At 47.0% G+C, this 57,671-nt stretch carries 56 protein-coding genes (2 of these 56 only partly in view); 20 read left to right on the forward strand and 36 right to left on the reverse strand.

From position 1 onward, the window contains the following. Nucleotides 1–300 carry the 5' end (the start) of a class II fructose-bisphosphatase gene (glpX, locus tag ABWV55_RS06375; protein WP_353292639.1) on the reverse strand. It extends 705 nt beyond the left edge of the window, so 300 of the gene's 1,005 nt are visible here — the first part of the coding sequence; it begins with the start codon at nucleotides 298–300; its stop codon lies beyond the left edge, outside the window. A gap of 175 nt (nucleotides 301–475) precedes the next feature. Here glpX and rpe point away from each other — a divergent pair, with 175 nt between their 5' ends. Next, nucleotides 476–1,210 carry a ribulose-phosphate 3-epimerase gene (rpe, locus tag ABWV55_RS06380; RefSeq protein WP_353291299.1) on the forward strand — a complete coding sequence of 245 codons (735 nt, stop codon included), beginning with the start codon at nucleotides 476–478 and terminating at the stop codon, nucleotides 1,208–1,210. A 1,447-nt stretch (nucleotides 1,211–2,657) separates the two neighbouring features. Here rpe and ccsB read toward each other — a convergent pair. The 7 genes from ccsB to ABWV55_RS06415 form a co-directional block, all read right to left on the reverse strand. Continuing rightward, the gene (gene ccsB, locus ABWV55_RS06385; RefSeq protein WP_353292640.1) at nucleotides 2,658–3,575 is read right to left on the reverse strand and encodes a c-type cytochrome biogenesis protein CcsB; all 918 of its coding nucleotides are present in this window, start codon (nucleotides 3,573–3,575) and stop codon (nucleotides 2,658–2,660) included. A 39-nt stretch (nucleotides 3,576–3,614) separates the two neighbouring features. After that, entirely contained in the window at nucleotides 3,615–4,760 is a 1,146-nt protein-coding gene (locus tag ABWV55_RS06390) for an LptF/LptG family permease (protein ID WP_353291300.1), read from the reverse strand. 5 nt (nucleotides 4,761–4,765) lie between these two features. Then, nucleotides 4,766–5,494, reverse strand: coding sequence for an LPS export ABC transporter ATP-binding protein (gene lptB, locus ABWV55_RS06395; RefSeq protein ID WP_353291301.1), 729 nt, complete (start codon nucleotides 5,492–5,494; stop codon nucleotides 4,766–4,768). Continuing rightward, complete coding sequence (locus ABWV55_RS06400) at nucleotides 5,491–5,925, reverse strand: hypothetical protein (protein ID WP_353291302.1); 435 nt, start codon at nucleotides 5,923–5,925, stop codon at nucleotides 5,491–5,493. Before ABWV55_RS06400 ends, lptB begins: the two co-directional genes overlap by 4 nt. Nucleotides 5,926–5,967: 42 nt before the next feature. Beyond that, nucleotides 5,968–6,333 (reverse strand): DUF309 domain-containing protein, encoded by a 366-nt coding sequence (locus ABWV55_RS06405; protein WP_353292641.1) that lies wholly within the window; start codon nucleotides 6,331–6,333, stop codon nucleotides 5,968–5,970. Further along, a complete protein-coding gene (gene typA / locus ABWV55_RS06410) occupies nucleotides 6,333–8,135 on the reverse strand; it encodes a translational GTPase TypA (protein ID WP_353291303.1) in 1,803 nt (600 codons plus the stop codon). The genes ABWV55_RS06405 and typA overlap by 1 nt, the downstream gene beginning before the upstream one ends. Before the next feature lie 561 nt (nucleotides 8,136–8,696). After that, on the reverse strand, nucleotides 8,697–9,452 hold the full coding sequence (locus tag ABWV55_RS06415) for a M15 family metallopeptidase (RefSeq protein ID WP_353291304.1): 756 nt from the start codon (nucleotides 9,450–9,452) through the stop codon (nucleotides 8,697–8,699). A gap of 109 nt (nucleotides 9,453–9,561) precedes the next feature. On the opposite strand from ABWV55_RS06415, the gene chlP reads away from it, so the two are divergent. Beyond that, nucleotides 9,562–10,911 carry a geranylgeranyl reductase gene (chlP, locus tag ABWV55_RS06420; protein ID WP_353292642.1) on the forward strand — a complete coding sequence of 450 codons (1,350 nt, stop codon included), beginning with the start codon at nucleotides 9,562–9,564 and terminating at the stop codon, nucleotides 10,909–10,911. 288 nt (nucleotides 10,912–11,199) lie between these two features. On the opposite strand, the gene glyS is transcribed toward chlP, so the two are convergent. After that, complete coding sequence (gene glyS, locus ABWV55_RS06425) at nucleotides 11,200–13,353, reverse strand: glycine--tRNA ligase subunit beta (RefSeq protein ID WP_353291305.1); 2,154 nt, start codon at nucleotides 13,351–13,353, stop codon at nucleotides 11,200–11,202. 87 nt (nucleotides 13,354–13,440) lie between these two features. Between glyS and ABWV55_RS06430 the strand changes: the two genes are divergently transcribed. Beyond that, the gene (locus tag ABWV55_RS06430) at nucleotides 13,441–15,183 is read left to right on the forward strand and encodes an NADPH-dependent assimilatory sulfite reductase hemoprotein subunit (RefSeq protein ID WP_353291306.1); all 1,743 of its coding nucleotides are present in this window, start codon (nucleotides 13,441–13,443) and stop codon (nucleotides 15,181–15,183) included. Here ABWV55_RS06430 and ABWV55_RS06435 read toward each other — a convergent pair. The 7 genes from ABWV55_RS06435 to ABWV55_RS06465 form a co-directional block, all read right to left on the reverse strand. Beyond that, nucleotides 15,159–15,857: a M15 family metallopeptidase gene (locus tag ABWV55_RS06435; RefSeq protein WP_353291307.1), complete on the reverse strand. Its 699-nt coding sequence runs from the start codon at nucleotides 15,855–15,857 to the stop codon at nucleotides 15,159–15,161. The genes ABWV55_RS06430 and ABWV55_RS06435 overlap by 25 nt on opposite strands. A gap of 30 nt (nucleotides 15,858–15,887) precedes the next feature. After that, nucleotides 15,888–18,413, reverse strand: coding sequence for an ATP-dependent DNA helicase RecG (gene recG, locus ABWV55_RS06440; protein ID WP_353291308.1), 2,526 nt, complete (start codon nucleotides 18,411–18,413; stop codon nucleotides 15,888–15,890). Then, entirely contained in the window at nucleotides 18,365–19,513 is a 1,149-nt protein-coding gene (locus tag ABWV55_RS06445) for a hypothetical protein (RefSeq protein ID WP_353291309.1), read from the reverse strand. The genes recG and ABWV55_RS06445 overlap by 49 nt, the downstream gene beginning before the upstream one ends. A 6-nt stretch (nucleotides 19,514–19,519) precedes the next feature. Next, complete coding sequence (gene tsf / locus ABWV55_RS06450; protein WP_353291310.1) at nucleotides 19,520–20,188, reverse strand: translation elongation factor Ts; 669 nt, start codon at nucleotides 20,186–20,188, stop codon at nucleotides 19,520–19,522. Between the two features lie 119 nt (nucleotides 20,189–20,307). Continuing rightward, nucleotides 20,308–21,003 (reverse strand): 30S ribosomal protein S2, encoded by a 696-nt coding sequence (gene rpsB, locus ABWV55_RS06455; protein ID WP_353291311.1) that lies wholly within the window; start codon nucleotides 21,001–21,003, stop codon nucleotides 20,308–20,310. After that, entirely contained in the window at nucleotides 20,981–21,193 is a 213-nt protein-coding gene (locus ABWV55_RS06460; protein ID WP_353291312.1) for a hypothetical protein, read from the reverse strand. Before ABWV55_RS06460 ends, rpsB begins: the two co-directional genes overlap by 23 nt. Continuing rightward, nucleotides 21,147–22,079, reverse strand: a complete 933-nt coding sequence (locus tag ABWV55_RS06465) for a glycosyltransferase (protein WP_353291313.1) — start codon at nucleotides 22,077–22,079, stop codon at nucleotides 21,147–21,149. Before ABWV55_RS06465 ends, ABWV55_RS06460 begins: the two co-directional genes overlap by 47 nt. Nucleotides 22,080–22,094: 15 nt before the next feature. Here ABWV55_RS06465 and ABWV55_RS06470 point away from each other — a divergent pair, with 15 nt between their 5' ends. After that, a complete protein-coding gene (locus ABWV55_RS06470) occupies nucleotides 22,095–22,268 on the forward strand; it encodes a hypothetical protein (RefSeq protein ID WP_353292806.1) in 174 nt (57 codons plus the stop codon). Between the two features lie 81 nt (nucleotides 22,269–22,349). Here ABWV55_RS06470 and ABWV55_RS06475 read toward each other — a convergent pair whose 3' ends face one another. The 4 genes from ABWV55_RS06475 to ABWV55_RS06490 are packed head-to-tail and all read right to left on the reverse strand — an operon-like array spanning nucleotide 22,350 to nucleotide 25,897. Further along, nucleotides 22,350–23,042 (reverse strand): ATP-binding cassette domain-containing protein, encoded by a 693-nt coding sequence (locus ABWV55_RS06475; RefSeq protein ID WP_353292643.1) that lies wholly within the window; start codon nucleotides 23,040–23,042, stop codon nucleotides 22,350–22,352. Between the two features lie 28 nt (nucleotides 23,043–23,070). Then, nucleotides 23,071–24,240: an ABC transporter permease DevC gene (gene devC / locus ABWV55_RS06480; protein WP_353291314.1), complete on the reverse strand. Its 1,170-nt coding sequence runs from the start codon at nucleotides 24,238–24,240 to the stop codon at nucleotides 23,071–23,073. Then, nucleotides 24,237–25,157, reverse strand: coding sequence for an HlyD family efflux transporter periplasmic adaptor subunit (locus ABWV55_RS06485; RefSeq protein WP_353291315.1), 921 nt, complete (start codon nucleotides 25,155–25,157; stop codon nucleotides 24,237–24,239). Before ABWV55_RS06485 ends, devC begins: the two co-directional genes overlap by 4 nt. Next, on the reverse strand, nucleotides 25,157–25,897 hold the full coding sequence (locus ABWV55_RS06490) for a phycocyanobilin:ferredoxin oxidoreductase (protein WP_353292644.1): 741 nt from the start codon (nucleotides 25,895–25,897) through the stop codon (nucleotides 25,157–25,159). The genes ABWV55_RS06485 and ABWV55_RS06490 overlap by 1 nt, the downstream gene beginning before the upstream one ends. A gap of 19 nt (nucleotides 25,898–25,916) precedes the next feature. Here ABWV55_RS06490 and ABWV55_RS06495 point away from each other — a divergent pair, with 19 nt between their 5' ends. Then, a complete protein-coding gene (locus tag ABWV55_RS06495) occupies nucleotides 25,917–27,194 on the forward strand; it encodes a pitrilysin family protein (protein ID WP_353292645.1) in 1,278 nt (425 codons plus the stop codon). Further along, nucleotides 27,104–28,462: a pitrilysin family protein gene (locus ABWV55_RS06500; protein ID WP_353291316.1), complete on the forward strand. Its 1,359-nt coding sequence runs from the start codon at nucleotides 27,104–27,106 to the stop codon at nucleotides 28,460–28,462. The genes ABWV55_RS06495 and ABWV55_RS06500 overlap by 91 nt, the downstream gene beginning before the upstream one ends. Here ABWV55_RS06500 and ABWV55_RS06505 read toward each other — a convergent pair. Next, nucleotides 28,444–28,668: a DUF3148 domain-containing protein gene (locus ABWV55_RS06505; RefSeq protein ID WP_353291317.1), complete on the reverse strand. Its 225-nt coding sequence runs from the start codon at nucleotides 28,666–28,668 to the stop codon at nucleotides 28,444–28,446. The genes ABWV55_RS06500 and ABWV55_RS06505 overlap by 19 nt on opposite strands. Nucleotides 28,669–28,727: 59 nt before the next feature. Here ABWV55_RS06505 and ABWV55_RS06510 point away from each other — a divergent pair, with 59 nt between their 5' ends. Both ABWV55_RS06510 and lspA read left to right on the forward strand, forming a co-directional pair. Next, nucleotides 28,728–29,297, forward strand: a complete 570-nt coding sequence (locus tag ABWV55_RS06510) for a biotin transporter BioY (protein WP_353291318.1) — start codon at nucleotides 28,728–28,730, stop codon at nucleotides 29,295–29,297. Nucleotides 29,298–29,302: 5 nt separating this feature from the next. Continuing rightward, nucleotides 29,303–29,776: a signal peptidase II gene (lspA, locus tag ABWV55_RS06515; protein ID WP_353291319.1), complete on the forward strand. Its 474-nt coding sequence runs from the start codon at nucleotides 29,303–29,305 to the stop codon at nucleotides 29,774–29,776. Between the two features lie 1,921 nt (nucleotides 29,777–31,697). Here the strand turns inward: lspA and ABWV55_RS06520 are convergent. Continuing rightward, nucleotides 31,698–31,835: a hypothetical protein gene (locus ABWV55_RS06520; RefSeq protein ID WP_353291320.1), complete on the reverse strand. Its 138-nt coding sequence runs from the start codon at nucleotides 31,833–31,835 to the stop codon at nucleotides 31,698–31,700. Here ABWV55_RS06520 and ABWV55_RS06525 point away from each other — a divergent pair. Together ABWV55_RS06525 and ABWV55_RS06530 are read left to right on the forward strand one after the other, a co-directional pair. After that, the gene (locus ABWV55_RS06525; protein WP_353291321.1) at nucleotides 31,824–33,419 is read left to right on the forward strand and encodes a DUF697 domain-containing protein; all 1,596 of its coding nucleotides are present in this window, start codon (nucleotides 31,824–31,826) and stop codon (nucleotides 33,417–33,419) included. The genes ABWV55_RS06520 and ABWV55_RS06525 overlap by 12 nt on opposite strands. A 23-nt stretch (nucleotides 33,420–33,442) precedes the next feature. Beyond that, nucleotides 33,443–33,565, forward strand: coding sequence for a hypothetical protein (locus ABWV55_RS06530; RefSeq protein WP_353291322.1), 123 nt, complete (start codon nucleotides 33,443–33,445; stop codon nucleotides 33,563–33,565). Here the strand turns inward: ABWV55_RS06530 and ABWV55_RS06535 are convergent. Then, the gene (locus tag ABWV55_RS06535) at nucleotides 33,546–34,958 is read right to left on the reverse strand and encodes an aminotransferase class V-fold PLP-dependent enzyme (RefSeq protein WP_353292646.1); all 1,413 of its coding nucleotides are present in this window, start codon (nucleotides 34,956–34,958) and stop codon (nucleotides 33,546–33,548) included. The two genes, ABWV55_RS06530 and ABWV55_RS06535, sit on opposite strands and share 20 nt — an antisense overlap. A 95-nt stretch (nucleotides 34,959–35,053) precedes the next feature. Here ABWV55_RS06535 and ABWV55_RS06540 point away from each other — a divergent pair, with 95 nt between their 5' ends. After that, nucleotides 35,054–35,527: a nucleoside deaminase gene (locus ABWV55_RS06540; protein WP_353292647.1), complete on the forward strand. Its 474-nt coding sequence runs from the start codon at nucleotides 35,054–35,056 to the stop codon at nucleotides 35,525–35,527. Here the strand turns inward: ABWV55_RS06540 and ABWV55_RS06545 are convergent. Together ABWV55_RS06545 and ABWV55_RS06550 are read right to left on the reverse strand one after the other, a co-directional pair. Continuing rightward, a complete protein-coding gene (locus ABWV55_RS06545) occupies nucleotides 35,469–36,653 on the reverse strand; it encodes an alanine--glyoxylate aminotransferase family protein (RefSeq protein ID WP_353291323.1) in 1,185 nt (394 codons plus the stop codon). The genes ABWV55_RS06540 and ABWV55_RS06545 overlap by 59 nt on opposite strands. Before the next feature lie 96 nt (nucleotides 36,654–36,749). After that, on the reverse strand, nucleotides 36,750–37,274 hold the full coding sequence (locus ABWV55_RS06550) for an allophycocyanin subunit beta (protein WP_353291324.1): 525 nt from the start codon (nucleotides 37,272–37,274) through the stop codon (nucleotides 36,750–36,752). Between the two features lie 209 nt (nucleotides 37,275–37,483). Here ABWV55_RS06550 and glnA point away from each other — a divergent pair, with 209 nt between their 5' ends. The 3 genes from glnA to ABWV55_RS06565 all read left to right on the forward strand — a co-directional run bounded on the left by glnA (nucleotide 37,484) and on the right by ABWV55_RS06565 (nucleotide 41,037). After that, entirely contained in the window at nucleotides 37,484–38,905 is a 1,422-nt protein-coding gene (glnA, locus tag ABWV55_RS06555; protein ID WP_353292648.1) for a type I glutamate--ammonia ligase, read from the forward strand. 117 nt (nucleotides 38,906–39,022) lie between these two features. Continuing rightward, on the forward strand, nucleotides 39,023–40,087 hold the full coding sequence (locus ABWV55_RS06560; protein WP_353291325.1) for a methyltransferase domain-containing protein: 1,065 nt from the start codon (nucleotides 39,023–39,025) through the stop codon (nucleotides 40,085–40,087). 695 nt (nucleotides 40,088–40,782) lie between these two features. Continuing rightward, entirely contained in the window at nucleotides 40,783–41,037 is a 255-nt protein-coding gene (locus tag ABWV55_RS06565; protein WP_353291326.1) for a DUF6439 family protein, read from the forward strand. Here ABWV55_RS06565 and ABWV55_RS06570 read toward each other — a convergent pair. Together ABWV55_RS06570 and ABWV55_RS06575 are read right to left on the reverse strand one after the other, a co-directional pair. Next, complete coding sequence (locus ABWV55_RS06570) at nucleotides 41,008–41,430, reverse strand: ATP-binding protein (RefSeq protein ID WP_353292649.1); 423 nt, start codon at nucleotides 41,428–41,430, stop codon at nucleotides 41,008–41,010. The two genes, ABWV55_RS06565 and ABWV55_RS06570, sit on opposite strands and share 30 nt — an antisense overlap. A 64-nt stretch (nucleotides 41,431–41,494) precedes the next feature. Beyond that, complete coding sequence (locus tag ABWV55_RS06575; protein WP_353291327.1) at nucleotides 41,495–42,214, reverse strand: GUN4 domain-containing protein; 720 nt, start codon at nucleotides 42,212–42,214, stop codon at nucleotides 41,495–41,497. Between the two features lie 40 nt (nucleotides 42,215–42,254). Between ABWV55_RS06575 and mnmH the strand changes: the two genes are divergently transcribed. The 3 genes from mnmH to ABWV55_RS06590 are packed head-to-tail and all read left to right on the forward strand — an operon-like array spanning nucleotide 42,255 to nucleotide 44,795. Continuing rightward, nucleotides 42,255–43,298 carry a tRNA 2-selenouridine(34) synthase MnmH gene (gene mnmH, locus ABWV55_RS06580; RefSeq protein WP_353291328.1) on the forward strand — a complete coding sequence of 348 codons (1,044 nt, stop codon included), beginning with the start codon at nucleotides 42,255–42,257 and terminating at the stop codon, nucleotides 43,296–43,298. A gap of 25 nt (nucleotides 43,299–43,323) precedes the next feature. Continuing rightward, nucleotides 43,324–43,719 (forward strand): photosystem II reaction center protein Psb28, encoded by a 396-nt coding sequence (gene psb28, locus ABWV55_RS06585; RefSeq protein WP_353292650.1) that lies wholly within the window; start codon nucleotides 43,324–43,326, stop codon nucleotides 43,717–43,719. Continuing rightward, nucleotides 43,716–44,795 (forward strand): AI-2E family transporter, encoded by a 1,080-nt coding sequence (locus ABWV55_RS06590; RefSeq protein ID WP_353291329.1) that lies wholly within the window; start codon nucleotides 43,716–43,718, stop codon nucleotides 44,793–44,795. The genes psb28 and ABWV55_RS06590 overlap by 4 nt, the downstream gene beginning before the upstream one ends. A 692-nt stretch (nucleotides 44,796–45,487) precedes the next feature. Here ABWV55_RS06590 and ABWV55_RS06595 read toward each other — a convergent pair. From ABWV55_RS06595 to rsmA, 8 genes are all read right to left on the reverse strand, one after another. Then, entirely contained in the window at nucleotides 45,488–45,625 is a 138-nt protein-coding gene (locus ABWV55_RS06595) for a hypothetical protein (protein WP_353291330.1), read from the reverse strand. Beyond that, nucleotides 45,615–45,836, reverse strand: a complete 222-nt coding sequence (locus tag ABWV55_RS06600) for a hypothetical protein (RefSeq protein WP_353291331.1) — start codon at nucleotides 45,834–45,836, stop codon at nucleotides 45,615–45,617. Before ABWV55_RS06600 ends, ABWV55_RS06595 begins: the two co-directional genes overlap by 11 nt. After that, nucleotides 45,829–46,815, reverse strand: a complete 987-nt coding sequence (gene secF, locus ABWV55_RS06605) for a protein translocase subunit SecF (protein WP_353291332.1) — start codon at nucleotides 46,813–46,815, stop codon at nucleotides 45,829–45,831. Before secF ends, ABWV55_RS06600 begins: the two co-directional genes overlap by 8 nt. Nucleotides 46,816–46,818: 3 nt before the next feature. Next, nucleotides 46,819–48,306, reverse strand: a complete 1,488-nt coding sequence (gene secD, locus ABWV55_RS06610) for a protein translocase subunit SecD (protein ID WP_353292651.1) — start codon at nucleotides 48,304–48,306, stop codon at nucleotides 46,819–46,821. Beyond that, nucleotides 48,306–49,301: a pyruvate dehydrogenase complex E1 component subunit beta gene (locus ABWV55_RS06615; RefSeq protein ID WP_353291333.1), complete on the reverse strand. Its 996-nt coding sequence runs from the start codon at nucleotides 49,299–49,301 to the stop codon at nucleotides 48,306–48,308. Before ABWV55_RS06615 ends, secD begins: the two co-directional genes overlap by 1 nt. 169 nt (nucleotides 49,302–49,470) lie before the next feature. Next, nucleotides 49,471–49,794: a DUF3082 domain-containing protein gene (locus ABWV55_RS06620; protein WP_353291334.1), complete on the reverse strand. Its 324-nt coding sequence runs from the start codon at nucleotides 49,792–49,794 to the stop codon at nucleotides 49,471–49,473. Next, nucleotides 49,791–50,714: a 4-(cytidine 5'-diphospho)-2-C-methyl-D-erythritol kinase gene (ispE, locus tag ABWV55_RS06625; protein ID WP_353292652.1), complete on the reverse strand. Its 924-nt coding sequence runs from the start codon at nucleotides 50,712–50,714 to the stop codon at nucleotides 49,791–49,793. Before ispE ends, ABWV55_RS06620 begins: the two co-directional genes overlap by 4 nt. A 19-nt stretch (nucleotides 50,715–50,733) precedes the next feature. After that, nucleotides 50,734–51,540, reverse strand: a complete 807-nt coding sequence (rsmA, locus tag ABWV55_RS06630) for a 16S rRNA (adenine(1518)-N(6)/adenine(1519)-N(6))-dimethyltransferase RsmA (protein ID WP_353291335.1) — start codon at nucleotides 51,538–51,540, stop codon at nucleotides 50,734–50,736. Nucleotides 51,541–52,501: 961 nt separating this feature from the next. Here rsmA and ABWV55_RS06635 point away from each other — a divergent pair. The 3 genes from ABWV55_RS06635 to ABWV55_RS06645 are packed head-to-tail and all read left to right on the forward strand — an operon-like array spanning nucleotide 52,502 to nucleotide 53,809. Continuing rightward, nucleotides 52,502–52,948 carry a pentapeptide repeat-containing protein gene (locus tag ABWV55_RS06635; RefSeq protein WP_353292653.1) on the forward strand — a complete coding sequence of 149 codons (447 nt, stop codon included), beginning with the start codon at nucleotides 52,502–52,504 and terminating at the stop codon, nucleotides 52,946–52,948. A gap of 4 nt (nucleotides 52,949–52,952) precedes the next feature. Beyond that, nucleotides 52,953–53,378, forward strand: coding sequence for a hypothetical protein (locus ABWV55_RS06640; protein ID WP_353291336.1), 426 nt, complete (start codon nucleotides 52,953–52,955; stop codon nucleotides 53,376–53,378). Continuing rightward, nucleotides 53,375–53,809, forward strand: coding sequence for a 23S rRNA (pseudouridine(1915)-N(3))-methyltransferase RlmH (locus tag ABWV55_RS06645; protein ID WP_353291337.1), 435 nt, complete (start codon nucleotides 53,375–53,377; stop codon nucleotides 53,807–53,809). The genes ABWV55_RS06640 and ABWV55_RS06645 overlap by 4 nt, the downstream gene beginning before the upstream one ends. Nucleotides 53,810–57,024: 3,215 nt before the next feature. Here ABWV55_RS06645 and dnaG read toward each other — a convergent pair. Continuing rightward, nucleotides 57,025–57,671, reverse strand: the final stretch of a protein-coding gene (gene dnaG, locus ABWV55_RS06650) for a DNA primase (protein WP_353291338.1). 1,483 nt of this gene lie beyond the right edge of the window; the window shows 647 of its 2,130 coding nt (coding positions 1,484–2,130); its start codon lies beyond the right edge, outside the window; the stop codon is at nucleotides 57,025–57,027.

Raw genomic sequence — 57,671 nt, forward strand, 5'->3', positions numbered from 1 at the left:
CGAACCGCGTTGGCTATAGGCACAAAGGTTGGTACCTTCGCAAGGGTCAACAGCGAAATCAATACCAGGTCCTGTACCAGTACCCACTTGCTCACCGATATAGAGCATTGGCGCTTCGTCGCGTTCACCTTCACCGATAACGATCTTACCCTGCATCTGAATTTTGCTCATGCGCTCACGCATGGCATTGACTGCCAAAGCATCGGCCTCGTCTTTAAGGCCTTTACCAGAGAGGGTAGCGGAAGCAATTGCGGCTTGTTCAACAACCTCAAGAATTTCCTGGATGAGCGTTTGATCCACGGGACTCCGGTGGTGATAGATGGTTAAAAGTACTAGCGAGACGTGATGACAAGGCAATTTGTCCATGCCGCAGTGGATCTCGGCTTAGAAGCGCGGATTACTGTATCAGCGGTATGAGACTGTCCAAACCGTTTCGAGGCTTATATAAGATTCCGCCAGTTTTTGATTACTTGTAATGACAGCGTTTCATCGCTCCATTCAGATCATTCCCTCAGTTCTCCCAGCTGATTGGGCCGCAATGGGGCAGTGTGTCAAAGATCTTGAAGAAGCCGGTGTAGACAGAATCCAGTTTGACGTGATGGATGGCAACTTTGTGCCAAATCTAACCTTTGGTCCAGAACTTATAAAAGCTTGCAGAAAATATTGCAGCGTTCCCTTTGAAACTCAATTAATGGTGAGTCAGTATAATTGTGAAACCATGCTAGAAGAATATATCGCAGCGACAAAAGGACCAAATAACGAACCCGGCGTTGTTATTGCACATGTGGAAGCGAACACACATTTACATCGAGTTCTAAGCCAAATTCGAGAGCTAGGTGGTAGTCCCTCAGTAGCAATAAATCCCCATACACCAATAGATATGATAAAAAATATATTAGATATGGTAGATCATGTTTTAGTAATGACTGTTAATCCAGGATTTGGAGGTCAGGCATATATTCCGACAATGTTAGACAAGATATCCGAGTTGCGAAAAATAATTGTAGAACGTAACCTCGATATAGACATTGAAGTAGACGGTGGAATAAAAGCAAATTGGACAATCTCTCAATGTTGTGCCGCTGGTGCAAACTGCTTTATAGCCGGAAGTGGAATGTTTGCTTATCCGTCTCTAAAAGAAGGATGTGATGATCTGCGACGGGTTGCACAGGAAGCTCAAGCTGGCAAGACCTTGCCCACTTCTGCCTAGAAAACGCAAGAGCAGTAGCATCGCAGTGCAGTTTGCTTGCACTGCGATGGGTAAAATCTTTGAATTTCTCTTCATCAAATATCTTTAAGTAGGTCTCCTGCAGTTCGGTAAAAAAGTCTACAAGCCGTTGATAACATTATTATCAAATTAAATCGATTTAGATATGATTGATAGGCACTCTGCTCAAATTTCACCACTAGCTTACTGGTTAAAGTCCTGTTTTAATAATATAAATATCTTTGAATGTTTATTTGATTATTTTGAAATATGAGAAGTGTGTACTAGACTTTGCAAAAGTTGACGCTAACCATTTGTATACGGATAAAATCTCGCGTCCTTACTTGAAACTGCAATCTTACTTAAATCAAAGAGGCTTGAATAAAAAACTAGCAGCATTCTAGACTTAAATTTATTAGTTTAATACACAGGAATACTGCCTTGAACTTTGCAATCCGATTTTGATTTGATTAAAAATGTAGACCCTAGTCTCAACTAATAAAACCTTATTAAAATTGAATCCAAAAAATTAATGATTTAGGTTTACGCTACCTTTGTAAATAAGTGCAGACTTAACTGATAGATTAAACTACAATAGCTAAGTTAAAAGCATTAATCTATGAAAAGTTGACTAGTAATAAAGCTATTAATTGCTTTAGTTAGAAAATCTTATTTAAAAGACTCGATTACATAAACTAAAATATAGAAAATGTCTAAAACAATGTTAGTATAATAACTACTTGTGTTTGATTTCAAATTTATACGGTTAATAGTTAAGTTAATCGACGGTTTTGATTGAAGCTAAAGAGAAAGTTTTTTGGATATTGTTAGCATTACAATATGAAAGCAAAATATATTAATGCCTATGCTGTTAGCAATACTTAACAAGAAACTATTAGCATCAAGGATAAAGAAATTAAATAATTTTTTACAATTCTAAATTATCGCTACATTCTACTATACACAACTAGAAAACTAGAAGATATCTATCATAGATTTAAATAATCTTGTGTGCTGATTTATCAAATAATTAATAAAACATAGTAAAGAATTTAATCTATGCAACATGCATAGTAAAATTTATCTAATCAAAGCTTTAAAATAGTTTAAAACTAAAATATGAAGCCTACAGCTATTAGGTAGAATATATAGATATTATTTTTCTTGTATCTAAACTCTGATCCTGTAAATACTAGTCATATATTTCCTTAAGTTTATTGTAAGCTATGCTCTTTTGCATAAGGTATTTAAAATACAAGATTTGATCTACTATAGACTTAGCAATAAATTAATTTAAGCTATTATTCTTTTCACAAATTTTTACTTGTCATAGTATATTAATTCTTAAGTCAAATTTAATAATTGGGCTTAAAAAAATAACATTTTAAACCCTCAGCAAATCCTATAAATTAAGAGTTAATACTATAAGCCTGACACCAGATCAAATCAATCAGTCAAAAAACCAACCATAACTATGAAGACCAACGCCTAATAGATTCACTCCAATGTAGCAAATAGTAATCACAAAGAGACCTACTACGGCAACTAAAGCGGGACGCCGTCCCTGCCAGCCACGGCTGAGGCGAGTATGTAAATATGCCGCATAAACAAGCCAGCAGATTAATGCCCATGTTTCTTTAGGATCCCAACTCCAGTAACTTCCCCAAGCTTCATTCGCCCACACCGCTCCACTTATAATTCCTACAGTCAACATCAAAAAACCAACAGTTATAGTACGATAACTCAGGCTGTCGAGTTGTTCGTTAGTACTGAGTTGAACAGATCGTAATTGCAATATACCTGAATCAGAGGTGGTAATAGCCTGACGAAAACCTCCACTGCCAATTGAGCTACTACGTAATTCAAAACTCTCACCGCGATACATGACAAGAACAGCCATCGATAACAGTGATCCAATCAACAAAGCGGCATAACTCACCATGATCACGCTTACATGCATTACCAACCAACTGGAGCGCAACGCTGGAACTAAAGGTGTAGCCGATTGCAACTGATCTGGAAGTGCAAAACTGGCGAAAGCTATGCATCCAAGTCCCATTGGCGTCGCGAAGGCTGCCACAATGGGAGATGGCCATGCTCGTTCAACTAACAGTTGGGTCAGAGTGCAGGCCCAAGCGAGAAAGCAGAGTGATTCGTAAAGGTTACTGATCGGGAAATGGCCCGACTGCCACCAACGCAGAATTAGTTGTGCTGTCAAAAACAAATTAGAGGTAGCTACTAACATGCGCACAATGGATGGCTTAGAATCGCTGGAAACAGCCCAAAACGCTATAGGGAGTGCGATTAACAACAGCAGAAAAGCGACAAAGCCGAAGCCGGTGACCAGTTCAAATGAGGAATTAAGCAAACCAAACATTAAGGATTGACATAATTCTGACGTGCTCTGCTAACGATTGACCTGATACAAGAGCAGACCGCCAAATCCAAGAGAAATCAGAACAGGCAGCCAGGCAGCAGTTAATGGGGGAAGGATACCACTTATACCAAGTGAACTAAAACTGATGCTTAGGGCGTAATAACCAAGGATTAACAAAATGCTAACTCCAAAGCCTTGGCTTTTACTGGTACGAGACCCTGGCCTCGCACCAAGGCTGCTACCAATCAGACCAAACACCAGACAGGCCATAGGTAATGTGAATTTTTCCTGAATACGAACGCGTAATTTTCGTGCTGCTTTAACGTTTCCTGCTTCAGATTCAATCCGTTCTGCGGTAATAGCTTGGGAAAAAGTCATGTTATTGGCATCATCTGGTAGCTTTGCAACTTGAAGTGGGCCAGAATTAAGAGGATAAAAATTCTGATCAAACGCCACATGTGTTGTGCTGCCATTTGGATTAAGGGTGAGAATTTGGCCGTTGAAAAACTCCCACATCGCTTGTGATTCATTCCATGTAGCACGCTGAGCAATCCACATTTGGCGATAATTAGTACGAGAAAAGTCAAGCAATGTTACATCGATCATTTCCCCTTTTTTAAAGCACCGGGAGTAGAACAGTTGGCGCAAGCCACGGCTAGTTGTTTTTGTTTTCGAATCATAAATTCTGCCGAAGTTATTAAAAGTAATGTCTTTACCTTGTTCAGTAGCTAGTGCACGACCAAGGCCTTTCTGTAAGGTAAGTTCAGCTTGGGTATTGGCTCTTGGAACAATTACATCATTCAACACCAAGGTCAGTCCGGTCAGTGATAGTGAAAGAATTAAAGCGGGAACCACCAATCGAATAGTTGATATACCCACACTGTGAAGAGCTTTTAGTTCACTATTCGCAGACAGTTTGCTGTAAGCAAACAGCGTTGCGAATAGTGATGACATTGGAAGCGATAATACTAAAAAACGAGGCACGTTGAGCAGTAACAGCTGCAAAGCAATTGAAATCGGAAGTCCATCTACAAGTCGGCGAGCCAGCTCAAACATCACTCCTATAGAAAGTCCTAGCACTGTGAAAGCAGCAACTGCAAAAAGTAGAGGAGCAATGATCTCAGCAAGCAGCCAACGATCAAGCAAATGGATGTAACGTACCTTACGGATTAACATCTTGATCACAGTCTAAAATTCTCGCCGAGATAATGGCGACGAACTAGGACATTGCTGGCTACCTGATCAGCGCGACCTGAAGCAAGAATTGCCCCATTATTAAGGATTGTGGCCCGGTCTGTAATGGCGAGAGTTTCCCGAACGTTGTGATCGGTAATCAAAACCCCCATGCCTCGTTGACGCAAAGCGTGAATCAGGTTTTGGATATCAGCCACTGCCAGGGGATCCACACCCGCAAAAGGTTCATCAAGAAGAAGATAACGCGGACCATCACAACCCACTGCTAGAGCCCTAGCAATTTCACAACGTCGACGTTCTCCACCTGAGAGCTGAAAATTTCGACGATCCATAAATGCAGTGAGGCGAAATTCATCAATCAATTGTTCACGCCGATCTCGACGTTCCTTAGAACTTAGGTTTGTCTGATCGAGAGCTATGTCGAGGTTTTGACGAACTGTAAGTCGTCTAAAAATACTAGACTCTTGGGGTAAATAGCCAATACCTAGACGAGCTCTCTTTGGCATTGAGAGTTCTGAGATATCATGACTGTCAAGATAAATATGTCCTACATCCGGGCGCAGTAATCCAATCACGAGATTAAATGTAGTGGTTTTGCCTGCACCATTAGGGCCAAGCAATCCAACAACTTCACCTGGTGATAGACCTAGATCAATAGACTTGACTAGTTGGCGCCCCTCAAGAGCAATAGATACTTTCCTAAGTTCCAAGCTCATAGAAAATCAGGGATAGAATTAGCTGAATTACTATCAAAACTCCACTGGCTGAATACTTGTTCGTCGTTAGATGGCGTAGCTAAGGCACGTTCATCGATCAGGGAATAAGTAATTCTATTTGCTCGGAGTAAGTTGCCATTTTTATAAACAAAATCCACATCACCACTAAGAACAATCCGACCTTCTTTGGTGAAATATTGAGCCTGATGACTAGTAGCCATAACTCCTTGATCTATGTAAACTAGACGAACATTGCCGCTAGCAGTTATAATACCAGTTGAGTTATCAGCTGATTGTTTATCAGATTCAATAGTAATCAAATTAGACTGGACAGTCTTTTGCGTTTCCGCAACGGCAGGTAAAAACTCTAATAACACCAGAAGTCGTAGAAAAAAAATACCTTTAAGACAGAGCGGCACGAAAACGTTCACTCGGCACTGTGGGAATTGATTGATATGACATTACTGGATGAATTAAGCCAAGGGGTAGAGAAGAGGGACAGCACATGACCCGGGGTCCTCTTCGTTCTGAAGACAATGAAGATATTGTTCGACACAATCACATAGTGTAGAAATGTCAAGACCTAAATTAGTTGTCCCTGGGCGCTTTAAACGGCCTAACGCCTCACCAAAAAGAATAGTTGCTCCACGACGGTTATCTTGCTGAAGATGAAGTTGAGCAACAGCGACTTGAAGGATTCCTTGGAGGCTGCGTCTATCTGGATCAGCAGTTTCATGCCAAAGCTCTTCAAGAATATCATGAGCAGCATACCACTCACCATTATTAAAAAACTTTATAGCCTGACTGAAACGGGGGTCGGTTTGCAATTTCATAGACATCAACGCTTCGTCATTTTCTTTACGGGAAGCTTGCGCAAACGAATCGACTTTGGGGTCACTTCAAGCATTTCATTGGGACCGATATACTCTAAAGCTTTTTCCAAGGTCATTTGTATTGGTGATCGAAGACTATCCAATAAGTCAGCACCGGCAGAACGTATATTAGTAACTTGTTTCTCTTTGCAAACATTGATTTCCATATCTTGTTGGCGTGTATTTTCACCAACAATCATTCCCTTGTAAACTTTAATGCCGGGAACAATAAAGAATTGCCCACGATCCTCAGCATTTTTAAGAGCATAAAACGTTGCCGTTCCTCCCTCAAAAGCAATTAATGCACCGTTTTTACGAGTATCAAAATCGCCACATATAGGTCGATATTCAAAGAATGAGTGACTCATAATTCCTTCACCACGAGTGGCACGAATGAATTCACTACGAAAGCCTATTAAACCTCGAGAAGGCACAATAAACTCAAGCTGGATTCGCCCGTCTAGTCCGGTCTCCATGTTTCGCATCTCTGCTTTGCGGGTACCAAGTTTTTCAATACAGGTACCGACGACAGACTCTGGCACATCCATAACTAGGGTTTCTACTGGTTCACAAGGTGTCCCATCAATAGTGCGGAAGATCACTTGAGGTTGAGACACTTGAAATTCAAAGCCTTCACGACGCATTGTTTCAATCAAGATGCTGAGATGTAATTCACCGCGGCCACTAACAAAAAAACTATCAGGGGAATCAGTATCTTCAACACGAAGAGCAACATTAGTAAGCAACTCCCTGTATAAACGATCTCGAACCTGACGACTCGTGACGAATTTTCCTTCCTGACCGGCGAATGGAGAATCGTTAACGACGAACATCATCTGTAAAGTTGGTTCGTCTACCTTAATAAGTGGGAGGGCTTTGGGTTCATTAGGGCAAGCAATTGTCTCGCCGATATTAACATCGTTAAAACCCGCAACCGCCACTAGGTCTCCAGCAAAAGCCTCTGAGATATTGACACGTTGAAGGCCTTCAAAGGCTAATAACTTACTAATACGACCCTTTTTGATGCTTCCATCATCTTTAATCAAGGAAGCATTCTGCCCTTGTTTAATCGAACCGTTATGTACACGGCCAATAACTATCCGGCCTAAAAAGTCTGAATAATCTAGGGTTGTAATTTGAAGCTGAAGTGGTTTATCTACATTACCAATCGGAGGTGGAACATAACGCAAAATCGCATCAAGTAATGGACGCATGTTGCTACTGCTTGTCTTCATGTCTGGTTTGGCAAAACCATCGAGGCCGCTGCCAAACAAGTAGGGAAAATCGCACTGATCATCATTAGCACCCAGCTGGATGAATAGATCGAGCACTTTGTCTACCGCAGTTTCGGGATTGACCCGTGCGCGGTCGATTTTATTGACGAATACAATTGGTCTCAAACCTTGTTCCAGCGCCTTCTTGAGTACAAAGCGAGTCTGTGGCATTGGTCCTTCGTTGGCATCCACAATCAATAAACAACCATCAACCATGCCAAGAACCCGCTCCACCTCTCCACCAAAGTCGGCATGACCAGGCGTATCAACGATGTTGATCCGGGTGTTGTTGTAGGTAACAGCTGTATTCTTCGAAAGAATCGTGATGCCGCGTTCTCGTTCCAAATCATTGCAATCCAATACGCAGGTCGGCACTGTTTCGTTGTCGCGGAAGATTCCGGATTGCGCCAGCAATGAGTCGACTAGGGTCGTTTTACCATGATCAACGTGGGCGACTATCGCAATGTTGCGAATCGCCTTCTGCTGAGCGCTCATACGGTTAATCATCAGGAACTTTGAGAAACGCTACTATGGGAGTCTTGAAAGCCGCCCAACGCTAGATTCGGCTGATTTTCCTCTAAGTAATTTGGAAGGAATCAAGTGACACAGCTGTAAACCTTAAACCTGCAGGTTGTCTGAATATCTAGATGAGACAACTCACAAATCAAAACCGCGCACTAATAAAGGAAGGCAGTTGCTTCAGCAACAGACATTCGAGTTGATTTATACGATGTAAAATCCACGACTACATATTCTACCAGTCAATAAGAGTTTATGTACCGTAGCGGTTGTCATCGAATCAGCACTAAAAATATGATGGGCTATAAGGACATATCCGAGCTGTACATACGGTCTGGCTCCTCGCAAACATTGAGTAAGCTAAAGATTAGGAAGTTGCGGGAGTCCCACTGATGCGATCAACCAATCGACGTGCGATGGTCTTTTAGTAAACGAAATTTCCATAACGCTACCTCTCACTAAAACGCGTTTATATTTTAGTAAAGGGTAGCATAAGCTGGACGGACAGTCTTATGGAAATTTAGAGACAGCAGCTCATCACAAACGTTGACGGAAAAAGCGGCGGGCAGGTTCGAACAGACGTAGGGCATCTGTTGATCCTTCGTAACGCCAATGCCATGGCTCATACATCACTCCTTGACTGTTGTTGTCTGGAAACGAAAGCACAAAGTGATAGAGGGCAGCGTGGTCTTGAAGCCAGCGAAAAGCTCGTGTTTGCTCAAACTGCACCGACAAATTTGTCTCTGGTGCCTCCCCATCTCCCAGATCGATTGCATATCCAGTGCTGTGCTCTGAATACCCTGGAGGCGCAGACACATGTGCCCGTTCTTCGGGTGTTTGATTTCGTTCTGATGCCACATCGAAAAAAATCGATTCCTGTAGGAATTGAGAGCGATAACCACTGAGCAGTCGAAGATCCACTCCCTCGGCTCTGGCCGCATTTATCATCAAATTAAGTGCTGTCGCTGTATCAACGTGTAGCTTGATACCGGGTTGAAAAGTGATGAGTTGGTTGTCTAATGCCTCGTCATAAGGAAAATGACCCAGCAAGCGACCATCTGCGTCAGGAGGCTCATGAAAACTACGGGTGTTTAACGGTTCGTTTAGGACTAAACCGACCCGAAACTGTGGAGCAAACATCACCACAGCCATACTTCCCCCGCCAACCAAAAGGCAACTCACTAACAAGCCGAAACCGTTCTTGTTTTTTGGTTGTCGCTGAGGTCGTCGTGTACGTCGAGCAACAGGAATTTCATCCTGATCGATACGTTGCGCAGAGGGTAAACGCACCACGGCGCTGGTTCATGTTGTTTAGATCGTAAGTGTGAGAATCTCGCGCTATCCAGACAACTTTACGACTCGGTAGTAGCTTTAAAGGGTGGCCAAGCGGAGATTTGTTGAGATGTTGAGAGTTGCAGTGGTTGGCGGGGGACCCAGCGGGTCTTGCGCTGCAGAAGTATTCGCAAAAGCTGGGATCAAGACTTGGTTATTCGAGCGGAAACTTGACAATGCCAAGCCCTGTGGCGGCGCGATTCCTTTGTGCATGGTCAAGGAATTCAACCTTCCAGATTCGATCATTGATAGGAAAGTGCGTAACATGAAAATGATCTCGCCTTCGAATCGAGAGGTTGATATTCGGCTCGATCCCCTCGGCTATGACGATAAGGCTTACATCGGCATGTGCCGCAGAGAAGTTTTCGACGCCTTTCTCCGCAACCGTGCCGTCGCCTCAGGCACCACGTTGATCAACGGTCTAGTTCAAAAGATTGGTACCGGCAAAAATCGTCAGGGCCCTTACAGCATTCACTACGCCGATCACGGCACTGGTGGTCCTACCGGTGAAGCAAAGACCCTCTACGTGGACTTAATTATTGGTGCCGACGGAGCCAATTCCCGCGTTGCCAAAGCGATGGATGCTGGCGAATATAACGTGGCCATCGCTTTCCAGGAACGAATTAAACTTCCACCTGAGGAGATGACCTATTATGAGGATCTCGCTGAAATGTACGTCGGCACTGACGTGTCGCCCGACTTTTATGCCTGGGTGTTCCCTAAGTATGACCATGTCGCGGTTGGCACCGGTACGATGCAACGCAACCAGAGCCTGATTAAAGGCCTACAGAAAGGGATTCGCGAGCGTGCTACGAAACGCTTATTCAAGGGTGAAGTTATCAAGGTGGAAGCTCACCCAATTCCGGAGCATCCCCGTCCACGCCGAGTAGTAGGCCGTATGGCTCTTGTTGGCGACGCCGCTGGCTATGTCACCAAAAGCTCTGGAGAAGGTATCTATTTCGCTGCCAAAAGTGGCCGAATGTGCGCTGAGGCAATCGTGGAAATCTCTAATAACGGAGCTTCTGTTCCGACAGAAAAGCAAATTAAATCCACCTACCTTAAACGCTGGGATCGTAAATACAGCACCACCTACGCGGTGCTCGGCGTCCTGCAACGAATTTTTTATCGAAATGATGCCACGCGAGAAGCATTTGTCGAAATGTGCAACGACAAAGATGTGCAGAGGCTCACTTTCGATAGCTATCTCTACAAGCGAGTCGTGATGATGAATCCCTGGCAACAGATAAAGCTCACCCTGCACACGTTGGGGAGTCTACTGCGGGGAGAGACCCTCGCCCCTGCTACCTACGGGACAGTGCCATCGGCTGTTGGGAGATCTGATAAAGATTTTCTAACCGAAGAAGCATTACAAAAGATTAAGACTCAAGCCAAAGGACAAAAAACAGCCAGAGTTGGCTGATTTGTTTGTCGACAGATTTATTAACTAGACTCGGTTGCTGAATTGACGCAACGACTTTTAGCACCCGTTCGGTAACCGATTCTAAGTCTTGTATACAGCAGTTCTGCTTTTTATTGCCCGTTGAGTATTGATAATTAAAATAAAAGCTTTGGCAATAATTAAAAATACTGAAGTCATGACCAAACCGTTTTCTGCATGGCAACTTGTAGCCAATATACACTGCTGTAAGTTAGCTATAAAAGTAATCTTCTTTCTTAGCTCTGCGCCCGCTGCGTGTTAGTTAAGTGTTTAGTTCTGAATTAATTCAAACTGAGCTAACACCGAAGCTTGATTACGCAGTACCCCTAAAAGATTGAGTCGATTTGCACGCAAAACCGGATCATCAGCCATCACCATTACACTATTAAAGAAAGCTTCAAGCGCAGGGGTTGAGTTCACTAGAACATCGCAAAGCTCCTTATAGGCCCTGCAATTTGCCAGCGGTTGCAGTTGCCGTGTGACATCGAATAAACCTTGCTCGCTAGGTGATTTGAATTTTGAAGGATCAACTACATCAACACAAGACAACACATCTGTGGGAAGACAGCCTTTCCCAGCCAGTCGCGCTACTCGCTGAACAGCTGCCTGAACCGCAGCCAATTTGCCCTGATCTCGTAAACCGCCCAGTAGTCTGATGCGTTCTTGAACATCAAGGGGATCGTTCAATAGACGCGAGTTCATTACAGTTTCGCCAGCAACTGCCTGAATGAGATCAGTGGCGTACCCATCATCCTCCAATTGTGAGTTGATGCGCTGGCGAAGCAGCGTGGCGAGGTCTGCCGTGAGCTGAATGGTATCGACACTAAATGATGGGAATAGCTTTTTCCATAATCGAACTGCCTTGATAAGAAATAAGTTGAGATCTAGTTTCCATTGTTGATGCCAAAGAATCAAAAGCACACCGTTACCTGCCCGACGCAAGGCGTAGGGATCGGATGAACCACTGGGGCGTTCTCCCTTGGCATAGATGCTCAATAACAACTCAAAACGCTCGGCTAGCGCTACCACGGCTCCGGCATCCGTACTCGGCAAAGCATCTCCCGTGCCGCGGGGTAAATAGTGCTCCACAACAGCAAGAGCCACATCACGAAGTTCCCCCTCCTCAAGTAGGTATTTGCCACCCATTAACCCTTGCAATTCAGGAAATTCACTCACCATCTGGCTGACGAGATCGTGCTTACAGAAATGCGCTGCACGACACGAAGCCTTGGCAACAGAGGTCGGTAGCCTAAGTTGGGTCAGGAGCTGCTCAGTCAATCGTTCAATACGGTCACATCGATCCTGAAGACTTCCCAGGCCCTCCGCAAAAGTTACACGAGCTAAAGCATCACGTCTTGCAGCACTGGACTGATGACGGTCGATGTCAAGGAAAAATTCTGCATCCGCTAGACGTGCTCCTAACACCCGTTCATTGCCACGAGTAATCAAAGCAGAAGCCTGCTCTAGTCCATCGGCAACTAAAAGAAATTCTGGACGAAGCACTTCCTGTGCGGTTAGTCGCAGTGGATCGCTCTTGAGACTAGGAATCTCTAGTGGCACATAGCGCTGATGCGCTTGCATCACAGTGGTGATCACCTCAGGAGGCAGCTGCAAGAAACGTCCCGAGATTCGACCCTGCAATACCCGAGGATTTTCAACGAGATCAACCAATTCTTCAAAGAGCCATTCCGGACAATTGGCTGAACCATTTACGACATCGGCCCCTCGAGTAATGGCTTGACGAATCAAATGAGATCGTTTGTCCCTATTCACCAGAACACCTGCGCTCCTAAGCGTAGAAACGTATTGATCTGCCGTTCCAATACGCAACGGTTGATTGCCATGAAGCCTGTGTCCACGACTGAAGCGATCACTTCGGACCACGGGATCAGTCCCCGGGATCACCATCTCGATAACGTCGGAACCGTGAAGAGCTAACAGCCATCTAATCGGCCGACTAAATCGCCGTGTACCACCTCCCCAACGCATGAATCGACTGCCTTGCAAGGCATCTATCCAAGATGGGATCAGATCCTGAAGGAGGACGGCACCGTCACGTCCCGGTATGGATGATGTTGCAAAAACAAAAGAACCTTTTGGGGTTTCGCGTCGCTCGAGCTCCGATGGATCGATCCCACACCGTTTTGCAAAACCGATAGCGGCAGCACTTGGAACTCCGTTCTTGAAAGCCTGTGCCACCGGAGGACCTTTGCGTTCTTCTCGTAGATCTGACTGGCGATCTTCAAGGACGGCCACCGATACCGCCAAGCGGCGTGGAGTCCCATAAGTGGAAATCACGCCGTGATTTAAACGTGCCTTCGCTAGGTCACGTATTACCCGTTGCTCGATTTGCGCCAAGGCCAGTCGAGCAAAGTTTGCTGGCAATTCTTCGGTGCCGATTTCAAGAAGAAACGTTTTTGTCACGCCGCAGACAGAGCCGCAGCCGACTGTATTGGACTTTGTTTCGCTACGTTCATGTAGTTATCCCTGATCTGAGCGATAAGAATCTCTGTGGAAGTGGTGGAACCTCAAACCAACAGCCTCCCAAAAGCAGAGCAGCGCAAGCTCGATAGCCATTTCTTGCGCGAACCGTTGTTGACGGAACTCGGCAACAATGAGGTGCGCTTCAGCGAAGACGCAGTTCAGTTATTGAAATTTCACGGAAGTTACCAACAACATCATCGGGAACTCCGAAAAACAGATAAATTGCGCAGCTGGCAAATGATGCTGCGCCTACGCAGTCCAGGGGGCCGTATCCCAGCCCAGCTCTTTTTAGCCCTTGACGACCTTTCCGCCAGACTCGGAGATGGAACACTGCGGGTCACGACCCGTCAATCCTTCCAGATGCACGGCATCGCAAAAGCCGATTTGAAAGAAGTGATCGGCACGATTATCCGCAATTTAGGATCGACCCTAGCGGCCTGCGGCGATATCAACCGGAATGTGATGGCCCCACCGGCTCCCTTTGAAAAAGGAGGCTATCCAGTTGCTCGTCGATTGGCTGATGAAATCGCGGCTCTTCTAAGCCCAGAGGCCGCGGAGGGATCTTATTTGGACCTATGGGTAGACGGTAATTTGAGTTACCGATTTAAGCCCTCCAAAGCCGTGCAACAAGCACGCAAGCGGCAATTTGAAAGTGGCGTCTATTCCGGTAATGCATCAGAACCGCTTTATGGAAACACTTATCTGCCAAGAAAGTTCAAAGTCGCTGTCACTGTTCCTGGGGATAACTCCGTGGACTTACTCACTCAGGACATCGGACTCGTTGCCTTTACAGCCCCATCTGGTGAACTCAGGGGGTGTAATGTTTACGTAGGCGGTGGCATGGGTCGTACTCACAAGAAGGATGAGACCTTTGCCCGAATTGCCGATCCCCTGGGATACGTCACTGCTCATGACGTCTTAGATGTGATCCAATCTATCCTGGCATTGCAACGGGACCACGGCGATCGTGTAATTCGCCCACATGCGCGCATGAAATATCTACTTCACGACAAGGGCATTCGGTGGTTTCGCCAAACCCTGAAGGAAGATTATTTCAGAGGTGAGCTAGCGGGACTTCGCTATGAACCAAAGGCCAAACTTCTCGATTATTTGGGTTGGCATCAACAGCAGGCCGGTCTTTGGTTTGTGGGATTGTCCTTGATTTGTGGACGTCTACAGGGAGAGCTCAAACAAGGTCTTCGTCGAATCGTGAAGACCTACCAATTGGAGATCCGATTAACAGCCAATCAAGATCTGTTGCTTTGTAACATCGGCACGGTACAACGCGCTGACATCCAGACTGAACTAGCGGCTCTCGGCTTCGAAGTGCCTGAGGCCCCGGCACCTTTGGCTCGACACGCTATAGCCTGCCCAGCTCTTCCCACCTGCGGTTTAGCCATCACCGAGTCAGAGCGGATTCTTCCTGATGTGCTGAGCCGGCTCGACGCCCAGCTCCGGCGCTTGAATATTGACAAAACATTGCTGGTCCGTATGACGGGCTGCCCTAACGGTTGCGCTCGTCCTTACATGGCTGAACTTGCCTTAGTTGGAAATGGACCTAACCAATATCAGCTCTGGCTCGGTGGCACACCCAACCTGCAAAAGTTAGCGAGGCCCTATGTGGAGAGGCTACTCCTAGACGACTTAGAGCAAACGATTGAACCACTTCTGTTAGGCTGGAAGATGGCGGGAGGGGACTGTAGCTTTGGCGATTATATAGATAGGCTCGGTGACCGAGGTGTGGCTCAATTGCTTGCTAACTCTCCGTAAATCGCTGTTCCGGTGCCACTACGCCACGCCCAGAGTTGATCTCCATGAGAGTAGTGCCACCACTCACCGGGGTGTTGGACAAACCCAGCGAATGCCATTACAGACGCTAAGAGACGTCTGTGCTGATGCCAGCGTTGAGCCTCCTGGCCCAGTTTTTCGGCGAAATAATCCGGTTCAGAGACAACACCGATCGTATCAATGGCGCCACCCATGTTAATCAGGTTATTGTCGTAGGTTACGAGGGTGAGATCGATTGCTGCTCCAGTGCTGTGAGGGGGTGGGTTGTTGGGGTTGTTGTTTGGGGTAGCCCAGAAACGATCTACATCAGCCAACACCTGATTGAGCGCAGATTGTTGGGCTGGATCGTTGCGGCGAATCTCCCGCTCGTTACATAGACTATCGATGGTGTAATTCACCATAAAGGCCTGAACGGACATAGGTCGCCAAGCATCGAAAATTGCAAGCCGCAAATCGGGGGAACGATGTCGCAGTTCATTTTGTGCTATAAGCAACCGTTTCACCACTCCGGATCGCAAACAGAAGGGATTCATTCCAAACCCGTAAGGGGCACCAAGAGACACGTAAGGGTGAGGTTCAATCTGAAATAGTTGCTTAGGCAGAGGCTCGAGAGGTTCCAAACAATCTTGAATCGGATAATTGCTCCAAGGACGCATCAATTAATTATTCGATGGAGCGACGACTGCTTAGTTAAGAGGCATATCGCCACTGAGACGACGTTGTTGGTTTGCTAGCAACTGTCGAAGTCGTGGACAGCGCTCTAGCCCAGGATCATTACGAAGAAGCTCCTGGGCTGCAATGCGTGCGTCTTCAAGAATAGCCGCATCGTGGGCAAGGCTAGCTAAAGCGAGGTCTGGCAACCCGGACTGGCGCGTTCCCAGCACCTGCCCAGGACCGCGCAATTTCAAATCCATCTCCGCGATTTCAAAACCATCAGTAGAACGCACCAAAATATCTAAACGCTGACTAGCAAGCGGACTGGGACTGCCATTGATCAAAAGACAATGCGAGGCCGCAGCCCCACGACCAACCCGTCCGCGCAGCTGGTGTAGTTGTGCTAGACCGAATCGCTCTGCATGATCGATTACCATCACGCTTGCTTCCGGAATATCTACACCAACCTCCACCACCGTTGTGGAAACAAGGACTTGACAATCGCCTGACACAAAAGACGACAAGACACTCTGTTTTTCCCTACTACTAAGCCGACCATGGAGCAGACCAACCCGGAGATCTGGGAATACTTCTGAAGCTAACTCGGCGTGGACTGTGATCGCCGAACGCAATGTCAACCTATCCGATTCTTCTACTAATGGCAGAACGACATAGGCGCGCTGGCCTTTTTCCACCTCCTTGCGGATCAATTTATAAGCCTTCTCGCGTTGTTTCGTTGAAAGCATCGCTGTTTGAATTGGTGTCCGCCCCGGTGGTAATTCATCGATCTGACTAACATCTAAATCCCCATGGATAGACAGTGCTAACGTCCGTGGGATGGGGGTAGCCGTAATCGTGAGCATATGAGGTTGCAACCCTTTACTTAAAAGCCGACCCCTTTGGTGAACTCCAAAACGGTGTTGCTCATCTACCACGACAAGGCCAAGGCGATGGAACACTACGGAATCTTCTAGGAGTGCATGGGTTCCCACTAAGAGCTTCAACGAGCCGCTAAACAGGTTGTCTAAAAGTCGACGGCGGCGAGATCGTGGCGTTGATCCTGTTAGCAGTTCGACCGTGACATGTAATTGGGGTAGCCACTGACATAAAGTTTGATAGTGCTGTTCGGCCAAAACCTCGGTCGGGGCTATTAATGCACCTTGCCAGCCGGAGGAAACGGCGCTAAGCAACGCAGCAATAGCGACGACCGTCTTACCAGATCCTACATCACCCTGAATCAACCGAGCCATTGGTTTCGGATCAGCCAAATCTTCTTCAATCTCGTGCAATACTCGCTGCTGAGCATCTGTGAATTGGAATGAGAGCAGATTTCTAAAATCCCGAACGAGACTGCAGTTAGACCGGCTCAGGACCAAATCAGGACCGGGTCGGGACCGTAGCGCTTGGCGACGTTGAAGTAGTCCAAGCTGTAGCAAAAGAAATTCATCGAATATCAAACGATGACGCCCACGATCCAGTGATTCCCGATTCTTAGGAGCATGCAATGCCTCTAATGCCTCTGCTATAGACATAAGTCCAAATTGCTTCCGTAACGCGGAGGGGAGGTGTTCGGGCCACCGATGAGTCAGCGGTAACACTTGCTCGATCAGGCTTCTAAAACGATCTGCTCTAACGCCTTCAGTAAGGGCATATACGGGGAATAGTCGTCCAATGCTGGCTGACCGAACCGGCGCGGAGGGACTATCTAAAACCTCGATCAGCGGATCTTGAAAGGACAACCCATAAGCACCGTTTTTCACAAGACCGCTTACGGCAACGCTGGCTCCAACCGGGTACAATCTTTGTTGTCTCTTAAGATAAGCCGGCGAACTAAACCGTTTGCCAGCTGAGAATTTCGTCACTTTCAACCACCCTGTAGGGTCCTGTAGCCGAAGTTCAAGAATGGCGAGGTTAGGGTTGCGGGGGCTCACAAACCCGTTACAGCGGAGAATTTTCGCCACTATCGTCGCCGTCTCCCCAGAAACCAACGCCTCAATCCGTCTCATCGACGAGTAATCAACATGATCACGGGGATAATGGTGCAAAAGGTCTTTGACTAATACCAAATCGAGCGAAGCTAGGCGGCTCGCTAACTTCGGATCAACGCCTCTAATGCGAGCAATTGGACTATCAAGACCGAGGCTAGGATTTGTTGTGGATCGCCGGTCCAACAAGTTTTGAAGTTTTATGCGAGGTGGCGTCATCGGAGCAGAAGGCTCCAATCGACGGCGCAGTTCATACAGCCACTGGCGAGAATCGCTAACAAGACGCTGACGGGATGCATCCGTCAGCTGGGGATAGTTATCAAAAGAGCAACGCATCCGCTCCATCCGTTCAATCTCACCACGAGGCATCGGAATGGCTGGCGGAGCAGATAACTGCTGACTTAAAAACTGATGAAATCGCTGCTTCCTTCCCTGTAGATCGCGGAAACGGCTCTCTGTTTCAAGGCTAAGTGATCTTTGCAAAGGCTGAAGCCATCTAAGAAACAGCGCAAGCTGGGTGCTGGTCAGTCCCCGTTCGTCTTTGGAGTGGTCGAATCGGATGAAGTCTGCCAATGTTTGCGAGCCTCACGATCTAAGAAGCGTCGCTCCCAATGACGTTGCTGTCGCACCATTGTGATCAAGGCACGATGGTGTTCACACAATCTTGCTCGACAACGACGCAAACGGTGGCTGTCAAATTCCAATTCGCTAATGCGCAGTAGGATGCCGAAAACATCCATACCTGACTCACGATCCCCAGTGGCCAAGGGTAAACGAAGTCGTAAAACGTTGCTTGCTGTTGGCTGGGTCTCCATTTGCCCTCGCAACACAGCTTCGAGCAGTGTGATCGGCAGTAGAGCCTGGGCCTGACCGGATCTTAACATCTGCACGTTCAATGCATGAGAAAAATTGCGAAGATGACGCGAAAGGGCTAGATCTATAGATTGCATCCACTGAAGGAGCGCATCAGGCCGCGATGGCAGAAAGTGATCATCCCCCTCCACCGCCATTACCCCTTCGAAAGCATCAATCCCCGTATCACTCGATGTTCCAGTCGGCTGCATTACATCATCAGCAAGTTGGAATAAAGAACGCAGAACACCGAGATCTCCCCCCTGTTGGAGCTCTGATGAATCGCTCCGCTCCGATTCCTCTTCCTTAGATTCGGAGCTGGTGATAGCTTCTATGGGAGGAGTAGCTCTTGGCGCTGGGGAGGAGGCCACGTCTAAGTGTATTGAGCTGGAGGGCTCATCTTGGTTGGATACTAGAAGATCTGGTCGAGGCAATTCAGGTGTAGGTTCCTCAAGATTCCGAGATAGCCCCTGGAGTATTTCTCGGTTGGCACGGGCTTGTTGGCGTCGCTGCTCCTCATGCATTTGAGCTACAAGCTGCATAAGCTGCTCAACCGTCAACAATACCGAACAGCGCTGAATTAAATCGTTAATTATTGTATGAAACTGGCTCCGATCCGATGAAGATAAGAGATTAAACCTTATGGGGTTAACCTCGCTAAGTAAGTTGAAGAGGGCTCGTCGCGTGGCCGTCCCCACCTCTTTACGCAGAATTTGTAAGTAAAGCGCCTGATCCCTATAAACAGCAATAGATCTTGATCGACAACGCTGAGCCAAGCGTACCAGTTGCTCAGATGGATCGTATGCAAACTCAATGTTCATCCTGGCTCACAGAGATCGGCCAGCGTTCTGTACTGATGCTACTTCGGCAGCAAAATCGTTTTCTTCGACTTCAATGCCGTCACCGAGAGTGTATCGGGTAAAGCGACGCACTTTCACATTCTCACCAATCTTTCCCGCAGTCTGCTTAACCAGATTGCCAACAGTGATTGAGCCATCTTTGATAAACGGCTGCTCCATCAGAGCTAGTTCTTTCAAGCGCTTTCCGATACGCCCCTCAACAATTCTTTCTTTCATTTTATCGGGCTTTCCTTCAAGGTCGTCCCGGCCCATTTCAATAGCTTTCTCACGCTCTCGGATCTCAGGTGGGATTTCATCAGTAGTGACATATTCCACATTAGGGCAGGCCGCCACCTGCATCGAAACGTCACGCAGGAGTTCTTGGAACACACCACTACGGGCAACAAAATCGGTCTCGCAATTGATCTCGATCAATACCCCCACCCGAGCACCGGTGTGTATATAGCTACCGATTGACCCTTCAGCAGCTGTACGAAAAGATTTTTTCTCAGCGCTAGCTATTCCTTTCTGGCGAAGCCATTCCACAGCCTTTTTTATATCACCATCTGTGGCTGCAAGAGCTTTCTTGCAATCCATCATTCCCGCGCCTGTCTTGTCGCGCAATCCTTTGACGAGCTTAGCGGTTACGTCAGCCATGAGGTATGGAGGGAATGAAAAAAATGATGTGGTGGGGCACTACCAACTTGTTCAGGAGACCAGGAAAGCGAATTTGATGGGCAAGAAAGCAACCTTAGCCCTCTTATATAGTTGTCGCTTTACTGTTCGTTAGAGCCATGACGGCCTTCATTGATCGCATCAGCTAGACGTCCAAGAACGAGTTGTACAGACCTAACGGCGTCGTCGTTACAAGGAATCGGAACTTCGCAAAGATCCGGATCACAGTTTGTGTCCAGTATGGATACCAGAGGTATATCCAGTTTACGAGCTTCAAGAACAGCGTTCGATTCGCGACGTTGATCCACGAGCACAACGACGTCAGGAAGGCGACGCATGGTCTTGAGACCACCGAGGTATTTTTGGAGTCGCTCGAGCTCACGGCGCAGAACAGCACCCTCCTTTTTAGGACGCATCGCAATGGCACCGCTGGATTCCATTCGCTCAAGATCTTTTAGACGGTCGATGCGAGCTTTCATCGTGGCCCAGTTAGTAAGCATGCCACCTAGCCAGCGCTGGTTGACGTAGGCAGCACCGCAGCGAGCTGCTTCAAAGGCCACAACCTCGGAAGCTTGCTTTTTCGTGCCAACGAAGAGAAAACGCTTACCACCACGCGCAGCGGAACGTGTCCACTTGTATGCATTGTTCATGCATACAGCGGTTTTCACCAAGTCAATGATGTGGGCACCGTTGCGCGCACAGTAGATATAACGCGACATCTTTGGATTCCAACGACGGGTTTGGTGACCAAAGTGGGCACCTGCCTCCATCATTTCAGAGAGAGTGACAACAGCCATGGTTTGAAGTTTCGGGTTTGCCTGCACCTGCCAGGGACTGAACGTGAACGATCACAACGAAATGCTGAAAACCATCTAAGTACACCCGAAACGGGCAAGTGTGCCGTTTAAAGGGCATATCGAAGGTACCAAATTGCTCGCCATCAACGTAGTCCTTCAGCCCTTGCCAATCGAAAAATAGTATGCACACCAACTCTATTGAGCGGGAGACGCAACACATCCATCGCAGCAGCGGGATAGCCATTGTGAATCAACCAGCGCAGTAATGGCCTGAGGCTGTGTTGATTGATCAAACCTCCCAGGGTCAGTAGCTCCCAAAGCAACCGGTGCAGCCAAGTAAACTGAATCATGAAGCGTACGCGACGTGTAGGGTGCTTACGGTAAAAAACAAGTCCCATACGAGCTCGCTCATCCTCTGCCTGAATTAGATCAGGGATCTGTTCGAGAGTAAGGGCAGGATGCCAGTGGTAACCAACGGCCTCCGGACACCTGATCAACGCGACCCCCATGCGCCGTAAGCGTTCACCCAATTCCAAGTCCTCCCATCCATAAAGATAGAAGGAGGTATCGAAAAGGCCAGCTCTCTCTAGCACCTGACGATCGATAGCAACGTTTCCCGTAGCAAAGTAAGCCCAGGAGAAGTCCCTGAGCTTGTGTCTTTCTGACGTGGGAGCCTCAAAATTAACGGTATTAATAACGGCCCCACATGTGAAACAGAGTCGGTCACCACGCTTAGCCCAACTACGTCGCAAGGCATGGACATGACAGGTTAAAAACGTGTCCGTAACTACTAAGTCACTGTCTATGAAGATAATTACATCTCCCTTAGCACAATCTACTCCGCGATTACGCCCCTTAGCAGGGCCACTACGCTGCTGCCTAAACAAATGGACATGGGGAAAACGATCGGACTCACCCCACAACCACTGCGAAGTTCCATCAGTGGAACCATCATCAATGACTATGACCTCATATTGATCAGGACCACCCTTATTTTGTTGATATTCTAAGGCCTTTAGACACTTCTCAAGAATTGGCTGGCGGTTGTAGGTCGGGATGACGACACTGACGAACATAGCGACAGCCGATGTATGAAACCTCTTAAACTTAAGCTACCAACACTAAAGGAAGAGTTCAGTCGTTTGCTAAGAGTGGCCGATCAGTCGGCGGCGCCACCGTTATTAGCAGTACCCGTCACACCGTTGCCAGCACCTTCACCGCGACCGTCGTTACGCATCTTACGTTTTTTGAATTTGCGCGCGTAGGCGCGGTTGCGCTCCTGCTTTTCCTTCTTCAAGTTCCTGCGCTTGGCCATCTGTCAACATCGTTATTGAATTCGGTTTATCTTACTGAATAGCAGATATCAAACAGCCATCCTCCATTTGAATAAGGCGATCTGCCACATCAAGAATACGTGGATCGTGGGTCACCATCAGCACAGCACATTTTTGTTCGCGGGCAAGACTCTTTAAAAGATCGACCACCTCTCGACCCATACGACTGTCCAAAGCGGCAGTTGGCTCGTCAGCTAGCAGCAGACGTGGATGAGTAGCAAGAGCGCGGGCGATCGCCACACGCTGCTTCTGTCCGCCAGACAAATCTTGGGGAAGCTGATCCATTTGGTGGTCATCCAAACCAACAGCCCGCAACCAAGTGCGAGCTTCATTCCTCCGGGCTCCGTAGTTGAGGCCTGGAATTAAATCTGCTCCCATTTGAACGTTCTGTTCTGCTGTAAGACAGCTCAACAAATTGTGGCCTTGAAAAATCATTCCAATTCGACGCCGCACTTGTTGTCGGTGCCGTCGTCCAGCTCCACTCAGCTGCTGACCAAGAACTAATACCGACCCTGATTGCACTGTTCGTAAAGCGCCGATTAACGTGAGCAGGGTGGTTTTGCCGCACCCGGACGGTCCCGTCAGCAGCACCACTTCACCCGGATCAATGCGCATGGTGACGTCCTGAAGGACTTGGCGCTGCATCGAACCACGACCAAATGAGTGTCTTAAGCTTTCGATCGAGACCGCAGAAACATTGTGAATATTCACCTCTCTTCTAACTACATTTGTATCAAAAAATTTCTGCGGGATCTGCATCTACCAAACGTCGCATTGCTAAAAGTGACGAGAGCATACACATCAAAAGAATCATGACTAAAACGGTAATCGCTCGACCAGGATTCATACCAATGGGGAGTTTTGTTGCGTCGCGCACAAACCAATAAAGACCCTGTCCGGCAAGATAGGAAGGTATGTAACCCAGAAAAGCGAGGTAGAAGCCCTCTCGTGCCACAACGCCTAGCAAATAGCTGACCCGATATCCCATAGCCATCAACGTGGCATACTCAGGTAAGTGGTCGCTGACATCGGTATACAGCACTTGATAAACAATCACGCATCCCACTACAAACCCCATTGCAGCACCAAGGGTGAAGATGAAGCCGATTGAGGTACTATTTCTCCAGTAATTTTGTTCGAAGTCAATAAATCCTTGTTTGGTCAAAACTGTGACGTCTCGCGGCAATCGTTTCTGCAGACGCTTGGCCACTTGATCAGGGTCGCTATCAGTTTTTAGGCGGATCAACCCCACCTCAATGCCCCCGGGTGGTTTCTGTGGCATCAGGTCCAGAAATGTTTCTGTGCTTGCAAGCAAATTTCCGTCAGCACCAAAACTGGTTCCCAACCTGACCAGCCCCTCTACGCGAACCCTATTACCAGAGATTTCTGTTTCCACCACTCGTCCATCTTTGTACCAATCAGTGATAGGGCCGAATTCCGGACGCGACAATTGATCAAAGAGAATGCGTCCTTTCTGTTTTAAAACCTCGGTCTGTGGAGCTAAGTTGGGATCTAAGAAAAATGGATCATCTGGATTAAACCCTAAGGCAAGAATAGCGCGATTACGACGAGTTTCCGGATTGCGCCATAGCATTAGACCCCAGTGGACGGGAGTCACGCCCTTGACCGAAGGATCAGCCAGGGTCTGAATCAATCGTCGACGGGGGAATTCTGCCATCCGCACAGAACTCGCCGATCGAGGGCTGATCAACACTAAGTCGGCATCAAACAAGCGGTGAATGGTTACGCTGGCATCAAATAAACCGTCTCTAAAGCCAAGTTGCATGAACATCAAAATCCCCGCAAAACTGATGCCAGCCAAAGCAACCACCAACCGGACAGGCTGCTTGTTCAGTAACATCCAGGAAAGAGGAATGCGACGTCCTTGCCAAGACCAAATCATGATTTAGATTGAAAACGGGCTATCACTTTCAATCCAGCCAAGCGCGTTACCTTCTCAGCATCATCAGCATTCAAGGCCACATCTACTTCCACCACACGGGCGTCAACATCCCCAGTAGGGTCAGTTGACATCACGGCGCGCTGCTCGACTCGCGGGCTAATCCGGATTACACGACCCTCCAAATTTCCTTCGAAACCGCCATTCTCACTGATTAGTTGAACTGTCTGTCCAAGACGAATATTCGAGATGTCTGATTCATAGACCTCGATACGAGCTTCCATTTGCTGACTGGCACCCACGTCCATAACTCCACTGGAAGATGGTCGTTCTCCCTCCCTTGCATGAATGTCTAGTACCAACCCGTCAATCGGAGAGGTGAGTTGACTAAGCGCCAGATCTGACATCAATCCTTTTCGTTCGGCTAGAGTCTGCGACCGCTGCCCCTGCATTCGGATCAGCTCCTCTCGCTTGTTATCTACTAGAACGCGCTCTGCAGCTCCCAACTCCGCAGCTTGGCTAAACCGACGGACTTCGGTCTCCTGCAGAATGATTTCTTGGTCAAGGCGTCGCAGCTTGGCGTTTAGTCGTTCAAGGTCTGCCAATAGACCTTGACGATTGTCAAATGTGGCAAGAATCTGGCCGCGTTTGATACTATCTCCCTCCAATACATGGAGAACGGAAATCCGCGGCGTGCCGGCAATTCCAGCTGTAGGTGCCGCAAGGCTGCGAATATCACCAGCAGGTTCCAATTGACCAAGGGCCGCGACGGTCTCTCGCTTAGCCAAGAATCCCTGTCGCTGAACAACAGGGCTAACTGGCGGTTGGATGGGGATGGACTTGGGACGGATAAGCAGCCATCCTCCTACCGTTAAAGTGGCAGCAACAGTTGCAATTAAAGGCAGACGTATAGACGACATCAAAGGGGCGGCGGATTGTCAAACAGCAGAAGCTCGATATAGCGATCAGCCCAATCAGAATCAAAGGCTTTTTCAAGCACCCGACGTGTCTTATCGTTGCGTTTTTGTTGCAGACAATAGTTTAACTGGCCTTTATATCGAGAGATCGTAGAGACAGAAGTTCTTGATTCAGGAACCGCAACGCGCACACAGTCGGAAAGAACCTTGAGGTAATCCCTCACCAAAAGATTGAATAGAGCCTCTTCATCTTCTCCATCGGGGCGGATGAAACACACTTTGTTTGAAAAAATTGTTCCCCAGCCAGGGAGGTCACGAACTTGCCGAAACGATGGCATGGTGACTGACTCGAGGCCATTCACAACATCATCGGGCAATTGGCCTGAAGTGGGTGAAAGATCGACAATGGCCGCTGAAATACCAGCTGGACCTGCGACAATGTCTGCTCCAAAAATCGGTAGATCGTAATGAGGATCGGGGAACCAAACGCAGTGAAGAATTTGTAAACCATTGCCGAGTCGTGCCACCTCGAGATGGAGTTTGCGCAGGCCTCGACACTGGTGCAACTCATTACCAATAAATAAGGTTTCGCCATTGAGTTGCCCATGAATCACCCGGAGATTGTCGGCAACGATTAAAGGCCCAAGATCCGGAAGAGATTGCCACGCAGAACGAATCGACGCTGCAAGCGCGAACACTAAAGGATGCAGTTCTTGAGAGAGATCCTTCGACTGAGGCTGCATCAAGGCCGGCAGGCACAGAATAGAACTTTGCCACGCGGTCCTGAACCCCTTGTTCTCCGGTCCCAAGTTAGACAACTGGATTTTGCCGAATGGCACCCGTTGCGTTACAGCAACAATGCCAGACGCTCCGCTCACCTGTCTTGATTTCTGGTGCCAAGCCGGCAGCACTAGTGAACACTCTGGGGAAGAAGGCATGGCCCATTTTCTAGAACACATGGTGTTCAAAGGGAGTCGCCGTCTTGCCGCTGGAGCCTTCGATGAAGCTATTGAAACCTTGGGTGGAAGCAGTAATGCCGCCACCGGATTCGATGATGTGCACTTTCACGTTCTAGTACCTCCTGAGCGGGCGCCCGAGGCGCTGGACTTGCTCTTAGAGTTGGTGTTACAGCCAACTTTTGATTCGCACGGGTTCTTGACCGAACGAGATGTAGTACTGGAAGAAATTGCCCAATACGTCGACCAACCCACAGAACAAGTTTTACAAAGCGTGTTAAGCCTGGGCTGTGGAAACCATGCTTATGGGAGACCAATTCTAGGTGAGATCAACAGCCTTAAGGCGATGGATCCTTTTGCTATGCGCCAATTTCATCAGCGCCGATACTGTGGTCCTAACTGCGCACTGGCGGTGGCTGGTCCCGCTCCGGAGAGACTCAAATCGGTTATTGCATCATCAGCTCTTGCCGATTTATCAACAGGACCTATCGCAACAACCCCAGTAGAACCAGTCACCGTGCGAGCAGGTCGCCACACAAAACAGGTGGACCGCTTGCGATCGGCTCGTGTACTCATGCTTTGGTCTATCGCTCCAGCCCAGGATCAAGATACAGTGATGGGAGCAGATCTCGCTACAACGCTTCTGGGAGAGGGTCGTCGAAGCCGGCTGGTGAGACGCTTACGCGAAGAACTCCGATTGGTAGAAAACGTGTCGATGGATCTCACGGCGCTAGAGGGAGGCAGTCTAATCACCCTTGAACTGATCTGCCCCGAAAACGCCTTACCTACTGTAGAAACCGAGGTTAGCCTAATTCTAAACCAAGCTTCCAATGAAGCGGTTTCGGAACAGGAATTACGGCGCGGTCTTCAGCTCGTAAGCAATAGCCTGCGCTACTCTTTGGAGTCTGTTAGTCACGTCGCCAGTCTGTGTGCTAGCCATGTGCTTTGGCATAGAAACCAAGATCTGCTCGCTCCCCTAAAACATCTTGGACAATGGAGCAGCTGTCGGCTCTGTTCCGAGCTATTTCCAGCGCTTTTGCCGGAGAAGGCTTGCATTTTGGTTGCTTATCCAGGAACAAACTAGTGATTACAGGACTGGATCTAATACTTGAACCTCTTACTTCGCCAGGTGTAATGGCGGCAAAACTATGGTTACCGTTTGGCAGTGCCCTAGACCCGACAGGTCAACGCGGTGCGCATGAACTTCTGGCATCGTTGCTCAGCCGCGGGTGCGGTCCGTATAACCACTGCGAACTTGCAGATTTAGTGGAGGGATGTGGAGCTGGCCTTCGATGCGATGCACAAGAAGATGGTTTGCTGCTGAGCCTTCACAGCACCGTAGAGGAAGCAGAGAGGTTACTTCCCTTATTGGCCTGGATGGTGCATGATCCACACCTCCAGCCTGACCAAGTCGCGCTCGAAAGAAACCTCACCTTGCAGACGCTTCAACGACAGCGAGAGGATCCCTTTCACACAGCAACTGTTGCCTGGCGTGAGTTGGTGTTCGGCAGCGGAGGGTATGCCCACGACCCACTCGGCGTTGAATGTGATCTTAAAGCGATCAAACGCGAGCACCTTCTGCCTTTAGCTCAACGACTCCCCGTGCAGGGCAATGTTTTAGCCCTTGCGGGTTCCATGCCTGAGCAGATGCAAGAACGTATCCTTGAAATGCAAGGCTTTCGAGACTGGCCGCATAGCCCAGAAAAACGTGAACGCTTAATCCCCCTCTACGGGACCCAACTATCACGTGACACTATTCGAGTAGAATCAATGGATACAGAACAGGTGGTGCTAATGCTTGGCCAAGCGACGGTACCTAGCGGCCACCCTGATGATTTGGTAATGCGTTTACTCCAATGCCATCTCGGAACAGGAATGTCGAGTCTTCTGTTTAGACGTCTTCGAGAGGAATACGGCGTCGCATATGAAGTAGCTGTGCACTATCCGCAGCTAGCTGGGCCTGCCCCATTTGTAATGCTGGCTTCTACAGGGGTGGAACGAGCAAAACTCACCCTGTGTCTTCTTCTTCAAACCTGGGAGGAACTTAGCCAAAATACATTGACCCAGGCTGATTTACAGCTCGCCTGTGCCAAGTTCATCGGCCAAGTGGCCTATAGTCGTCAAACGTGCTCACAGCGAGCTGAACGGAGGGTTCAACTACGCGCTATGGGACTAAACGATGACTACGATCAGCGCTGTGTCCAGGCTGTGCGAACTATCACACCCGAGAAGGTGAAAACCACCTGTCAGCATCGACTTAAACAACCAAGACTCAGCCTGTGCGGACCGACTTCTTCGTTGCGGGAATTAGAACGAGTTTGGTTAGAACAAAATCAACCCGTGTCGTTCTGAAGAACTACCTCGAGTTGGTTAAGAGCTATTAGAAATGTGCCCTGTCGGAATCGAACAGCAACGATGTCGAGAGGATGAATAGCAACTACTTCACCCACTTCTTCAAGGCTGACGAGATCTGAGGGCCGCAACATCGGCATTGGATCGGCGGTCTTTAAATAAGAGGGCTGTTGCTTTAGTCGCAGCCTGTCACCTATGGAAGCCATAGTAATTTATGGGTGGGGTATCCATTCCCGAGCAGGATGGTTCCAGTTGATCATGCGACGTGAGAGCTCTGGCCACATGGAGCGGTGCCCTGGCCGGGTTAATGGCTATTCTATTTGGCAGCCTTGTGCCTGCGGCTATTCTAGTACCGGCGCCGCAGATTTCTGTAATTGATCTCCCCGCAACATGGCAGGTTTCCGCATTGTTGACGTGCGCCATGGTCAGTGGCCCGCGTGCTGGTGTTATCGCGGCGATTGCTTACCTGAGCATGGGAGCAATTAACTTGCCGGTATTCCACGGTGGGGGCGGTCTGCACTATTTGCTCGAACCGGGGTTTGGTTATTTGGCTGGGTTTATCCCAGCAGCCTGGCTGACCGGGCGTCTTGCTAACCAGGACGGAATGAACGACCTAGCAGCACAGTCTCTATCAGCAGTTGCAGGCTTCGTGGTTTTGCAGCTATGCGGCCTCCTTAACCTTGGCCTAGGCGCGCTATTGGGGCGATGGAACCAGTCCATGTCGAGCCTAGTGGTGCAGTATTCACTCGGCCCATTGCCCGCTCAAATCCTTCTCTGTATTACATCCAGTTTACTCGCTGTGATCTTGCGTCGCCTTCTAATCGTTAAATCATAAACAAGATGCTCCACCGGTCTATCATCTTATTGATCGCGGCAGCAATTGTGTTAGTCGATCAAATCAGTAAGGCAGCAATATCTGGGCTTTTGCTTAATGGCAAGGCGATGATTTTGCTGCCCGGATTGCTCTCGCTCCAACTCGTTCGAAACACCGGCGCTGCCTTTAGCCTACTGAGCGGATCTGCAAAGTTCCTAGGACTTCTCAGTCTTGTGGTGAGCCTCGGAGCTCTAGTTTGGGTTTGGCGACGACGCGCGGCTCCGATATGGCAGGCTGCAGCCGTAGCCTGTCTTTTAGGAGGAACACTCGGCAACGGTTTAGATCGGTGGCGTTTTGGCTATGTAGTGGATTTTTTGGCTCTCATCCCAGTAAGTTTCCCAGTTTTCAACGTAGCTGACATTGCCATTAATTTAGCGATGCTTTGCTTCGCAATCCATTTTTGGATCAGTCGTCATGATGCAAGCTACAGACGAAGCTAGATTTTTCTGGCATCAGTCCCAAAGTGGAGGAGTGAATTTTAGTGGTCCATTAGTAAGCTTACGGAAAATTTTTGAGCCAATCTTGCGGTGGTAGCTATCCTGCGGGGTGTGATACAGCGGCCAATATCTCACCTAAGTCATCCTGTTGCTTACGCTGCCTTTGCATCAGTATAGCCATCAAAATTCTAATTAATCAAAATCCAACTAGCCATTAGTGATAGAGGAGCAAATCAAAACACATCTAGGGAATTTGGGAACTGAGGCTTAGCAGCGACAATTGGATTAATTGCTCTAGTACAGGTTTCTTTCGCAAGAAAACTTTCTTTGGTCTGAGCCTTTTTAGTAATTCTATTTGGGACATTGGTTGTCAGCTAATACTGCTTAGTTCTTGCTTTCATAATTGCTGGCTAAACTCGCTGCAAGCTTAATTTTCCCCTACTCTCCATATATGGATGGCAGGCAATATGATTGAGTTCTAATATTTGTTGTAACCGTTGTGGTGTGCCTATTAATGTTGTCGTGTTAGAGTGCTGCGCTAGGTTAAAAAGCCCCAACGCGCTCATTGTTCTTAAAACAAGTGTCTATGGTGGTTCTCGGCATCAGCGGAATAGCGAATCCTGCAAATTCTTGCTACTTAACCTAACCAAAAGATGAGGTATTGGAGTAAAGTGGCATTTTGACTCAGCAGCTTGCTGAAGATGTCTGTCTCATTCGAGTAGGCCAAGGAGAAATCTGAACAAATTAAGAAACACAGATGCTGTTAACTTGTCTTAGTTAAATTTATTTCGAGGTTGGCTATGGTCGTCAAATAAGTAAGCCTGAGGATACCTTCGCACTCTAGCTCAAGGAATTTTATTTAATTAATGCGGCCTTTTTCGTGAAGCTGATAATTCAAGCTTCGGTTATCATAATCACACTATTTCTCTCGTAACTAGTAACCTGAGTGCTAAGTAAAATGTCAGAGCAAAACACAACCGAAACACAAGCGCAGCTCTGCTTCGACAACACTACCTTGATGCAACAAAATTCTACATTGACTAATATTTTGCTGATCTACTTCAACGTTATCTCATATATCCATATGAGTAAGTTCTTTGTAGTTGATTAAAATCTTGTGCACTAAGATATATTGCGCTTACCCCTAAGCGGTCATAATTAGATTCACTATACAGTGTTTGCACAAAATTTGTATAAAGCCCGAGCAAAATAGTGCTGTTGTGATTGGCTGATAGCTACTAATGGTAGTGTGTTAATCAGTAATGAACAAGATCCTTCCAATTCTGCTAATTTAATCTCGTTGCAATATGTATCCCTATCAATTGGGAAGATCTGTTAATGTTTTCTTTATACTTCTTACCTTTGAACAAAGCTTTGATTTTTCAGAAAGCTTTTTGGTAACCGTGTGTGTTGAGTGATAGCAACTCGCTGATTGTACAACTAGATACAGCCTGATAGCAGCTCTTATATTCAACGGCAACGCAGTCACTTTGAGGTTAATATGTTGGTTTTAATAAAAGCAAGTGGTTTATAGGCGCGGGTCTTAAAAATAGCTGAGTCTTAAGTTCCAGTACAAGGGCTTGCACTAGAGCAGAATAAGGGGGGATTAAGTCGAATTCACCGCTCTATGTAGCTAGCCGTCGATAGTGGTGGCTGATTGCTGGTCATGACGATTCGAAGTTTTGGTTGATACCGAGACGTACACAGCCAAAAAACAATCTAAATAACGACAAAATGTAACAATGTTTGTTTTAGCCATGTGTACGGAAACTACTCGAACAGTGTGGAGGAAGCTTGGAATTTTTATTCTTTATGGCACTGATCAAGCCGCTTTAATCTGTTGACCAAGAAAGTGGAAAAACTGAGATCATACCTGAGGATTGTGATATGTATTGGCGTCGGTTGATTATAAACTCTCAAGGTTTTAGCTGCCGGGTCTCCGGTTGGGCAATAACGACAATAACCCAACGACGGAGTTTGGTTTATTCAATGCACGCTTATGAATCAACATCATTCGCATTGCCAGCAGTGGTACTACTGGATCAAAGACATGAGCAGGCACACACCCTTGTTGGTGGGATTAACCCTTGCGCTGCTGGTTCTTGTGTTGGTGGGTCTGGCGTTGCAAGCAATCCGCACACTGCTCTGGGATCTGAGTTATCTCCTTCCACACTGGCTGCTCACTCCTGTTCTACTTTTGGGGTCAGGGTTGATCGCAGTCGTAGTCATTCAAGTAAGCTGGTCTTGGCGTCAGCGCTATCTAAGATCAACGCGCATCCAGCCTAAGAAAGTACAGAAAACCCCTACTAATTGTCGAGATGCTGCTAATCAAAGCCTAATCAACGTTGATCGCTTAATTGAAAGGTTAAAGAGTGAAATGATTCGCAAAAGCCTACAAGCCGAACGAAATCGGGTGAGCGAAGAACTCCAGCGTGGTGATTTAGTAATCGTAGTGTTCGGAATCGGATCAAGCGGCAAAACATCATTAATTCGAGCCCTTCTCCAAAAAATTGTGGGAGAAGTGGGAGCACCTATGGGACTAACAACGGAATGTCATCGTTACAGATTCCACTTAAAAGGTTTGGAGAGAAGTCTTCAGTTGGTAGATACTCCTGGAATCCTCGAAGATGGAGATAACGGACTCAGTCGCGAAGAAGTAGCGCGTTACCGCGCCATTCAAGCCGATCTCATCATGGTGGTGGTCGACAGCGATCTCTGTGCATCAGAATTAAGGATTGTGCGTTCGATTGCTGATTTGGGCAAACGATTGTTGCTGGTTCTCAATAAACGCGATTTATATGGTCTGGAGGAGGAGAAACGACTTTTGCAGATTTTGAGGTCGCGCTGTGCAAGTTTTCTTTCCACGCCCAATGTTTTGGCCTGCAGCGCCGCTCCCCAATCGATTGCACGACTCGGTCATCGACCATTGCAACCGAAGCCCGACATAACAGACCTACTTCAGCGCTTGGCGACTATTTTGCGCGTCGAGGGCGAAGAACTCATCGCAGACAATATTCTTCTTCAGTGCCGCAGCCTCGATTCAAGAGGCCGTGATCTGCTCAATCAACAGCGCATACGTGAAGCGCAACGTTGTGTTGATCGTTACAGCTGGATCGGTGCTGGAGTAGTGGCATCGACCCCCCTGCCCCTACCGGGAGTCGATCTGCTTAGCGCCGCCGCAGTGAATACTCAAATGGTTGTGGAAATGGCAAACATCTATGGCATTGAGATGTCTAAAGAACGAGCCAGGAAACTAGCTATTTCGGTTGGCCGAATCTTGATGACACTTGGCATGGTCAAGGGAGCGATGAGTCTCCTTAGCACAGCTCTCACGCTGAATCTGCCAACATTGTTGGTTGGGCAAGCAGTTCAAGGCATCACTGTCGCATGGCTTACTCGGATTGCGGGTACCAGCTTCATTCGCTTTTTTGAACGGGATCAAGATTGGGGCGATGGCGGGATGCAAGACGCTGTTCAGGAAGCATTTCAACTCAATAGACGTGAAATCTCACTTAAGCGGTTTCTAGAGACGGCAATGCAACAGGTGGTGGAACCACTTCAACGATCAGCCAAGCGACGTCTTCCACCGCACTCAAAGCATCGGAGGGAGGTGGAAGCATCGGACCACGTGCATCAAGAGCCGTGATCATCAGGAGATACAAAAGTCCAATGACCACAGAAATCGCGCCAGTCACGATGGCGATCCAGCGCGAGCGTCGCGTTTGTTTCGGCATTTCTTCTCTTGAGGAGATATTAATTGTGGTCGATCAATTCAAAACACTGAGGCATTAATTCGTTGGGCCAAATCCGTCAGATGGTCAGGCGTGGTGTGCGGGTTGCCAAACACGCCTTTCAAGCAGAAACGATCGCCATAGAAAGGACGCGACAGCATGTAGCCAGCTGATAGCAACTGCTGACGTGTTTGCTGACTCCAGGCTTCACAGCTTTGGGGATCTCCTTTGATGGGATGGAAAGCCTGGAGGTGAAGTGCACCGGGCAGTAATCTTAAGCGGTCGCTATCTAATTGGTTGGCAAATATCTCTCGTCGTTTCAACGCGGAAGAGAGCACAGTTTCAAGACCAGCCTCACCGAGCTGGCGCAGACCCAGCCAAAGTTTGAGCACTTCAGCAGGGCGAGTTCCCTGCAATCCGACCTCTCCCCCGTGGTAACCAGTGGTCGAATTCTCCATATAGGGAAGTCCTGTACCGAAGGTCGCTCGGAGTTGATGATGCTGTCGAAGCAGAAGTAGTGATGAGGCTTTGGTGATGCCGAGAAGCTTTTGTGGATTTAGGGTGATGGAGTCCGCCTGCTCAAGGCCGCGCATCAAGGGAGCGTGCGCTGCACTAAGAGCAAAAACACCACCAATGGCGGCATCCACGTGCAACCAGATACCGGCACCACGACAAAGGTTTGCCAATTGTGGTAAGAGATCGATGGCGCCACGCACCGTCGTGCCCGCTGTTGCCACAATGGCTAAGCAGGGACGATTAAGCCGACGAAGCTGACTAAGCCTCTGTTCAACAGCCGACAAACAAAGCCTTCCCTCCGAATCGGTTGGCAAAAATTGCAGAGCATCGTCTGATAAGCCCATCACTCGGACGGCTTTTACTAATGACACATGGGCATCGTTGCTGCACAAAATCACACCGTTGTTGCCGCCAACACCAAAAGTGCGCGCCGTGACCAAACCCATCAAATTGCTGAGGGTTCCACCACTCGCCAAAACCCCACCGGAACCATTCGGAAGACCAAGTCGCTGACAAAACCACCGGCATAGTTCGTGTTCCAAGCTGGAGAGTCCTGGGGATAATTCGTCTGCCAATAAGTTATTATTGAGCCCGGCACACACCAGTTCCGCCGCAATTGATGCTGTGAGGGGTGGTGGATCAAGGTGAGCCAAGGAACCAGGGTGTGACGGTTGAAATGCTCCATCCATCACTACCTGAAGATCATTAAGGAGTGCATCGATGTCAGCTGTCTCTGTACCAGGCGCGATCGTGGGCTGTGGTCGCATCAATGGTAGAGGGCTATGTTGATGTGCTGATCCAATCCAAGAACACAGGAGATCAGCCGTCCTGTGAAGAAAGTCCTGCAGCACAGGATCCGCTGCATAGGGTGCCGCAAACGGAGCCAGCTGAGCCGTTGAAGGGTGTGGATCGGAGCTGACGTTGGCGCGCAAGTGCATTGACTGAACTGCAGTGATCCTCGTCTTTCGTAGGATGGTGCTCACAGGCATCAATGCATTTCAAGGTGGATCAAAACGGTCGCTTTCAAGCCTGGATGGAAGTTCTTCTTCAACGCGCACAGGTCACCGGCAAAAACGGGGAAGTGCCTGTTGCAGCTGTTGTTTTGGATCCCACCGGCCGGGCAATTGGTCATGGCCGGAACAGGCGTGAAAACCAACAAGATCCATTGGGGCATGCTGAACTAGTTGCTCTTCAACAAGCCGCTCTTGTGTTAGGTAGTTGGCGGCTCAACCACTGTTGTCTAATCGTGACACTCGAACCGTGCCCGATGTGTGCAGGAGCACTTGTGCAGGCGCGTATGGGAACCGTTGTTTATGGAGCACGAGACTTAAAAAGGGGCGCACTCGGCGGAACGATGAACCTGTCAAACCACACCAGCGCCTATCACAAGATGGCGATAGACGGAGGACTGATGGAGGTCGAAGCTTCCAGTCAGTTAAAACGTTGGTTCAAGCAACGGAGGCAGCGTAACCGCCGAAACGAGGCAGCTCTGTCTCAAACAAGTTAAGCAAACGATTGACATTCTGAGGATTAGAATTGTATCCCATCAAGCCGATGCGCCAAATCTTGCCCGCAAGAGAACCCAATCCACCTCCGATTTCAACTCCGTACTGATTAAGAAGGTGTCGGCTGAAAGCTTTTCCGTCGACCCCCTCAGGAATACGAACCGTCGTAAGTGTGGGAAGACGACGGTCGGCGGGCACGTGCATAGACAATCCCAAACTCTCTAAGCCAGCCCACAACGCTTCTGCATTTTTACGGTGTCTTGCCCAAGCCTGGCCAACCCCTTCTTCTGATAAAAGGCGTAGAGCTTCACGCATACCGAAGTTCATGTTCACAGGAGCCGTGTGGTGGTAAATACGGTCGTCACCCCAATACTTGTTAAGCAAAGAAACATCGAGATACCAGTTGGGGACTTTGCTGGTTCGAGCTTTCATCTTAGTTTCAGCCCGCGATCCCATGGTGAAAGGACCCAAACCTGGAGGACAGCTCAACCCCTTCTGACTACAGCTGTAAGCCAAGTCCACCTTCCACTCATCGATATAGACAGGTACACCACCCAAAGATGTCACCGTATCTAGAAGCAGGAGACAATCGTGCTTTCGACAGAGATCGCCGACCCCGTCCATAGGTTGACAGACACCAGTGGAGGTTTCTGCATGCACTATTGCCAGGATGGCTGGCTTGTATTCGATTAGAGCAGCCTCGAGTTCATCTAATGAAAACCACTGGCCCCAAGGCTTTTCAAGCTTTTTAACTTTAGCTCTATACCGGTTGGCCATGTCAGCAAGACGAAGACCGAAATATCCCTTCACCGCGACGAGGACTGTATCCCCTGGTTCAACAGTATTGGCAATCGTGGCTTCCATTGCCGCGCTGCCCGTGCCACTCATTGGCAGTGTGAGATAGTTGTCGGTCTGCCAGGCATAGCGCAAAAGCTCCTGAACTTCGCCCATCAATTCGATATAGAGGGGATCTAGGTGACCAACAGGGGTACGTGCCAATGCCTGAAGGACAGTTGGATGGGCGTTGGATGGACCAGGACCTAATAACAGTCGATCGGGCGTCGCAATCTTGGCAAAAGACTTGCGGTGACGATCGTCAACTGGGAGAGGATATTGCGCCGTCACCAAGGCCCTTAACGCTCTTTCTAAAAACAGAGCTTAGGCAGCTGTCGCCTTACTGAGGCTGCTAAATCAACCAATCGCAATCCTACTGAAACTTTAAATTCAGCGTCGACGAATGTCAGTTTCACCCAATCCGCAAGCTAAATGATTAAAAGGCTGGAATACTACGGCTAATTCTTTGGAAGACACTCCTTGTTTCAAGAGATTCTCAGTGACGACTTCACCGAGCAAAACAATGCTGCGCACAGTGGGACCTGTGGGGACTCCAAGACTTTTGTACGTATCGTTGAGACCATTGAGGACTCGTTCATCAAGGACGGCGTTGTCACCTGCCACCAAGGCATAACTGGCGTAGCGCAAAAAATAGTCCATATCACGAAGACAAGCTGCCAGTCGCCGGGTGGTGTAAGCGTTTCCACCAGGGAGCAACAAGTCTGGCTCAGATTGGAAAAGGCGCTGGCTAGCCTCACGCACAATTTCGGCAGCTTTAGTGTTGATTAGTTCAACAGCACGAATTCGCAGCTCCGATTCGCCGAGATACGACTCAATGCTGTCGATCGCCAACCTATCGAAATAGCGTCCCAGCTGGTCATAACGACGGATCAGACCAGTGATGGCGTCGCGCATATCTTAAAAGTTCTGAGACAAGGCTGACTGAGAGGGTAGCTCCGATCTACATAGAAAGGCCCCCCCAGCGAACCTGCAATCCTTATTTTTTGACAAAAACGGTTACGCAAACAATATCGAAAAGAGTCAATGTCCCTTTTGATACCATAGACGAAGTGGTCGATACCCTTGCGGTTTCCCCACCATACGAGTTTGGCATTTGCTATTTCATGGCCAAAACACCTCAGGAGGTCCTTAGTCAAGTCAAAGACGAAGGCATAGAGCTGATCGATTTGAAGTTCACTGACTTTCATGGCAAGTGGCAACATCTAACGGTGTGTTCCAACCTGCTTGAGGAAGGTTCTTTCACCGGGGGCTTGGCTTTTGACGGCTCGTCCATTCGGGGTTGGAAAGCAATTAACACGTCGGATATGGCGATGGTGCCCGACCCCAGTACTACGTGGATCGACCCTTTTTATCGTCATAAGACTCTAAGCATCATTTGTTCAATTCAAGATCCTCGAACTGGTCAGAACTACGAACGTTGCCCGCGAGCGCTCGCGCAACGGGCATTGGTCTACTTAAATGACGGCGGAATTGCGGATACGGCCTTCTTTGGCCCAGAGCCTGAGTTTTTCCTCTTTGATGACGTTCGGTACAAGTCGGCGGAAAGCAGTTCCTTCTACAGCGTTGACACTATCGAAGCTGGCTGGAATACAGGCCGCATTGAAGAAGGCGGTAACCTTGGATACAAAATTCAGGCTAAGGAGGGTTATTTTCCGGTAATACCCAACGACACCGCACAGGATATTCGCTCCGAAATGCTTTTGCTGATGGCGCAGCTTGGTATTCCAATCGAGAAGCATCACCACGAGGTGGCTGGTGCTAGTCAACACGAGCTGGGTATGAAATTTGCCCAGTTAATTGAAGCAGCTGACAATGTGATGACATACAAGTATGTCGTGCGTAATGTTGCGAAGAAATATGGCAAAACTGCTACGTTTATGCCGAAACCGGTGTTCAACGACAACGGCAGTGGTATGCATGTTCACCAAAGCCTTTGGAAAGGAGGCAAGCCGCTGTTTTTTGGAGAGGGTACATATGCCAACTTGTCGCAAACAGCACGTTGGTACATCGGCGGCATACTGAGGCATGCACCGGCTTTCTTGGCTTTCACCAATCCAACCACTAACAGCTACAAGCGTCTCGTTCCTGGTTTTGAGGCACCTGTGAATTTGGTATATTCCGAAGGTAACCGCTCTGCAGCTGTACGCATTCCTCTAACCGGCCCTAGCCCTAGAGCTAAGCGTTTGGAATTCCGTTCTGGAGATGCTTTAGCTAACCCTTATTTAGCCTTCAGTGCCATGATGATGGCCGGGTTAGATGGTATTAAAAATCAAATCGACCCTGGTGATGGCGAAGACCGCGACTTGTTTGAACTCAGTGAAGAAGAGTTACAGAAAATTTCGACCGTTCCACCCTCCTTAGACAGTGCCCTGGAGGCTCTTAACCTTGACCGGGCCTTTCTTACAGAAGGGGGAGTTTTTACGGACGACCTCATCGATAACTGGATCGATCTCAAATACGAAGAGGTCCAGCAGCTGTGTCAACGTCCTCACCCGCACGAGTTTGCCATGTACTACGACGCCTAGCTCAAAACCGACAGGCTGGTTTTTGTCCGTCTTAAGCGAGGCGGACTTTTTTGTGCCTACTAGGGGCCGCATTTTTCAGATACATTCGCTGGAATGGTGGTCTCATATTATGTTTCGATGGCGACCACGCCTCTAAGCAAGCTGGCTTACCAAACTCTCCAACAGGGGAAAAGCATCGCTGGGCTGGCCCATAAGGGGTTAAGCACCAAGCTGATGGAGCTGGTCGCTCCGGATGCTATGCCCAGTACAGAATCGGTATCTGCCGACATCCTCCAAACCCTGCGTAGCTCGATGATGCAGTTGGAAGAGCGTGATTGGCAAGAAGCCGAACAAGGGCTCTACCCTACTGCTCTTCTTTTTGATGTTCCATGGCTTGATTGGGCCAGTCGTTATCCGCAAATTTGGCTCGATTTACCCGCCATATGGAATAGGAAACTGGAACACAATGTACGTGATCTACCTAAAACAACGGATTCCTCGCTTTTTCCGGATTACTACCTCCAAAACTTTCACCACCAAACCGACGGTTACCTTAGTGACCGTTCCGCAGGTCTATATGACCTACAGGTTGAAATTCTCTTCAATGGTACCGCTGACGCCATGCGGCGCCGTGTAATCGCTCCACTGAAACGTGGTCTCAAGCATTTCGCCGACCGTAGCCCGGCGTCGCTTCGCGTCCTTGATGTTGCAACAGGAACCGGTCGGACTCTACATCAAATCCGTTCTGCTCTCCCACATGTGGAGTTAATTGGGATAGATTTATCCGATGCTTATTTACGGCAGGCTAATCGCTGGTTGAACAAGACCCAATCATCTCTTGTCCAGCTAATCCGAGCTAACGGCGAATCTCTTCTGCTTGCTGATGCTTGTCTGCAAGGCGTGACGTGTGTATTTCTATTACATGAGCTTCCTGGCGATGCGCGTCAAAACGTCGTGAATGAGGCATGGAGAGTACTTGAACCAGGTGGTGTACTTGTTTTAGCTGACTCTGTTCAACTGGCTGATGCGCCGCAATTCAGTGTTGTGATGGAGAACTTCCGTAGGTTCTTTCACGAACCTTATTATCGCGACTACATAGGTGATGACATTGACGCGCGTCTTAGAACCGCTGGTTTTAAGGAAATCACCGCCGATTCTCATTTCATGACACGTATTTGGTCTGCCAGAAAACCTGATTGTTGAAAATACCCTTAGCTAATTTACTGAAATGACTCCCTACCGATAAATCATAGGGATGAGACGGTGTCGAATAGTAGTTGCTTTAAAAGAAACTATATAACAGACTTAGTTTAGGATTTGAAGGATTGTCATCGCTCTTCATTACCCATTCCCATTTTACTTGGGCAACAACCTAGCGCGACTATGAAGTTGTCGCTTCCTTAATTAAAATCATCAAAGAAAACCTTTATATAAAGCAGGGTTAGGAGGCAAAAGTTTCATAGTCTTCGATATCCGAGAATTTATTAGACTGAAGAGTAGTTAACTTAATCGTTTGGCCATCTTTGATTATGGTTAAAAGGTGGTATCGATAGCTTGTCGTCTAGTCTAATTTTTTCAGAGAAGTACCAAGCTAATAATAATGCTTCTCATCCTTAGTAACAACTCATCTAGACCAGAATCCCTATCCAGATAAATTGTCTGCGTACGATGCCCCCCAGCTGCAGAACCTGGACTAATTAACAGCTACCCTAGAAGTGATACTTTTGCCGACAGTGGCGAGTCTAGCTTTTAGGTTTTGTCTAACTTTGTAATCTACCCATTTCAACCTTGATTTGCCTTTATACAATTAGCCTGCAGATACCCTAATGTTTTTCTAGTGCTATCCATACGCTCATCTCCTTTCGACCCCGAGACTAAATTAACTTCGCTGCAACGCTATGGATAAACTGAGATCCACCTGGCCTGATCAAGTCCAGATCCTGGCAACAGAACTGCACAATCTTTTAATAATTAGAGACCGAGACTGGCACAAATTGAAGTCACAATCAGGCCGACGGGCTGCCGAACTGCTCGCTGCAGCACTCGTTCAATTAACCCAAGGCGGTAATCACAGCGATGTAGCTGCACTCACCAATCAAGCGCTTGGTTGGATCAAAGGAGAACTAAAAGACCCCGGTTGTCCTCACCATTGAACGGCGAGAAGCCAATTGTAATCGGTTACCTCGACGGCTCCAGCGCACGTCATCAAAGCATTGGTGAATCAGAAACAGTCCACGTCCGTGCCTTGCATCGAGTGCGGTTGGCAACGCAGTGCCTCGCGCATGATCAGGTAGACCACCACCTTCATCTTGGACCTGCCAGACCAGCCAGTTCGGCGTAAGAATCCGCCGAATACGCAGTTGTTTCCGAGGGTTTTCGAAATTACCATGCCGAACCGCGTTGACTAATGCCTCATGAAGACCAAGTTCAATCTTTTGGCCAATCGTCTTACAGCCGACAGGTTCGACCAAAATCTCCAACAGCGGAGCAAGTCGAAGCGTTGACGGCAAAATGAAATCTGCCCAGCGGAACTGGGGAAATGTCACGATCCGCCCTGCGACAAAAATCTCCCGTGAACTCACTTGGTTCAGCCCTCGCCGTCACGATATTTCAAAATTGGCGAGCGATTAAAGCTGGATGACGAAGCACGGCGTCCATCAAACGAACACCACGCAACTGATTAATCAAAGGCATATGGCCTTCTGGGGCTTCCATAGACCACGTGAAAGAATCTGGGTACCGTGTCCAGACTCCTCCTCGCTTCCAGCCGATCCGCTGCCAAAGCTGATCATAACGACCCTTCAAAGTCTTTAACAAACGAGCTTGAGCTGTGAATCCGAATCGCCCTTGGGAATAAACGGTCCAGAGTCGATCAACGCTGACAAGGTCAATCCCCTGCATGAATGACACCTCGCTGAAATAGACGTAACCGCGCTGAACTGCTGCCTCACCGGCTAATTGGCGCAATATATCGCTGGTAAGACGATCGGCTGCTTCAAAATCCTGATGTAGAAGATGGCGTTGCAGCGGAGCGAAATCCAAGCCAATAGCCGATTCCACGGTGAACCAACCTTTCGTTGAATCAGTCAGCAACGCTGTGACAGCGTCGGGTTGATAGCGTTGGAGCACCTGTAGGATCCAACCGGGAGCCCAATCGTCCCCATTGGGATCGAAGGGATCAAGCACCGAGGGACCAAGTTTCGCCAGGTCGTCGACGCGTGCTTGGATCGTCTTAATGAGCGACCGACGCTGTCGTGCACTACCTGTGACTAAGAGCTCAAGAAGTAGGTCGATACTGAGGTTTGGAGCGGGTGTGGAACCGGAAAGCATTTTTCACAGCTAGCTCTGTTAGGCACGGTGCTAGTCCACTATGTCAGGAATGGAAGATGATTGTCCCATTGCAATCGACGAGTTGCGAAATCTACACGGCCCACTGGTAGATGTTAGAAGTCCGGCTGAATTTTTGAAAGGCCACTGGCCCGGCGCTACCAACCTTCCTTTATTTAATGACGAAGAGCGAGTTGCAGTTGGCACAAGTTACAAGCAGGACGGGCGGATTCAGGCAATTCACCTGGGACTTCGTCTCGCCGGCCCCAAAATGAGCGCTTTGGCCAACAAGCTTGAGCAGTTCAGAGGTTTAGACCGGCCAAGAATCTATTGTTGGAGAGGAGGGATGAGGTCAGTCAGTATGGCTTGGCTAGCCGAGCAGATTGACCTCAAGCCGCTGCTACTTCAAGGCGGATACAAGGCATACCGTCACTGGGCCCAATCGCGTTTCGACCAGCCTTGGCCTCTTCGGATTATAGGTGGTCAAACAGGTACAGGGAAAACTGATTTGCTGCTAGCTCTGAACCAGAAAGGCGTCGCGGTGCTTAATCTTGAGGGCCTTGCCAACCATCGAGGCAGCAGCTTCGGTGGTCTTGGACTTCCGGACCAACCTAGTACGGAACATTACGAGAACCTGTTAGCGGAAGTATTGGATGGTTACCGACAAAGCAATGTTCGATCTATTTGGTTAGAGGCGGAAAGCATTCAAGTAGGTCGTTGTCGAATTCCCAAAAGCCTTTTTAACCAGATGAGATCTGCCCCCGTAATAGAAATCCGTCGCAGTCTCCCTGAACGTGTGAAGCAACTGGTGGAGGTTTACGGGCACCAAAGTGCTAAAGCTCTAGCAGACGCGACACACAGAATCAGCCGACGGCTTGGACCACAACGAACGGAGCAGGCTCTGGGGGCAATCGCACAACAGGACTGGACTAAAGCCTGCCGAGTTCTACTCGATTACTACGACCGCTGTTACGATCACGCGCTGTCGCATTTTTCCAAACCGGACAGTGTTGATTTAACCGGGCAGACGGCAACGGAGGCAGCTGATTGGCTTATTGGCAACAAAATTGTTGAGATTTCCTCCTAAAATCCCCTTCAAACAAGGGAGGCCTATGGCCGAGGCAAAAGGAACGGCATCGATTCAATTTTTTCGGGGCGTCGATGAGCCTGTCGTTGCTGATATTAGTCTCACCAGAAGCCGTGACGGCAGGACTGGACAAGCGAAATTCGTGTTTGAGCAGCCTCAGGCCCTTGCCCCTGAAACCTTCGGAAACATAGGTGGTATGTGGATGGTTGATGAAGAGGGCGAGATGGTGACTCGCGAAGTGAATGGCAAGTTCGTCAACGGAGTGCCTAGTGCTCTTGAGGCCACCTACACCTGGAAAACAGAAGAAGATTTTGAACGGTTCATGCGTTTTGCTCAGCGCTACGCTGACTCCAACGGTCTGGGTTACTCACAGAATCAGAAGTCTGATCAGACTGAAGGCACTTCTGAAGGCCAAGATTGAGATTGTCTCAATGGCTGTTTCTGACGGCCTTAGTTGCAGCAACCACCCTGCTTTGGTCTCTGCGCGAGGTTCTGCTTCTGCTCTTTGCAGGAATTATCCTTGCGATGGCTCTTTGCACATTGGTAGGCATCCTGCGAGAACTACTTCCAATAAGGCGACCCCTAGCTGTTCTGGTTTGCCTAAGCGGACTTCTCGCTCTGTTCACCACTATGCTAACTGTGGTGATCCCGCCTTTTTTGGAGGAGTTTGCCCTACTTCTCCAGCAACTTCCGAAGGCTGCGCGGACTTTACTCGGCTTGGCCTTCGATTGGATCAACGGCATCAGCCGAACCATCTACGGGAGTAACTTTCCTTCAAGCTTTCAAGAATTTGGCTTCTCTAACCCAGGTAATCTTGTCCCTGACGGTCAATCTCTGGCTGTAGGGCTGGGCAGTGGCCTCCTTGGTCTTCTTGGCCTGGCCGGCAACCTGAGCAGCGGTCTAGTGCGTTTACTGTTTGTCCTTGCCGTAGCTCTAATGATAAGTGCCCAGCCTCAGGGGTACCGTTCTGTCAGTCTGCAGCTTATCCCTTCATTTTATCGGCGTCGAGCATCAAAAGTTTTAGATCTATGTGGCGATGCGTTGAGTAGCTGGATGGTAGGGATTTTGATCAGTTCCCTTGCTGTTTCAGCACTTTGTGGAATGGCTTTATCAATGCTGGGAGTAAAATTAGTTCTTGCCAATGCCCTCCTCGCTGGCCTGTTGAATGTGATACCCAATGTAGGACCTACGATGAGTACCATGTTCCCGATGGCCGTGGCGTTATTGGATGCACCGTGGAAATCAGCAGCGGTACTTGGTGTCTATGTGGTTATTCAAAACCTAGAGAGTTATATCATCACCCCTTCGGTTATGCAGTACCAGGTGGAACTACTACCAGGACTGACCCTGACGGCCCAGTTTGTATTCACACTGATGTTTGGACCCCTAGGTTTGTTATTAACACTTCCCTTGGCAGTTGTCCTCCAAGTCATAATTCGTGAAGTCTTAATCCATGACGTTTTGGACCATTGGGAACGTGTCGAAGCCAAATTATAAACATAATATACTGTGTATCTCGTTATTCCCAAACCCACATGTGGTATCACTACATAGGAAGTAGCATGCCTTGACTGTTTAAGTCAACTTGGGCCGTTATCAGCCATTGTTAGGATTACAATTAATCTGAGTGGATTGCGCTTGGTATTTATTTACTGACTAGACCAACTAGCTACCGGATGAATTCAACATACTTTCGCTGATTGATTCAGCGATATTAACCTCGCAACTAGCTACCTAGCTACTACATTTTCAACCAACAGACAGTGATTTCCTCACCGTTAGGACTTCGCTCGCCCCGTTGAGCAAGCTGGGTCACAGGACTCTCATCTTTTATTGTTTCAGTCATCAATGCTACCACTTTTCGACCGCGGTCTCAAGCTTTTAACATTAAGACTTTGTCCGGGCGCTTTAGCTAACGCTTCGTAACTTCGATCTACTTCTGCCAATAATATTGCTAATTCATAAGGCCATAAGTCTTCGCTAACGCCTATAACATCAGTCTTCAATAATAGCCTCGGGGAGCTTAGTCCAAACAAGCCTATCAGTTCTTACTACCGATAGCTGTAATGTGAACTGGTACAGTACAGCACATGGGCCGCAAACTTAATCGATTCTCCAAACGTAGCTTGCCCTGATATCGTCCTGATCGTGCACGTCACATCTGTTTGGATTGTGTGGCAGTCATGACTCTAAGGCCTTACCTGAGTAGGAACGGATCCTTGTGTGATGGTTGTTAGCAATAGCCTTGCCGAACGCAATGAGGTTGCTGGAGCAGTCCGTCCCTGTTTCAACCCAATAAAAATCCAAGCTGCTACACTACCCGCCATAACGCCGCCAGAGAGATACGGAGCTCAGCAAGACTGCGATCGCAAGCTGATGGTGATAGACCGCGTAAGAGAAACCTGTCACGGTAAAATGATCAATAAGAAGAATAAACTCTGTCCGTAAATCACCGATTGCTAGAGCGAGCAATAGCAAAGGTATCCACCGCGTGGGCAAGCGCTGCATGGATACAGATAAACGACTGGGATTAATCATCTAATGGCTCCCAAAGCATAAGCAGCGAGGGAGCCAGGGCGATACTAGACCAGCTACCAACTATCACGCCAAAGACAAGGGAAATAGCAAACCAATACAAGGTGGCACCGCCAAAAAAAACCAAAGTCAACAAAGGCATCAGTGTGGTTCCACTGGTATAAAGTGTGCGCGCTAACGTTTTGGAGACGGCTTGGTCTACGTGCAGCCTGAGCGGCAGATCAGATTCCTGTTGCGTTTGTTTACGAATACGGTCAAATACAACTACCGTGTCGTTCACTGAATAGCCAGCAATGGTGAGCAGAGCAACTGCAAAGAGACTATTGACCTCGAGCTGAAATAACAGGCCGCACCAAGCAAAGATCCCGCAAATGATAGTCACATCGTGAGCTAAGGCAACCAGGGCTAAAAAGGCGTAACGTCGGCTGTAACGAAAGGAGATGTAGAGCGTGATTCCAGCAAAGGCAACTGACAAAGATATAAGGCTGCTCTGCAATAACTGACGGCCAAAACTCGGGCCAATGGTGTCGACAGATTGACCACCAGCTTTAAAGGGACCGGCAACTAGCTCAACGGCTTCAATCACCGCTTGTCCTTGAGCAGCAGAAAGTGTCGGGAGTCGCAGCAATAGCAACTGGCCACTATTAAGCAACTGCACGCGAGGTGAATCCAGCCGAGGTAGAGGAGGGTTGGCCCCGCGAGGCAGTGTGATTTTGCGTATGGTTTCAGAAATAGTGACAACTTTGAGGTCACTGCAGGCCACTTCGCAGTTTCGCTCCAACTGGATTTGTGTGCCACCAGTGAAATCAAGACCGAGTCGGAGCGGAGCGTGAATCACTGGATCAAGCCAACACAACATTATCCCTAGCGAGCTCACCACAACGGCGGAGGTTGAAATCAACCACACTTGTCGTCGCACGGAGATCAAAGACCAATGCAACTGATGAACGTCATTTGCCGCAGTAGAAGACGCATCAACCATGAACTAGGCAGACGAAGTAGAGAGTTGTCTATTAGGTAAAAAGTTGCTAGAAGAGCGAAGGGCTGGATAACTCATAAGGAATCTCAGCAGTGTGCGCGTACAGGTGAGCGCCGTAAACAAACTCAGCAAAACACCAAGGCCGAGAGTGACAGCAAATCCCTTGACTAGGCCGGTACCAAAAAAAAACAATGCTCCGCAGCTGATTAATGTGGTCAAGTGTCCGTCCATGATCGACGAAAATGCCTCAAGAAAGCCTGTATCGATTGATCGAATCAATGTATTTCTACTGCGTAGCTCATCTTTAATACGCTCAAAAATCAGAATGTTCGCATCCACAGCCATACCTACGCTAAGAATGAACCCAGCAATTCCTGGTAGAGTCAGAGTGACTGGGATCAAGGCATAAACCGCCAGGTTGAACAGGACATACAAACTTAGGGCAACAACCGCTACTGCCCCTGGTAGTCTGTAAGCGGAGACCATGAACACAGAAACGAGAGCCAGGCCAGACAGAGCGGCAGCCAGGCTACGACGAATGTTTTCCGTACCAAGGGTTGGTCCAACAGTACGAACTGCAACGACCTCAACAGGGAGTGGAAGCGATCCACCCCGCAACTGCACCTCCAACTCCCGGGCTTCCTCAGCCGTGAAGTTACCACTTATGCTAGCGGAACCACCAGAAATTCCAGCCGCTCGGAATTGTGGTCCAACACTAGCTTCGCTAATGACTTGGCCATCTAAAAAGATGCCCAAGAGACGATTGGTACCAGCAACCAATTTGGTTAGTTCAGCAAATGCTCGAGCACCTTCACCATTGAATGAAAGCATTACTTCCCAGTTATTTGAGTTGTTTTGCATGGGTTGACGCCCGGCTGAAACCAGATCCTTGCCAGTGAGTGCAGCCGCTTCAAACTGTTGAACAATCTCCTCGTTCACTTTTTCAAGTAGTTGTTGCATTTGCTCTGTTTCATTCATGGTCTTTTCATCAAGACCAAAACGCTCCTGAGCTTCTTTCAACTTGCCGAGGTTAAATTTTTCGTCGTTGAGGAGTTCCCCACTATGAATCTGTTCCTTTCGCAAGGAAAGAATGGCTTGCACTTGCGAGCGAAGTTGACGCAGCTTTCTGAGATTTTCTTCCACACCAGGCTTTTGAGCACGGAATTCAAGTAACGCCGTGCTACCGAAAATCCTTACGGCGCTCGTGGGATCCTGCTCACCTGGGATCTGCAGCACCAACTGAGTTTCTCCCACGGTTTGTAGGATCGATTCGGCTACACCAAGACCATTAACACGACGTTCAAGCACTGCTTTCACTGCCTGAATTACTTCTGAATCAACGCGAGTGATTTCTGCTGTAGGAGCAACCTGCACAGTAATCTGACTACCGCCCCGGAGATCCAAACCAAACTCTAAAGGAGTCCGGAGTAAGAATATTCCAGCTGCGATTGCTAGAGCAAGAACAAAAGCAAACCAACCCTGATAGCGCACCATCAATACCCTGGCTGGACTGTCCGGCATGTCACTCGCTTTGCCGCCTCAACGATTTGATGAGGTTGAATAATGGTTAGATTTTCAAGGGAGCCATTGTAAGGTGTTGGAATATCTTGACTCGAAAGGCGGATCGGGCACGCGTCAAGATCATCAAAACAGTGCTCCGTAATTAAAGCTATGAGCTCAGCACCAATGCCACCAGTTTTCATACATTCTTCGACCACTATTACGCGATGAGTTTTATGAATAGAACGACTGATCGTGTTCATATCTAACGGCTTCAAGCTAATCAAATCGATCAGCTCAACACTTACTCCATCAGCATCGAGTTGTTCTATCGCCTTGAGACAGTGATATCTCATTCTTGAATATGTGATAATTGTGACGTCATCGCCTTTCCGCACTAGATCCGCTTGATCGAGCGCACAGGTGTAATCGCCTTTCGGTAGCTCCTCTGTAAGGTTGTAGAGTAAGACATGCTCAAAGAAAAGAACCGGATTGTCATCCCGGATTGCTGCCTTCATTAATCCCTTTGCGTTCGTGGGCGTACTGCATGCCACAATTTTGATTCCAGGAACAGCGTGGAAATAGGCCTCAAGCCTCTGGCTGTGCTCAGCGCCAAGCTGACGACCCACACCACCTGGACCGCGTACCACCGTTGGGATCGTAAAATTACCTCCACTGGTATACCTCAACATTCCCATGTTATTAGAGATTTGATTAAAGGCGAGAAGTAAAAAGCCCATATTCATACCTTCCACTATCGGCCTCAACCCCGTCATCGCAGCACCGACTGCCATTCCGGTGAAACCATTTTCAGCAATCGGAGTATCAAGCACTCTCAATTCACCATATTTCTCATACAGGTCTTTAGTGACCTTGTAACTGCCGCCGTACTGACCAACATCCTCCCCCATCACGCAAACGTGAGGGTCGCGAGCCATCTCCTCATCGATGGCTTCTCGCAGAGCATTGAAGAGAAGTGTTCCTGACACGGCATTACTGTGATCCCGGCTAAACCGGATTAAGGAACCACGCTATCTCAACCGCCGGCAGCAAAAGTGAAGAGTAGTAAAATAGACAACAGCATGGCTGGTGATAGAAGCAATACCAGCTGACCTAGGTCGTGGGGCGTCATCAATACAGAAGCAAGTTCTTTGGACGTTAGGCAGAGCTCTTATAGCCCTTTGTAAAAAGGCTGCGAAAGAAGACCAACATCAAACCAAGGGCTACAAAACTTGTGCTGAAAACGGCTATGAACGATAAGCCGACGAGAAGCGTTTTCAAGGTGACCGCAATATTTTGGGAGATCGGCGACTCATAGTGGGGCGGATGGATTGTGAAATAGACAACTATCCGTCGACTCATGTTGATAGCTAGCCAAGCCAAGCAGCCCGCAGTTAAAGCTCCGGATAAGAAGTTAAGAGGACCTTTGATCGGATCCTTTTGTTTCTTCTCGGTTTCTTTGGATAAAGTGGTATTGATCATGGTTCAATGCTCACACCATTGGACCGCAACGAACAAGTCCAAGCCGTGAGTCCTGCTGCATTCAGTCTCGTAGCCAGCGTCGCCGCCGCTTGCTCGCACTGCCGCTGATCCCGAAATAGGGCGAAACAGCTCGGTCCCGAGCCGCTCATCGCTACAGCGAGGGAATTTGGAAGGGTGCTAAGGAGTTGAAGCGATGTCTGCACCGCAGTCAATTCGGATTCCACCACGGTTTGTAAATCGTTTCTAAGGGGAGGTGGGCAGTCGGTGCGTAATGGTCGAAGCCAAACAGCGTTACGCAATTCCGTTCGACGGGATTCGAACGCTTGTTCTCCCTGGAAATATTGATTTGCATTCATCTCTTTACAACGTCGATACGCCCAGGAGGTTGATACACTAACTCCAGGGTCTTTCAATAGAAGCACAGCCAAGGAGTCGTTTGCAGTGGGCACTGGTTCCAACCTCTCGCCACGACCAAAACAGAGTTGGGTACCTCCGGCCACACAAAACGGCATGTCTGATCCGAGTTCAGCGGCCATGGATTCCAGGTCAGCATTGGTGTAGCCAAGTTTCCACAGCGCATTTAGTCCGACCAGAGCTGCCGCACCATCGCTGGATCCCCCAGCTAGACCGGCCCCGACAGGGATCCGTTTCTCTAAATAAATCAATACCCCCAGTTCCTCGAAACCCGAACGCTGCCGGAGCAATTCAGCTGCCTTCAATACCAAATTGTCGCTGCCAACGCTTAGGCTGGGATCGTCGCAGGCGAGCACAATTTGCGCATCAGCCGTGTTCATGAGCCGAAGGCGATCTGCCAGATCAATGCTCTGCATCACCATAGCCAGCTCATGGAAGCCGTCCGGACGAAGCCCCAACACTTCCAAATGTAAATTCACTTTAGCTGGTGCCGTCACAGTGATCATGGCGATCAAGAGGGTGAGTTCAAGTGTTGAGGTTCAAACCTCTCGCCAGATCGACCCAGGTCTCAGCGGCTACCTCCTGAGGTCGTTGCTGGAGGTTAATTCCAATCGATGCAGCTACTAGTTCCAAACGCCTAGGATCAATCACAGATGTGAGCGTGTTGCGCAACATCTTGCGCCGGGTTTGAAAAACCCGTTTCAGGAGCCACTCTACCTGACTGGCTAAGCCTGATTCTAAGCGCTTCTCTGGCGGGAATGGCTTTAACAGAATGGCCTCCGACTCTACCTTTGGTGGTGGTTGGAAACAACAGGGAGGAACTGAACAAACCCAAGAGCAATGAGCCAGGAGCTGCATCCGAACACTCAAGGCACTGAAACCACTCTGACCCGGTTTGGCTCGAATTCGTTCGGCCACTTCTTTTTGTATCAGTAACACCAAGCACTCATATGTTGGATTAGCTGGTCGGTCGAGACGCCCAATCAAACGCCCTAATAATGGACCTGTGATGTTGTAAGGGATATTGGCAACAACCTTGTTAGCAAAACTTGCATCAGCCAGACGCAGCGACGCCTGTAAGACATCACCCTGCTGAAGGCTGAATTTGGGGTGGCTTCCAAAGCGATTTTGGAGAACTTCCACCAGGTTACGATCCAGTTCTATCGCATGGATTAGTGCTGCCGACGAAGCAAGTAATCGTTTCGTCAGAGCACCATGTCCAGGCCCCACCTCTAAAATGCGGTCATCCGGTTGGAGATCGGCAGCCTTTACGATCTGAGCAAGTACCTGCTCATCATGCAGCCAATGCTGACCAAAACGCCTACGAATCACATTGGTTCAAGTACCTAAGGATATATAGTGACTCTAAAATCTCTTCGTACGACCGAGTCTAGGTTGAGTTAAGTTGAGTATTTCGCATTGTGTAAAATCACTCGGTCAGGGCATGAGGGATAATCTCCATAGGTAGCTCTGTCGCAAAATACATCACTCCTTTCGTATCAAACTCCAGCATGAGTTAGTCTTGAATTACTAGACTTCGCCGATTATAAGCTTTAATGTGATTGTTTTTTCGTGAGAGTAAGCTCAGGGATAGGTGTATTTCCGAAATGCCCATTTGAACGAAAACGAAATACAAACAGTATGGGAGTATGGATTAATAACTCTCAAAATAATGAATCTTGAATAACAACAAGATCAACAAAGCCCTATCAAGTCACGCCGCCTTAGTCGATTTATTATTTCGAAATCTCATAGACATATATCCTACAACATTTGGATTCTAAAATTCGAAGAAAATCAGAGGAAGCAACAACTCTAAGAACATTTCCAGTGCGTATTATGCTCTCAACGCAATTAATTTATGACCAACTACAACACACAGATAAAGAAATACAAAACAAGTTTGCGAGAGTTGACGTAGCGTGAAGGTGCTGGTATTAGGTGTGCCAGAACGTGGACCGTCGGTTGCTAGGTTGCACCCCTCACCTAAGCCTTAACTGCCGGGTTTAGGTTTTTGTTATTACTCAGTAAGTTCGATCAATTTTAGTGACATGCCGGCGTGGTAAGGCTAGGGTCCAGCTCTTGTCCTTAGGTCGATGAGCCTTGGAAGCCGTTTTAACATCCAATCTTCTGTTCAGTACAGCTGCTGCAAGTACGTTTTCACGCTATGTGATCCCATCGATTTCTAGTCTGTCACAATGAGTCATAGTAGAACTCATTTAAGTTTATGACACCATTAAGGATGGAACAGATGTATAGCGGACAACTAGCTTTTTTAGTCGCATTCTTTTTCATGCTGACCCCGTTTGTTTGTTTTACTGCGTCAACCATGGCAGCCATGGATGTGGCCAAGCAGGTGCTCATTGGCGCTGATTATTCCCATAAAGATCTAGCTGGGGCTACCTTCAACCTCAGCAATCTTCGAGAAGCTAACCTCTCTGGCTCTGATCTTCACGGAGCCAGTTTGTATGGAGCAAAGCTCCAGGACGCCGACCTCAGTAATACAGACCTGAGGGAAGCTACTTTGGATTCGGCTGTACTGATCGGCACCAACTTGCGCAACGCGGTATTGGAAGGCGCTTTTGCGTTCAACACCCGTTTCACTAATGTTGTGATCACCGGTGCCGATTTCACAGACGTACCCATGAGAGCTGATCAGATCAAAAGTCTCTGTGGTGTTGCGGACGGCACTAACCCCGTCACGGGCCGCGATACTCGTGAAAGTCTCGGCTGCAACTAAAAATATGAGTTTTAACTCCCACAGTTTAAATCGCCTGCGTGAATTGAGCAGGAGCTTACCGCAACGTCTTCCTGAACCAAAAATGCCGACAAGGCCAAAGGCTAGTCAAATCCGCCACAAGGTGGAAACAGAAGAAGATACTGAGAATTTATTTCGGGAACTGATGCAAGTAAGCAGTGATGGAAAGGTGCCTAAGCACTTAATGACTCGCTTAAAACAACTTGAACAACGCCAAGCGTTCTCATCAAGAACTATTAACTTATCATCCGAGGCTAAGCCCAATCTACCTCTCTTAAACAAGGCTCCCGCTGGTCGAAGCAAAGCCGTCGATCCTCAGCGATCAAAAGTAACCGCTAGCAATGAATTAGATAGCCTCTATGTGGCTTTTCACCAAATGCTGCTCGAAGACGAAGAGCATCCCAGTAATTGAACCCCTCTCGTTGTCGGATTTTGGCAGTGGGAAAGGTGCGCCGCGGTTGGATTCAGGAAGGAATAGATCTTTACTTGAAACGATTACCTGGTCTCAATGTTATCGAGTTGCGCGATAGTACACCTGAAAAAGAAGCTGAAGCAGTCCAGGCTGCGATACATCCAAAGGAAAACCTCATAATTCTTATGGAACAAGGAGAATATTTGGGTTCCGTTCTTTTCGCGAAGCGCTTGGAACACTTAGGGAACGAGCGACTTGTTTTCGTGATCGGTGGTGCTGATGGAATGACTGCAAAGCTCAAATCACGAGCGAATTGGCAGCTCAGTCTTTCACCGATGACCTTCCCACACGAACTCGCGCGGCTGATTTTAGTCGAGCAATTATTCCGAGCCCAAACAATCCTTCAAGGTGGCCCTTACCATCGGGCCTAGGGATAGACGATTCTGAACTAATGATTATCGGACTTAGGATTGACCTGATGCTCTATACTTTCACCCTGTTGTTTTCTGTACATGAGAAATCAGTAAATTAATTTATTCGACACCCTAATAATATCAAATATTTCTATATTTATGTTAAAAACAATCTAAATCTAAAAAATTAATTATTAAGTTTTGCTAAACAGCATGAGTATATTATTTATGTGTGAAAATTTATTTTTAGCGTGACATTCTTGAAAAATAATCTCTGGAAACAGTTAAGATAGGCGTCAGAATAGTATTAAATATGACAAGATACTAATTTATGCAGATAATCTGTTATTTTTAAATACTATTAAATTTTATCTATAGTGCCATTAATCAGCTAAAATATTAATCCCACTTCTAGAGAAAAAAGACATAAAATTATAATATAAATACTAGAGAAAATCTCTCCATCTAATATTTAAGAAAAGATTAGATGGAAGCACTATTACATTGTCTGCTGGCTACATCTGTGGCGACTTTACATTCTAAAATCTATTTATTTAGATTCTTTATAGTGATATATAAGTCATCTTAATAATTATTTTTTTGAATAATATTCAAGATTTTAAATTTATCAAAAATAATAATTACAATAATTTTTTACTTAATCAGAAAATTAATCTTTAACCTTCCTTGATACAGATTCTATCTGCTAAATAAATAAGTTGCAATATTATTGATCAAAGTCAACGGCTTCATAAATATTTTGGATTAACAAATTCGCCAAACCAGCAACGAAGTATTTAATTGCTTGATACACGCATAAGCTTAGATAGCAAAAGTTAGACTAATTGTGTTGTTCATCTTCACTAAGTTGCGATTGGCATAATTTTTATCAATTCGTTATCTTTACGACAACACTTACGAGATTCTCAATAACATGTTCCATCAGAATACTTATACTTTTTGGCTCAGCTAGTGATCTGATTATCGTGGAGCAAAATCTGGACATAAGGATGACTAACTAACCTCAAGACAGATCACTATCTCAATGAATGCTTATGCCCTCTTACAAAGCTTTCTTGCTTTGCTTAATCTTTTAGAGCTATAATAATGAGTATAACTTTAATAATGACTTTAATTAATACATTAATAAAAAGTGAAATTAAATATATCTTCACTGATTACTATGCTTTACTTTTTTCCTATGCTGTATCTATTTAGCATGAATTATGCACATAAAATTATTAATAGTCATTCTGTCATACAAAAAATTATATACCCATTTTTAAGATTCATTTCTATAATTTTAATTTTTACTGTGATAGAATTGGTTAGTAATTTTTCCGAGAATTTGTAGAAAAACTTATTTAAAAATAAGGATTATTTAGTAGATAAAAACATCTAAATCAACAAGAGTCTAAGTATATAAGAGTAAACAATGCCACTAATTAAAACCTTTTCGCGGAGCGCAACTTAACCTCACAGATATATGAACGAGCTGCTCGAATAAGTATAAAATACAGTTGTATAGTCATTCTTTGACCAATTCATTTTAGATCATATATTAGCATTTCAGTATTAACTAAGTTGATAGTTTTATAAGTAGAGATTTGCCTCAACTAGTAGTTGATTAATACACGCTCTTATATCTAACTTAGTGTACTCGGAAGCAGCAACTTGAAAATCAGAGTTTGAACGATATTAGAAGAAGTTTAGTATAATAGTACTATTTCTCCTATTCTCCTGATATTGAGTTGTTAAGAATGATATATACTTGTTCTTACTAATCAATATAAAGCTAAAAATTACGATGAATAAATAAAAATAACTATTCCAAATAACTTAGGATTTTGAACAGCAAAAGTGATTACCTTAGAAAATAAAATGACACTGTAAATAGTGATAGATTTACCAACCTAGTAAGGCTTAACAATTTTAGGTAAATCAAGGTTAAGGTTTTAACTAAGTAGCTCAATATTAATAATATTTATCTGATACAAATTAGTTAACTGATAAAAAATAATAGAAATGATAAAATAACGACTAAGTTTTAATCATTTATAACATGATAATCATAATTATAGAAACAGCTACTATTATTATCAATGTTGATATGAGCAAACTTGAAAAAAGCTTTTTTTAATGTGAGTCTGATTACAATCAGTAGCAGCGGTGGATGGAGTTAGTAGCCACTGGATTGGTCATATTGAAAAAGAGCACGAATAATATAGTTGAGTTTTTATCGTTATTATTGATGGTTAAGTAGGCTAAGAAAAAGTCGACAATAAAGAAATAAAAATTGTTTGGTTATCATTATACATGATAGAGTTATGATTTTTGACTAGTTCTTTAATTAAATCTTTATTATAGTATAGATAGCAAAAATATTTCTAGAATCGGTAGTAAATTTGTCAAAATGAAAACCATTAAGATAATAAACAATTAGTTAAAATAATCAATAATCTTATACTTAAGCAAGAGACGTCAGCAGATACTTAATAGACTTTTAAAGTAAATAAATATGCCATCCTAGCAATTTTGTTTTGTTTACCTAGCCATTCAAGTACTATAGTTTAATCAAGCGTCACACCACTGTTATTGGATTTTAAATGCAATTAAAAGCAACAAAAATTAATCAAATTTAGATTAAAACTTTTTAAAATATGAAAGATTTACTTTTTAGCGACACACCATTTTATTGAACTGATTATAATAAATAGTAAAACTATGCTATTGTATTTACTGAATATTAAAAATCAAAATTAATTTTATTGGGTTTACGCATTTATGAGAAGAATAGTTACATAAAATTTATTAATTTGATCACTATTCATTTATCTATACATAGCCAAAATATTCGCATTGCGAATTGTTTATGCTACTAGTTCTATAATGTATAAACCAGAAAAACATAAGTGCTTTTGCTCTGTAGATAGTTACGGAGCAATTTTTATTTTGTTTATATTAATTAGATCATCACAGATTTAACATTTGGCTCAATGAGTAGCTGGATGGAAAGATTAACAAGTTGCTTTTCACAACTACAATTTTTAGCTAAAGATCATGATAAGTAGCTTAAGAAGCTTGACGGATTAGAATTATATTGAGATAAAAATATATTTTAAATAGATAAACCTGCCAATGATTAGATGTCATAAAATAACGGCGCGCTTTACCATTATGTTGAGTTACAGGGGCTGCCAATTTGAAGAACGATGGCTTAGGCAAAAACACAGTTAACCAGATTCGGAATCCTGAGTTTGAAGGTATCGACTTCCATCAACTCGTACTGTAGGCAGTATCATCTCAGCCGCGTTTTTAGCCAGCGCTGCGTAGCTTCCGCAGCGCTGCCGGTCGAAATGCAAAAGACATCTGCGCTCAGCATAGTACAACTCCTGGTAATGCAATGCATCGCGATTCAAATCATTAAACAACGACTGGATAAGCTCTTCCATATTGACATTGTCCTGCTGATCTGTAGTCTGATTCGATTGGTCGATGATCATTGCGATACATGACTCCAACGTTTGTAGTTGTTGGCTGCCCCATGTTTCTAGTAAATGGCGACAACGTTTCAAACTTTTTTGACGTTCGAGCAGCGCAGCTGTACCGCGTAAATATTTAAGCGGATCGGAAAGGGCAACTTGTTGGAGTTCGTCTAATTTGAGCAACGGAGTGAGATATGATATCAAAGCATTGTTTTCTAATAACAGCTGATCGGTAAGCAACTGGGGCAAATCTAGGACATCTAAGCCTTCTCCAGCATCTTCACGGCAGTTGATTGCTTTAAGACGACCAGCCCCCAGATTTGTTTCCTCAATTTCAGTAATTGCAGCCCAAATATGATTATAGTGCTGAATGGCGAAATCCTCGAGTTCTCGTT

The organism is Synechococcus sp. M16CYN (genome assembly GCF_040371545.1).
Taxonomy (GTDB): Bacteria; Cyanobacteriota; Cyanobacteriia; order PCC-6307; family Cyanobiaceae; genus Parasynechococcus.

Coding starts and splice junctions, on each gene's coding strand:
- rpe (WP_353291299.1), top strand. CDS start 476: ATGACAGCGTTTCATCGCTCCATTCAGATCATTCCCTCAGTTCTCCCA.
- ABWV55_RS06390 (WP_353291300.1), bottom strand. CDS start 4,760: ATGTTAATCCGTAAGGTACGTTACATCCATTTGCTTGATCGTTGGCTG.
- lptB (WP_353291301.1), bottom strand. CDS start 5,494: ATGAGCTTGGAACTTAGGAAAGTATCTATTGCTCTTGAGGGGCGCCAA.
- ABWV55_RS06405 (WP_353292641.1), bottom strand. CDS start 6,333: ATGTCTATGAAATTGCAAACCGACCCCCGTTTCAGTCAGGCTATAAAG.
- typA (WP_353291303.1), bottom strand. CDS start 8,135: ATGAGCGCTCAGCAGAAGGCGATTCGCAACATTGCGATAGTCGCCCAC.
- chlP (WP_353292642.1), top strand. CDS start 9,562: ATGTTGAGAGTTGCAGTGGTTGGCGGGGGACCCAGCGGGTCTTGCGCT.
- ABWV55_RS06435 (WP_353291307.1), bottom strand. CDS start 15,857: ATGCGTCCTTGGAGCAATTATCCGATTCAAGATTGTTTGGAACCTCTC.
- ABWV55_RS06445 (WP_353291309.1), bottom strand. CDS start 19,513: ATGAACATTGAGTTTGCATACGATCCATCTGAGCAACTGGTACGCTTG.
- tsf (WP_353291310.1), bottom strand. CDS start 20,188: ATGGCTGACGTAACCGCTAAGCTCGTCAAAGGATTGCGCGACAAGACA.
- rpsB (WP_353291311.1), bottom strand. CDS start 21,003: ATGGCTGTTGTCACTCTCTCTGAAATGATGGAGGCAGGTGCCCACTTT.
- ABWV55_RS06465 (WP_353291313.1), bottom strand. CDS start 22,079: ATGTTCGTCAGTGTCGTCATCCCGACCTACAACCGCCAGCCAATTCTT.
- ABWV55_RS06470 (WP_353292806.1), top strand. CDS start 22,095: ATGAAACCTCTTAAACTTAAGCTACCAACACTAAAGGAAGAGTTCAGT.
- devC (WP_353291314.1), bottom strand. CDS start 24,240: ATGATTTGGTCTTGGCAAGGACGTCGCATTCCTCTTTCCTGGATGTTA.
- ABWV55_RS06485 (WP_353291315.1), bottom strand. CDS start 25,157: ATGTCGTCTATACGTCTGCCTTTAATTGCAACTGTTGCTGCCACTTTA.
- ABWV55_RS06490 (WP_353292644.1), bottom strand. CDS start 25,897: ATGCAGCCTCAGTCGAAGGATCTCTCTCAAGAACTGCATCCTTTAGTG.
- ABWV55_RS06500 (WP_353291316.1), top strand. CDS start 27,104: ATGGAGCAGCTGTCGGCTCTGTTCCGAGCTATTTCCAGCGCTTTTGCC.
- ABWV55_RS06505 (WP_353291317.1), bottom strand. CDS start 28,668: ATGGCTTCCATAGGTGACAGGCTGCGACTAAAGCAACAGCCCTCTTAT.
- lspA (WP_353291319.1), top strand. CDS start 29,303: ATGCTCCACCGGTCTATCATCTTATTGATCGCGGCAGCAATTGTGTTA.
- ABWV55_RS06525 (WP_353291321.1), top strand. CDS start 31,824: ATGAGCAGGCACACACCCTTGTTGGTGGGATTAACCCTTGCGCTGCTG.
- ABWV55_RS06530 (WP_353291322.1), top strand. CDS start 33,443: ATGACCACAGAAATCGCGCCAGTCACGATGGCGATCCAGCGCGAGCGT.
- ABWV55_RS06535 (WP_353292646.1), bottom strand. CDS start 34,958: ATGCACTTGCGCGCCAACGTCAGCTCCGATCCACACCCTTCAACGGCT.
- ABWV55_RS06540 (WP_353292647.1), top strand. CDS start 35,054: ATGGAAGTTCTTCTTCAACGCGCACAGGTCACCGGCAAAAACGGGGAA.
- ABWV55_RS06550 (WP_353291324.1), bottom strand. CDS start 37,274: ATGCGCGACGCCATCACTGGTCTGATCCGTCGTTATGACCAGCTGGGA.
- glnA (WP_353292648.1), top strand. CDS start 37,484: ATGGCCAAAACACCTCAGGAGGTCCTTAGTCAAGTCAAAGACGAAGGC.
- ABWV55_RS06560 (WP_353291325.1), top strand. CDS start 39,023: ATGGCGACCACGCCTCTAAGCAAGCTGGCTTACCAAACTCTCCAACAG.
- ABWV55_RS06565 (WP_353291326.1), top strand. CDS start 40,783: ATGGATAAACTGAGATCCACCTGGCCTGATCAAGTCCAGATCCTGGCA.
- ABWV55_RS06575 (WP_353291327.1), bottom strand. CDS start 42,214: ATGCTTTCCGGTTCCACACCCGCTCCAAACCTCAGTATCGACCTACTT.
- mnmH (WP_353291328.1), top strand. CDS start 42,255: ATGTCAGGAATGGAAGATGATTGTCCCATTGCAATCGACGAGTTGCGA.
- psb28 (WP_353292650.1), top strand. CDS start 43,324: ATGGCCGAGGCAAAAGGAACGGCATCGATTCAATTTTTTCGGGGCGTC.
- ABWV55_RS06595 (WP_353291330.1), bottom strand. CDS start 45,625: ATGGCGGGTAGTGTAGCAGCTTGGATTTTTATTGGGTTGAAACAGGGA.
- ABWV55_RS06600 (WP_353291331.1), bottom strand. CDS start 45,836: ATGATTAATCCCAGTCGTTTATCTGTATCCATGCAGCGCTTGCCCACG.
- secF (WP_353291332.1), bottom strand. CDS start 46,815: ATGGTTGATGCGTCTTCTACTGCGGCAAATGACGTTCATCAGTTGCAT.
- secD (WP_353292651.1), bottom strand. CDS start 48,306: ATGGTGCGCTATCAGGGTTGGTTTGCTTTTGTTCTTGCTCTAGCAATC.
- ABWV55_RS06620 (WP_353291334.1), bottom strand. CDS start 49,794: ATGATCAATACCACTTTATCCAAAGAAACCGAGAAGAAACAAAAGGAT.
- ispE (WP_353292652.1), bottom strand. CDS start 50,714: ATGATCACTGTGACGGCACCAGCTAAAGTGAATTTACATTTGGAAGTG.
- ABWV55_RS06635 (WP_353292653.1), top strand. CDS start 52,502: ATGCTGACCCCGTTTGTTTGTTTTACTGCGTCAACCATGGCAGCCATG.
- ABWV55_RS06640 (WP_353291336.1), top strand. CDS start 52,953: ATGAGTTTTAACTCCCACAGTTTAAATCGCCTGCGTGAATTGAGCAGG.